Genomic DNA, 57,671 nt, shown 5'->3' on the forward strand with positions numbered 1-57,671 from the left:
GGTGTCCGCTGCCCGCGCACGTCTCGCCGCCCTCGGGCGGTAGTGATACAGAAAGCGACAGTCATGGACAAGGTTGTGCTCGATCCCTTCGCGGCGGTGGCCTCCGCGCCCGGTACGGCCCGGCAGCCGCGTGCCCTGGTGGGCAATACGCCGGTGCTGTGGGTCGGTGCGCCACTCGCGCCCGCCGGGTCGGGGTTCTGGGCGAAGTTGGAGGGTTGTAATCCCGGCGGGATGAAGGATCGTCCCGCGTTGCATATGGTGCGCCGCGCCGAGGAGCGCGGAGATCTCGCACCCGGTGCGCGCATTATCGAATCCACCAGTGGCACTTTGGGTCTGGGGTTGGCGCTGGCGGGAATGGTGTACCGGCATCCGGTGACCGTGGTGACCGATCCGGGGCTGGAGCCGATTGTGGCGAATATGCTCGCCGCCTACGGGGCGAGCGTCGAAACCGTGACGCGACCGCATCCGATCGGCGGCTGGCAGCAGGCGCGCCGCGATCGGGTGGCCGAGCTGCTCGACCTCGAACCCGACGCCTGGTGTCCCGACCAGTACAGCAATCCCGACAATATGGACGGGTATGAGTCGCTGGCGCTCGAACTCATCGACCAACTCGGGCGCGTCGACATTCTGGTGTGCGCGGTCGGCACCGGTGGACATTCCTCCGGGGTGGCGCGAGTGCTGCGCCGCTTCAATCCCGACCTGAGACTCATCGGCGTGGATACCGTGGCGTCCACCATCTTCGGCCAACCGGCCGGTCCTCGGCTCATGCGCGGCCTCGGCTCCAGCATCCACCCGCGCAATGTGGACTACGCCGCCTTCGACGAAATCCACTGGGTAGCACCGGCCGAAGCCGTCTGGGCCTGCCGCACCCTGGCCGCCACCCACCACGCCAGCGGCGGCTGGAGCGTCGGCGCGGTCGCCCTGGTCGCCGGTTGGGCGGCCCGTACCCACCCGTCCCGTGCCCGTATCGCCGCCGTCTTCCCCGACGGCCCACACCGCTACTTCGACACCATCTACAACGACACCTATTGCGAGACACACGGTTTGCTCGACACCCCACCTATCGACCCCGATACGCTCCTGCACCCCACCCAGCGAACGGTGCGCTCCTGGACCCGCTGCACCACCGTCGTCGACCCCCGGGAGCTGATGTCGTGACCGCCCTGACAACCTTCCGCACCTTCGATACCCCCGCCCGGCTGTTGATGATCAACCAATTCGGCATCAACCTGGGCTTCTACATGCTCATGCCGTACCTGGCCGGATACCTCGCGGGTCCGGTCGGGCTGGCGGCCTGGGCGGTCGGCCTGGTCCTGGGTATCCGCAATTTCTCCCAGCAGGGCATGTTCCTGGTCGGCGGCACCCTCGCCGACCGGCTCGGCTACAAGCCACTCATAGTGGCCGGATGTCTGCTGCGCACAGTGGGGTTCGCGCTCCTGGTTTTCGCGACGTCGCTACCGGCCCTGCTGATCGCCTCGGCGGCAACCGGATTCGCCGGTGCGCTGTTCAACCCGGCGGTTCGCGCCTATCTGGCGGCCGATGCCGGTGACCGCCGCGTCGAGGCATTCGCGGTCTTCAACATCTTCTACCAGGCGGGCATTCTGGCCGGACCCCTGGTCGGACTCACCTTGCTGGCGTTCGACTTTCGCCTCGTGGCGGCCGCCTCGGCGATAGTCTTCGCCATCCTGACGGTGGCGCAACTCTTCGCCCTGCCCGCCCGCCGCGCCCCCGTCCCCGCGAAACGAACATCGGTTCTCGAGGATTGGCGGGTCGTCGTCACGAACCGCCGCTTCCTGGCCTTCGCGCTGGCCATGATCGGCTCCTACGTGCTGTCCTTCCAGGTCTATCTGGCCCTGCCGCTGCACGCGGAATTGGTGGCGGGCAACCGAGCCCAGGCCCTGACCTCGGCGATCTTCGTCATTTCCGGCGTAGTCGCCGTGGTGGGGCAACTCCGCATCACAGCGTGGTTCCGCGCCCGCTGGGGTACCGGGCGCAGCCTCGCGATAGGCGTGGCCGTCCTGGCCCTGGCCTTCCTGCCCCTGGCTGTGATTCCGGCCCCCGACCGTTTCGGCCCGGCCGCCGCCGCGACCGCCCTCCTCATTGCCGCCGGTCTGCTCGCCGTGGGCACCGCGGCCGTCTTTCCCTTCGAAATGGATACCGTCGTCTCCCTCTCCGGAGACCGGCTGGTGGCCACCCACTACGGCTTCTACAACACCGTCGTCGGTATCGGCATCCTGCTGGGCAACCTGGCCACCGGCGCGGTAGTGGGCGCAGCCCGCGCCGCCGGGGTGGACTGGGCAGTATGGGTGGGCCTCATGGTCATCGGCGCGGTCTCCGCGTGCGCCCTCTACCGTCTGGACAACGCCGCCTCGGTGGGCCGCCATCGCACACAGGTCCGGCGCACCTCCGAGGCTCCGGCACAAGCCCGGCCGCCCGGCCGGACACGATCACGCACCTGACCGTCCCCGCAACGGGAAATGGCCTGATCACCCACTCCGGTGGCGATTCGGCGGCGGGCGCGAATTGCCGGGGAGTTGGGCGATCAGGCCATAGCGGCCCCGTGTGGGAGGCCGATCAGCGCCGTCAGCGGCGAGGCTTGCTGAGCTGAGCGAGGAACTCCGCGTTGGTGGGGGACTGGCGCAGGCCCTCGAGGAGAAGGTCGATGGGATTACGCTCCACCGCGGCGAGGGTGCGCCGGAGCAGATCGGTGGCGGTGAGCTCCTCGGGGGTGAGCAGGAGTTCATCTTTTCGGGTGCTGGACTGGAGTACGTCGATGGCCGGGAAGACACGACGGTTGGCGGTGGCGCGGTCGAGTTTGAGCTCGGCGTTGCCGGTGCCCTTGTACTCCTCGAAGATCACCGTATCGGCGGTGGAGCCGGTTTCGACGAGGGTGGTAGCGATAATGGTGAGGGAGCCGCCGTTCTCGAAATTGCGTGCGGCACCGAGGAATCGCTTGGGAAGGGTGAGGGATGCGGCGTCGACGCCGCCGGACAGCACCCGGCCCGAGGAGGGTGCGGCCAGATTGTAGGCGCGGGCCAGGCGGGTCAGGGAATCGAGCAGGACCACGACGTCACGGCCGGTTTCGGCGAGGCGCTTGGCACGTTCGATAGCCAGCTCCGCCAGTGCGACGTGTTCACGGGGCGAACGGTCGAAGGTGGCCGCGGCGACATCGGCGGGGACCGACCGGGCGAGGTCGGTGACCTCTTCGGGACGCTCACCGACGAGTACGAGCATGAGTTCGCACTCGGGGTGGTTCTTGGCGATACCGTGGGCCATGGCTTGCAGCACAGAGGTTTTGCCAGCCTTGGGCGGTGCGACGATCAGTGCGCGCTGACCTTTGCCGATCGGCATGATCAGGTCGGTGACCCGGGTGGTCAGCTCGTGCGGTTCGGTCTCGAGCCGCAGCCGCTGATTCGGGTAGATGGGAACCAGGTCCGCGAAGTTCGGGCGGTTACCGATCCGCTTCGGGTCCTGGCCATTGACGGATACGACACGGGTGAGCTGATCGTGTCGAGCGTTGCCGTTGCGCGAATCAGCGGTGCCGGTGACGAAATCGCCACGGCGCAGATGATTTTCGCGCACCTGCCGGGTCGACACATGGATGTCGCCGGGATCGGGTAGATATCCGTCGATGCGCACGAAAGCGTGATTGTCGACGATGTCGAGAATCCCGGATACGGTTCGTTCGGCCACGGGTGGTCTGGGAGAAGTATTGTCGTTCATGGTGTTTCCTTGAAAAGTTATGGGGTGTGGCGAAACGCCACAGGGTGTGCCGGAAATTCGGCGAGGATGCCCGCTGCCGTGAGTGGTGGGGCGTCGAGGGTGGAGAAGAAATCTGACTTCTTATGGGAGAAGAACCTGCAACCATAAGAATGAGACATCTGCGACGATACGCGACGATATCCGATTCGCGCAACCGTGAGTCCGGTCACCCCGCGCGCTCAGCCGGAGATCGGCAGGCAGAGGGCCAGGCCGACTACGGCGAGCGCCAGGGCCGCCACCGAGGTCAGTGCCGCGGTGACGGTCGCCGCCCCGAGGGTGAGGCGAGAGCGGCGTCGGGTACTGGTATTCGTTGGGTCGGCGAGGCGCCTGACCCGGCTGGTCAGTCCGATTCCAGTGGCGCCCAGGGCTTCTGTCGGACCATCGCTGATATCGGAGAGGGTGAGCAGTGCGTGTAGCACGGTTCTGCGGCCGTGTACGCGGGCCGCGGCATCGTCGGCGATCATTTCCAGCAGACGTGCGATCTCGTTCGCACCGGTGGTGAACAGGTTGACGTGGGGTAGGACCGTGGCGAGGCCGCGGCTCAGTGCCAATAACAGATGGTGGCGGCCGCTGAGGTGGGCGCGTTCGTGTGCCAGGACCGCGTCGAGATGGTGGTCATCGAGCGCGGTGAGCACACCTCGGGTGACGACCACCGTATGTTGTTTGCCCGCAACGCAATACGCGGCCGGTTCGTCCACATCCAACACCACCGCGTCGAGTGCGCCGTTGTGCCGCCCGGCGATTCGGGCCATGCGAGCGTGGGTGAAGGTCGTCCGGCGGGCATACCAGAGCGCGCGGCCCAGTCGTGCGATCACGAAAAGGCCTGCGACACCGGATAATCCGGCCAGGATGAGTAGACCGGCCTGCTCCGCCCCGCCATACCGCCCGACCGCCGCATCGTGCAGCTCTGTCATACAGGTATCCATGACCGGCCGCTGCATGGAAACGAGTCGATGATGCGCGATATCGACGATCAGCGCCACCAACGCGGCCAGCCAGGACAGCGCCGTCGACCCGATCGCGCTGAGCCAGGCGGCGAGCGCGAATCGCGGTGCCGCCTCCGATTCGGTGAGTCGGCGCAGCAGGGGCGGAGCCAGTACGGCCATGGCGAAGCCGTATGCCAGCAGGCAGATCGCGGCGCTCATCGTGCGAAGGGTTGCTGGGCCGTCGGTTCGGCGTCGATGCGGGGCCGAGTCGAACCGGTGGATGATCGCCGCACGCCACTCCTTTCGTGGATCGCGGCCGATTGTACGTGCCGATCCTGAGGGGTAGCTGTGGTTGCGCGACGAGGAAATCTCCGCTATTACTATCTACGTACGTACTCAGTACGTGAGAGCTTGCGCCGTCCCCTCAGCGGCGTAAGGGGCGTCGCCGGGAAGCGACGTCGAGTGACCGGTGAGGTAGGTGCCCTCATCAGCTACCCTCGCCGGTCACTCTTCCCCCCGTCACCCGCACGGGCCAGGCGGGCGGTCACCGCTCAGGGCGCGGCGAGTAGTTTGTCGGCGGCCTCTTCGATACGCGCCTCATCGAGCAGCACCAGATTCGCGGCCGGACCCAATGGAATGAAACTGTCCGCGCTGGTGACCCGCGCGAGTGGCCCGTCGAACCCGGCATCCAGCAGCGCGGTGCACACGGCCTCGGAAATGCCTCCGCTGCGGCGGGTTTCGTCCGCGACGAGGACTCGGCCGCTGGCCCGGGCGTGATCGAGGAGATCCTCGACGGGGAGCGGGTTGAGCCAGCGCAGGTCGACCACGCGGGCATGAATACCGCGCTCGGACAGGCGTCGTGCGACGCGCAGGCTCATCGGCACCCCATTGGCGAAGGTGACGATGGTGAGATGCGTCCCGGTGCCGTGCGCCCGGGCGCGGCCGATTTCGGCATGCCGCACCCCCGCGATGGGTGCCAGCCACGCACCGTCACCTGGGCGATAGAGGTCGCGAGTGTGGTACAGCGCAATGGGTTCGAGGAATACGCAGACCCGACCGTCCACCCGGGCGGCCGAGACGCAGGTGCGGAGCATGGCGGCCGCATCGTCGGCGCGGGCCGGGGCGGCGATCACCACACCCGGGATATCCCGAAGCGCCGCAATGGAATTGTCATTGTGGAAGTGACCACCGAAACCCTTCTGATAGGCGAGACCGGCGATCCGAACCACCAGGGGATTGCGGTAGCGGCCCGCCGAGAAGAAGGACAGCGTCGCGGCTTCACCGCGCAGCTGATCGGCGGCATTGTGCACATAGGCGAGATACTGGATCTCCGGAATGGGCACGAAACCCGCCAGCGCCGCGCCCAGCGCGGTGCCGAGCACACTCTGCTCATCGAGGAGGGTATCGAAAACCCTTCGCGCACCGTAGGTATGCTGCAACCCCTTGGTGACGCCGTAGACGCCGCCCTTGCGGCCCACATCCTCGCCGAAGACCAGGACGTCCGGATCACGGGCCAGCAGACTCGCGAGCGTGCGGTTGACGGCCTGCGCCAGCGTCATCGGCTCGGTCGATTCACTCGGATTCGCCGCTGGGCGGGCGGTAGCCGAACCCACGGTCCGCGACGGTGATCCGCCCGAGCCGGAACCACTCGCGTCCGGCGTCGGCGCCGATCCGTCCACCCGGGGCACCGGAACCGAGCCGTGCGTGCCGAACATCGGGGTCGAACCGCCGGGCTGCGGCACCGGAACCGAACCGTGTGTGCTGGAGACCAGGGTCGAGCCGCCCATACCGGGTGCGACCGAGCGCAGCGCATCGGTGCGCACCACGGACGGCCGTGACGGTGCGAGGGGCTCCATGATCTTCGCCGCGGTCGCCAATTTCGGTTCCTGCCGGACTTTTTCGGCCGTCTCCGCGACGCGCGCGCCCATCTCGTCGTACCGCCGCAGCACCTCGTCCGCGGTCGCCACCCCCGAGGTCACCAGGAGCCGTCCGGTCGCCGCCACCGGATCGCGGCGCAACTCGGCCGCCAACTCACCCGACCGCCGGTACGCCGCCTCCACATCCGAACCCGCGTGCCCCAGCAGCCGCACCGTGCGCAGCCGCAGGAACGCGGGCCGCCGGTGCTCGCGCACCCAGTCCGCGGCCGCGGTGGCCGTCGCCAATGCCTGGGTCAGGTCGGCCCCATCGGCATCGAAATACCGCAGCCCGGGCCGAGATCCGTACGCGTGCTCGATCCACTGCCGTGGCGTCGGCACGCTGATTCCGATCCCATTGTCCTCGCAGACGAACAGAATCGGCATGGCTATGCCCTGATGCGCGGTATGGATCGCCGTATTGATGGCACCCGTCGCGGTGGAGTGGTTGGCCGAGGCATCCCCGAAACTGCACAGCACCACCGCATCCGCGGGCCACTCGCACGTCACCCCCACCTGCGCGGCCCGTTCCAGCGCGAAGGCCAGTCCGACGGCGCGCGGCAATTGCGAGGCAATGGTCGAGGTCTGGGGGATCACCCCGGCTGCCTTACTGCCGAAAACCTTGTGCCGCCCACCGGAAATCGGATCCGCCGCGGCCGCCACCACCCCGAGCAGCACATCGCGGACGGGGTCGCAGCCGGCCACCCGCCCGGCCCGGTGCACGAAGAACGCCCCCGACCGATAGTGCAGTAGCGCCGGATCACTGACCCGCGTGGCCGCCGACACCACCACATTGCCCTCGTGTCCGGAGGATCCGATGCTGTAGTAGCCGTTGCCGTCTCGGGACAGTTGCCGCGCCACCAGATCGAGGTGGCGGCTGGCGGCCTGAGCGTCGAAGAGCTCCAGGGCCTGATCTCCGGTGCACGTATCGGTCAGTGGTTCGTCCCGGGCTCGGTCCGGTCCCGGCGTCGCCGCGGCTACCTCCGCGCGAAACCATTGATCCAACTCGACTTCCCGCTCGCCGATGACCCTCCCCACCTCTCCATTCCGGATTGCCGCGTTTGTCCAGTTCCGCGAGGCTTCAGATTAGTGGTGCGGGCGGCGCTGGGAGGCAAATCTCGGTCCGCGTCCGCGAGTCACGCGGACCAGTTGTCCTGTTTCTTCATATCGGCAATGAGGGCGGCGATGTTCCAGGCATCATCGACGCCCCGATGATGGGTGCCCACCAAGGGAATTCCGGTCAGCCGCAACGCCTCGGCCATCCCGTAGCGACGTTGCGTGCCCCGGGCGGCCGAGAAGGCGCGTTTGGCATTGGTGTGCCGAGATCCGAACGGATAGCGGACCGCGGTGGCCGCGCACTGCCGCTCGAACTGTTTACGGTCGTAATCGCCCCAACTGGCCCACGGACGCGCATCGGCGTGGAACCGTTCGCGCAGCAGCGCGCAGGCCTCGGCGAAACCGATACCGCCCGCCACCTGCTCCGGGGTGAGTGTGGTCAATCGCGTGCAGAATTCGCTCACCGTGGAGCGATCCGGGCGCACCAGAATGTTGTGCTTGTCCACCCGCTCCAGACTCCGCAGGTCGAGGACGCACAAGCCTATTTCGATGATCTCGCTGGGTTGGCCGGGCGGATTCGGCCCCTCCCAGCAGGTGGCCTCGACATCGACCACATTGAGGAGGTGTTCGCTCATACCGCCGGAGGCTACCGGCCCGATCCCGGCGGGCGACAACGGTTTTCGCTCGTCGTAACGGCGGGACCCGCTATTCGGCGCGCAGTTTGAGTCCGGTGCCGTTCTCGGTATTGCGCAGTGTGAGCGTATCGGAATCGATTGTGCCCGTGGTCTTGCCGCTCAGGGTGGTCAGCACCTGCTGTTCCACCTCCATGACCTGCGGATCGCACATCATCTTGGTGGTGCCGATCTGGAAGGTGGCATCGGTGCCGATGACCTCGGCGCTGCCCATGATGCGATTGCATCCGGCGGTGCCGGAGACCGCGCCGTCGGAGCCGATGAGCAGGGTCGGCCGCACCTCTTCGAGGGTCTGCGAGCGCACCTCGGCGTCATTGGTGATTACGGCGGTCACGATCCAATTGGTCCCTACCAGGGGCTTATCGGGATGGGCGACCTTGCGATCGAGCAGTGTCACGGTGCTGTCATTACCGCTGAGGGTCAGCGTATCGCCGTCCAGCGTCCAACTCGGTCTCGATCGTAGGAGTCCGTCCTGCCATTCGTCGGCCGCGCCCCGCTCGTCCGGACACCCCATCAGGGTGGCAGCGAGCTGGTCGACGGTCAGGACGTGGCCCTCCAGATTCACCGGGCCGGTGGCGGTATTGCAGCCGGAGTTCGCGGAGACCCGATCCTCGGCGAAGGAGAGATTCATCGGCCCACCACCGGGAATCGGCCGACCCTCGACCTCGGTGGAGACGAAGGCGCGGCCCATCGGCGTGGGCGTCGGGGCGGTGTCGTCGCCGGAGGAGGAACATCCGGCGACGACCGCCGCGGTCAGAGCGAGTACAAACCCGCCCCACACTCGAGTAGCTGGCATGTAACCGATCGTAGTGAGGTCAGACCGGCATGCCCAGTGCCGAGGCAAGCGTTTGTCCAATTGTGTTGGCGAAGGTGTCGAGCGCGCCGGGGTCGAGAATCATGCTGAGCACATCCCGATTGGAGCAACCGGCCGGTGCGGGGACGCCTTTGAGCCGGTCGTCGAGCCACATGACCGCGCTGGCGGTACCCGAGACGGCGGCGATTCCGTGCTCGCTGAGCAGATCGCGGGTATAGAAGACCTGGGCGTTCGGGGCCTGGCAGTAGGTGTCGTAGAGCCGGTTGACCGCATTGATCGGCATCGCCTCGTCGAACGGGGACTCATAGATGAACAGCGGCATCGGGGGTGTGCCGCGATGGCCGAGGGTCAGTTCGTCGAGTAGCGGCTGGAGTTCCGGGGCGAGCATGGGATCACCACCGGGATAGTCGAACAGCCCCTTGATATTCGCGAACGGGAACGCCGCGAATTGCAGTGCCACGCACTGGCCCTCGTGCACCACGCGCACCGCCTTGCCGAGCGGGTTCATATACCGGTCGATGAACTGATTCAGCTCCGGGTACTCACGGGCCACGCCGAACAGGCCGCCGAGGACAGCGCCGGCGAAGCTGGAGGTGCTGTTGTTGTAGTCGATGGCCATGCGGATATCGGCCATGAGACCACCGGCCGCACTGCCCACCATATTCAGCTCGGGGGCGTACTCGGGCTGGAGTTCGGCGGCGTGCGCGGTCGGAATCGCGCCACCGGAGTAGCCCCACAGCCCGACCCGGGTCTCGGTGCCGGGCAGCCCGGCGGGTTCGAAATTCTCGGCGGCGCGAATGCCGTCGAGGGTGATGCGGCCACCCAGTGGACCGACCGCGTAGGCGGCATTCGGGCCCTGGTGATCGGGCACCACCACGGCGTGGCCGAGTTGCAGCATGGCCTGCACCTCGATGAATTCCGCACCGATGACCGGGTTCAGGGGGTTCGGTAGCGACCCCATCTGGAGTGTGTACGAGGGCGCGCAATTGATCGACAGCGAATCCTCGGCCATCTGGAATGACAGCAGTGCACGCTCTTCGGTCGGCGCGGGACGATGCGGCACGATGACGGTGGCCACCGCCGCAATCGCCTCGCCGCGGGTATTGGTACTGCGGTAGGACAGCTGCCATGCCTTCACATTCAGGGGGATCAGCCAGAAATTGGCGAGATTCACCTGCCGGGCCGCCAAGATTTCGCCCGGCCGCGCCGCCGTCACCCGCGCCGGATCCGGGTTGTAGAAGCCGGGATCCAGATACGGCGGTGCGGGCGGGGTGGGGAAGGGTAGCGGCGGTGCGACCGGAACCGGTTCCGCCGCAGCCGTATTCGCCATTGCCGGACAGATGGCCACGGTCAATCCCGCCACCACCGCCAGACAGGTCTGGGCGATTGCCGCCCGGGTCCGCGCTGCCATATCGAATCCTCCACACCCCGCGCCCCAGGACGCGCGCCGCCCACTAAGATAGAGAGCGTTTGTTTTCTATGTCGGGCTGACTGTATGGCTCGGACGCGGACTGTGTCAACGGTCACGTCCGGGTGATCGTTGGTCACACCCGGGCGACCAGGCAGGATGAACCACCGTGACCGAAGCTCCCCGTCCGCGCCGCACTCAGCAGGAACGCCGTGCCGCCACGGTGGCCAAACTGGTCGACGCCACCATTGCCGCCATCGGCGAGGTGGGGTACCAGCGCACCACCGTGCAGGAGATCTGCGGCCGCGCCGAGCTATCGGCCGGGGCCATGTTCCGGCAGTTCGATACCCGCCTCGACCTGGTCGTGCGCACCGCCGAAGAGGCCTTCGCGCAACAGCTGAACGGTTTCCGGGCGGTCATGGAACACCTCGACGCGCAGCAGAACGCACTCGATGTGGCCCTGCGCTTCCTGCGTGAGGCGCAGTCCTCGAACCTCATTCACGCCCTGCGCGAGATCTATCTGGCAGCCCGCTCCGATACCGAACTGCGCGAGCGGATCGCCCCGATCGCCGACACCTACTACCGCGAAATCGTCGCGACGCTGAACGAGACCGGACTGTTGAACGACTTCCCGGCGGAGGTGCGCGAGCCCCTGTTCTTCATGCTGCTGCACATGTTCTCCGGTGAGGCCGTGGTGCGCGGGGTGTATCAGCGCCCCGATCTCGATGTCGCCGTACTCACCCTGGTCGAGGACATGCTGGCCGCCTATGCTGCCCGCGTGGCACCACCGACGCAGAGTTAGCTGGAAATATGCTGCCTCCGGTGAGTGTCGGGCGATCGGACGACCGCGAGTCGCCGTGGGCGCCGCTGGCATCGACGGTGTTCCGGGCGCTGTGGATCGCGCAGCTGGTCTCCAACCTGGGCACCTGGATGCAGACGGTGGGTGCGCAGTGGGTTCTGGTCGATCAGCCCAATGCCGAGACGCTGGTGCCGCTGGTGCAGACCGCCACCACGTTGCCGGTCATGCTGTTGGCGATCCCCTCCGGTGTGCTGGCCGATCTGGTGAACCGGCGGCGACTGCTCATTGCCGCGCAATCGGTCATGGCGGTGCTCGCGGCACTGCTGGCCGTGCTCACCGCCACCGGGCACACCACGCCATCGATACTGCTGACATTGCTGTTCCTGCTCGGCTGCGGGCAGGCGCTGACCGGTCCGGCGTGGCAGGCGATTCAACCGGATCTGGTGCCGCGCAATCAGATTCCGGCGGCGGCCGCGCTGGGCAGTATGGGGATGAATGTCGGGCGTGCGGTGGGTCCGGCCTTGGCGGGTGTGCTGGTGGCGCTGTCCGGGCCGACGCTGGTGTTCGCTTTGAACGCCGTGTCGTTCGCCGGAATTCTGGTCGTGCTCATCCGGTGGCGGCGACCCGACGACGACCGGGATCTGCCGACCGAACGGCCGATCGCCGCGCTCCAGGCCGGACTGCGATTCATTGCCGCCGCACCCGCCGTGCGACGAGTGTTGTTGCGCTGCTTGCTCTTCGTCGCTCCGGGTAGTGCGTTGTGGGCGCTGCTGCCGGTGGTCGCACACGCCCGGCTCGGGCTGTCGTCGTCGGGATACGGTCTGCTGCTCGGGGCGTTGGGGTTGGGCGCGGTGCTCGGGGCTACGCAGTTGGCGCGGTTGCGGCGGCTGCTGTCACCCACTCGGCTGCTGGCCGTCGCCGCAGTGACCTTCGGTGTGGCGACGGCGGGCGCGGCCGTCGTTCCCCACGAAGCCGCTGTGCTGGCGCTGCTGGTGATCGGCGGATTCGGCTGGATTATCGGCATGTCCACCATGAACGCGACCATGCAGCTGCTGCTGCCCGGATGGGTGCGGGCGCGCGGGCTCTCGGTGTACCAGCTGGTGTTCATGGGCGGGCAAGCCATCGGCTCGCTCGTCTGGGGCCTGGTCGCGGGCTGGTTCGGCACCGAAACCGCCCTGATCGCGGCCACCGCACTGCTCGGATTGTGCGCGGTGACCACGCTGTGGTGGCCGGTTCGGGTGTCCTCGGTCGATACGACACCGTCGGCGCACTGGCCCGAACCGGTCCTGGTGTTCGAACCCGCACCCAAGGACGGACCCGTGCTGGTCCTGGAGACCTACCGCGTCCCCGAGGAGATGGCCGCCGATTTCGCCGAAGCCATGGCGCGGGTCGGCCGATCGCGACAGCGCACCGGCGCCATGGAGTGGCGACTGTTCCGCGACGTCGGTGCGGAGGACCAATATGTCGAGGCCTTCGTCGTCCGCTCGTGGGCCGAGCACATGATCCAGCACCAGGTCCGGCTGACCGCCCAGGACCAGGCCGCCGAGGCCCGCGTGGCCCAGTTCACCATCGGTGAGAGCCACACCCTCCACCTCGTCGCGGTGCCGCCGCCGGATATTACGGGCGGATTGATGCGGCCATAATGCCGACGCCTCAGGCCTCGTACTTCGTGATGGGATCTCCGGTACCGGTGGTGATCAACTGCGGCAGGCTCTTCGTGATGTAGAAGGTCCAGCCGCGTGAGCAGGCCTCGAAGCATTCGGATTGCGCGGTCAGCCCTTCATGGGTGAAGTGGAGTGTGGTGCCGTGGTCGGTCGCGCCGATATCGAATACGACGTCGGTGCCGGTCCATTCGTGGCGGTCATCGATGAAGGTCAGGGCGGAATCCACGACGTGCCAGACCATGCGTCGGCCCGGCACGACCTCGGTGATCTGGAATCGGCAGTACCGGATGCCGGTTTTGGCCTCGACCGTCTCCCCGGCGTATTCGGAGTCGTCGGTGAAGACGAATTCGTCGTGCAGGGCGGCGGTATTGCCGATGATGTTCTCGTTCCACCATCCGCGCACGTCGGTGATGGCCGCGAAGACCTCGTCCGGCGCCCGGTCGATGGACATCGTTGCGGTCAGGTACTCGGTGTTCGACATTGTTCTGCCTCTCTCTATCGGGTGGTTGTGCCCCACCGACGAAGGAGGTCTCGCGGAATAGACATCGATCCGCGAGAAAGTTCCAGAATTTTCTACAGACCGCCGCGAGGTGCTCAGAGCCCGCGCAGGCGCGCGGTCAGATAGCGTCGCTCAGCCGCTGTCGGTGCCAGTTTCAGCGCTGCCTCGTATGCCGCGGCCGCCTCGCGCACCTGGCCGTTGCGGCGCAGAAGATCGGCTCGGGTCGCGGGCAGGAGATAGTAGCCGTCCAGACGGCCGGATTCGGCGAGCTCGTCGACAAGAGCGAGACCGGCACCGATGCCGTCGGCCATCGCGATCGCCACGGCACGGTTCAGGTCGACCACCGGCGACGGTGCCAGCCGCGCCAGCTCGCGGTACAGCATCGCGATTTGCGGCCAATCCGTGGCCGCCGCGTCGGCGGCGGTGGCGTGACAGGCGGCAATCGCCGCCTGCACCTGGTACGGCCCGGAACGCCGCATGGCCAGTGCCGTCTCGAGCGTCTCGGTACCCGCCGCGATCAGAGCGCGATCCCAGCGCGATCGGTCCTGATCCTCCAGCGGTACCAGCACGCCGTCGTCGGTGCGGTGCGCACGGCGTGCCTCGAGCAGCAGCATCAGGGCCAGCAGGCCGCGCGCCTCGGGTTCGTCGGGCAGTAGTCGAACCAATACCCGGGCCAGGTAAATCCCCTCCGCTGCCAGCCCTCGGCTTCCGTCCTCGTCGTCGTAGCCCTCGTTGAAGATCAGGTAGAGCACCGCCAGGACGGCGCTGAGCCGATGCGGCAGCATCTCAGCAGGTGGGACCCGATATGGGATACCGGCCTCGACGATTTTGCGTTTGGCGCGTACCAGTCGTTGCGCCATCGTGGATTCGGCGGTCAGGAACGCTTTGGCGATCTCAGCGGTGCTCAGACCCGCCAGCGTGCGCAAGGTCAGGGCGACTCTGGCCGGGAACGGCAGTGCGGGATGGCAGCACGTGAAGATCAGTCGCAGTCGATCGTCGGGAATGGCCTCTGTCGTCGGCTCGAGGGGGTCTCGGGGGAGCAGGGCGAGCTGTCGCAACTTCGCGGTGGCGGCCGTATCCCGACGCAGACGATCGATGGCGCGGTTGCGTGCCGTCGTGGTCAGCCAAGCCCCCGGACGGGCCGGAACACCATCGCGCGGCCAGGTCGTCAGCGCCGCGGCAAAGGCGTCCTGGGCGCAGTCCTCCGCCAGATCCCAATCCCCGGTCATCCCGATCAGGGTCGCGACAACCTGACCCCACTCATCGCGGTACGCCGCGTCCACCGCGGCCCGAACCTCCTGCGGCGCAGTCATTCCCACACGGGTCGGACCTCGACACAACCCCGGTTCGCATAGGGATGCAGCGCCGCGATCGCGATCGCCTCGTCCAGATCCGCACACTCGATGATGTCGATGCCACCGACGAAGTCCTTCGTCTCGGCAAAGGGCCCGTCGGACACCAGCGTCTCGCCGTCCCGAACGCGGACCGTCGTCGCATCCGCCACCGGACGCAGCCGCGCGCCACCCAGACTCGCGCCTCTCCGCTCCACCTCCGCCGAGAACGCGTGATACGCGGGGTCCGCGGCGATCTCTTCCATGGTCGGCGAGCACGTCTCGTCGTCGCAGATCAGCAACACGTACTTCATGCCCCAAATATGCCCGATAGGCCACCGCTGATCCAGCGTGTGGACGTGTGGGATCGCGTTCCGTGCCGGGTAGCCGGCGATGTCGGCGTAACAGTTCACCGTCTCGGTTGTCCATGTCGTCGTCCGGAGAATCGCTCGACGCAAGGCCGAAGAAGAAGGTGGCCCCGATCCCCGTGACGACAGCTACTCGTGTGACTGTCCTTGTGCGCCCAGTAGTTCAGTACCGGAAGCTAGAGAAGGATGAGAATCACCGTCGAGACGGTCATCGGCAGTTGCCTCCGCTGTAGGTGTCGGGCCACCAGGTGCCAGCCGGGGCAGGCGTCATGGGGCACATGATCTGCGATGACTTATTCGCGACAGATATCGGCCGAACGATTCGTGACGGCGGTGACGCCGCTTGCCTCGCCGCTGGTGTTCGGTTCATGGATGCGGGTTGATCCGGCCGGGTGTGCCGAGTGGGCGACGTGGCCGCCATCGGAAACGGACAGGTTGCGCCAACCAGCCTGTTGCCATGGTCAACTGCCGCCATACTTCTTTCGACCGATCCGCAATCAGCCTGAAGGAGCAATTGACATGACCGACAAAGATTCTCCCACCGGGGACGTATCAGCTGACGTCATGCCGAGCGAGCAGCAAGAGACCACTGGTGCCGCGGATGCGACACCTGCGGTGACTCCCCAGGCCCGCGCGGGCGGCTACCAAGTCGGGCTCAGTCTCGAACTGGAGCCGTAGTACCTGCTGTGCCGCTGATCGAGTGAATTGACCAGGCGAGGCTCTGCCTGCAGCCGACAGGCGGCGCCGACGTCGGATCACGCATCCACGAACACGCCTGCTTCTCTGAACTACCTGGCCAGGACCCGATCCTGACAGCAAGTGTCTAACTAGCCGAATACACGATGTCTGGCAGAAGCTGATGGAACGGGTCAGATAGTGAAGAATCCAGCGATGCCGAAACCATGCCCGAACTCGACTTCGCGGTAACGCCGCAGGTCGATGTTGGCCTGGACCCGGATCGAGGCGGCGACGTGTAGCTGTCGGAGGGGATGTCCTCCGCGGCAACGATCCCACCCAGCAGTACGCCGAAACGCCGCTGATTCTGGTCGCGGAAATCCAGCAGCGTATCTGGCTGGACATCACGTTCATTGATAGTAAGACTGCCCTCGATCGTGTTGTAGCCGGAGGGATGTGGTGTGAGGCTGGCGTCAGGCGAGGTCGTCGCGGGGTACATCGTCGACCGACTCTTGGGTGTCGGCGGAATGGGCGCGGTCTATCTGGCTCGCGACCCGAGCACCGATCGGGAAGTCGCGCTGAAGGTGCTCGATGGCGTGTCCGTCGCTGACGCGAAGACGCGGCGAAATTTCGAGCGGGAAGCGGCGTTGGCGACGAGCTTGCGGCACCCGAATATCGTGCCGGTCTATGACCATGCGGTCCCGGGTGACCCGCAGCTTTGGATCGCCATGAAATATATTGCGGGATCGGATATCTCGGCGTTGGTTCGGCGGCAGGGGCCGCTGCGATTGGCACAGGTGGCGCAGCTGATCGGCGATATCGCGGCAGGGCTCGACTACGCGCACGGCGCAGGTGTGCTGCACCGGGACGTCAAGCCCGCGAATATGCTGGTCGAAGTCGGGCCCGACGGCCGCGAACGCGCATTGGTCACCGATTTCGGAATCGCCCGTACCGCCGACCACACAGTGACGTTGTCCGGCATGATGGCGAGCTTCTCCTACACCGCCCCGGAACGTTTCCTGGGCGGGGTCGCAGACCACCGCGCCGACGTCTACTCGCTGGGCTGCTCCCTGTGCGAAATGTTGACCGGCAGAACACCGTTCATTCACTCCGACCAAGCTGCGATCATCGGTGCGCATCTCACCGCCACACCGCCACGGGTCACAGACATGAGCCCCGATCTTCCCTGCGCGGTCGACGAGATCCTCGCTCGTGCCTTGGCGAAGAATCCCGATGACCGCTTTGCCAGCTGCGGGGAGCTGGCGGCGAAGGTATCGGCCGCGGCGCGAGCACAATTCGACCGCACCATGCCCGCTCCGCGGCTCGTTCGGTCGCGTGCGATCAGCCGCAGGCGGTTGTTGATCGGCGCGAGTGCGCTCGTGCCGCTCGCCGCTGCCGGTGTGGCGGTTCCTGTCCTGCGTCGAGAAGAACCGTCGACTCCAACGGCGGCGAAGCCGGGCTGGCCGGTCACCTTGCGTGCCACTCTTACCAGCCAGAACAACACGTACCAGTGTTTCTTCAATCGAGAGGGCACGCTGATCGCGGGGGACGATCGGATCTGGGACGTCGTCACGACCAGCGTCGTACACCGGTACCAGCACTCGGTGCTGGCGATTCGGCCCGACGGCGCTGTGCTCGCATTGCGGCAATCGGGCGCACCCCTGGCCCGGGTCGGTGATGGCCTACCGATCGGCCAGTCGCTGACCGGCGCCGATGATTTCGTCGCTGTCGCGGCGTTCAGTCCAGACGGCGCTCTGCTTGCCACCGCTACGTCAGCCGTTGCCACGGCCAACATCGTGCGCTTGTGGGATGCCAGTACGGGATATCCGGTGGGGCAGTTGACAGGACACACCAGCCAGGTGGGGGCAATAGCGTTCAGCCCGGACAACACCCTGCTCGCCACGGCAGGCGCGGACCAAACAGTTCGCCTCTGGGACACGGCGACTCGGCAACCGCTCGGGCAACCGCTCGCACACTCTGTGGACCCGGCCACCGTCGCATTCAGCCCCGATGGCACGACGCTTGTTTCGGGCGGCGGGCGGCTCCAATTCTGGCGGATACAGGGACAATCTCCCAACATCACCGTTACGCGGACCACCGGCTATGCGGACAGTAGTGAGGGCTCGTACAAGGCTGTAGCCTTCAGCCCCGATGGCGCGGTACTCGCGGCCGCCGGTACCACGATCCGCCTGTGGGACACCCGAATCGGGCAGCCGATGGGGCTGCCCATCTACGGCTACAGCGCAAACGCGGTTGCGCTCAACTCCACTGGTGTGCTGGCAATCGGCGGGAGCACCGTTACCCTCTGGGACTTGAGGCGCTCCGGGTAATGGCAGCCGGACCAGCTTTCTCGCGGCCGATCGCAACCAGCTATCTGCGCCTCCCCGGACGGCGAAACCCTTTCCGCCCCTGCGCGATGTCGAAGAGCGAAGGTTCGCTGGTGCTGGCCGGTTGCGAAGTAACCACGACCGCGTGAACCCAAGCGATCTCGGGCCGTTGGAGTGCGCGCAAATGCCGATGAGGTAGCGACCGCGCCTTGCGGCCATCCGATCGCTCGCTGTGCCGACAGCGAACCACGACGTGGACCGGCTAATTCACGTCGCCGGGCTGGAACTGCTCGACGTCGCCCCACTCCCACGCGATACTGCCGCCGTCGGCAGCGTCCTTGATCAGCGCCCACACGATTTGGATGTCGCGGCCGGGTGGCAGGTCGATCGCGATGTGGCGATCCCCGCTCCACTCTGATTTCAGGTGGCTCTGCGTTACGGCGTCGTCGATGGCACCGTGCAGCCGTGTGGCCTCGCCATCCGACAGCGCTGGCAGCAGGAGGATGCGAAAGACGCGATGCTCAGACTTCTCGAGCAGTTCGGTCACCTGCTGACCGGCCGGATCCAACCTCACTCGATCACTGAGCGCGAGGCCGTAGACGCGGAAGGGAATGCATGAAACTTTGAAGGTGTCCTCACCCTGTGGCTCGAGCCAGAGCTGTTCGAGAGTGTCGGGAAAGCCGTACGGTTCGAGGTTGGCCATGGCTATGTAATTGGAACTACCCCGGTCAACAGGTGATTCATGAGCGATGTAGTGCGGTCCGGGCATTCGGGAGACTCTCGATCGGGTGGGACTTCATCGTGTTCGGGCACCTCGAGGACAGTGGTGCACCACGCACGATAATGCCGCAAAGTGCGCAGTTCGAAACGGCCACAATCGATGTCAAGCTGGTGCGGATCCTTCGTTCCGAGTGCGTTCGGCAACCAGGTCGGTCTGTTCCTGATGGACGCGCAGAGCCGTTTCGAGAAAGTCGAGAATGAGGCGCAGTTGGTCGCTGTCGTAGCGCCCGAGCGCGGCCGCCCCGGCCCGGCCCACGGGTTCGAAAATGAGTTCCGCCATCCTCCGTGTGTCTGCGGTCGGCTCGATCAGCACCCGCCGCCGATTACCCGGATCCTGTGCGCGCGAGACATATCCGGCTCGTTCGAGCCGGTCGATGACCGTGGTGGTGGCGGCGGGGCTGAGCCGTAACGCGGAACTCAGCTCACCTGCCGAGAGGGGCCCGCGCCCCAACACGATGTCCAGGCACCGCATATCGGTGCGATTGAGTCGCAGCCGCGCGGCTACCGCCTCGTCGAAGCTGTCGAAGCTGCGCTGCAACAGCCGCAACTGCTGCCCGATCTCGCTGATGATTTCATCATCTTTCGACATTCGAAACTTCCTGTTATCGTTTATTTCGACGATCGAAACGATAGCACCGAGAGGCTCGCTCCATGAACCAGACCCGACACTCCACCGACGACATCGCCATCGACGAGGTATTCCAGCAGCTCCAGCGGACCTGGACCGCCAATGACGCACAAGCCTTCGGCGCGCTCTTCACCGAGGACTCCGACTACGTCTCCTACGACGGCACCCGCGCCATCGGACGCGGACAGCATCAGCACAACCACGACCAACTGTTCCGTGGCGTCCTGGCCGGATCGGCTCTGACCGGCGAACTGGAATCCATCCGCTACCTCACCCCGGATGTGGCCATCCTGTACGGCACCGCCTCGGTACTGATGCCCTGGCGCTCACGCCTGCCGAAGCGGCGGCTCTCCCGGCAAACCGTCGTGCTGTTACGAACCGAAAACGGCTGGAAAATCACGGCAATTCACAACGCCCGGGTCCGCCCGGTCACCGTGCCGGAACCGAATTCGTTCCCGGCCAGGATGTCTCAACTCATGGCACGTATCGCCCACACACTCGGACTGGGCCGTCGAACCGCATGAAACGGTGGCCAGCTGCGTAACCGCAAGTGGCGTACTCGTTCGTCCCCAGGACACTGGGATCGGCGCGTCGACCAACTCGGGGCAGTCCCTCTTGACCTAAGGGGTGTCAGAGTAGTGCGTTCGACATCAAGCGCCCGGCCTGGTTCGTATGGTTGGGAGCCGATCGCAGTCGGTACCGTGACCGGACCTGTCAGTTGGTGTGGTTGGGGGTCACGATCGCGCGGATGAGTTGGGTGAAGCGTGGTGTGAGTTGCACGAGTTCGGTCGGTTCGTGGTCGGCGAGGTACTCGATGATCAACTCGATCGCTGCGGCGGTCATCGCGTGGCACACATCCGTGGGTAGCGGGGGCAGTCCGGGCTCGAATCGGGCTCGCAGGTCCTGCATGGTGGGAGTGACCGCGGCGACGAACTCGGTGATCGCTTCGTTGCGGCGGGCGCGCACGCGCGAGCTCACGCCGACGGCTTCGAGGAAGAACATCTTCGTCGCGGCCGGGGCGAAGCCGAGCAGGAGCAGGAACCGTTCGACCAGTTCCGAGACAGCCTCGGGGCTGGACACCGGGGTCCAGGCGCCGGTTGTTTCACCGGTACCCGACCCGACGACGAGCATCTCCACCACGCGGTAGCTGTCGATGAAGGCGTCTTCTTTATCGTCGTAGAGCTCATAGAACGTCTTACGCGAGACCCCGGCACGTTTGGTGATGTCGCTGACCGCGGTCGCGGCGTAGCCGTTGTCGGCGAACAATTCCATTGCCGCAGCCACGATTCGCGCAGCCTGGGAGGCTCGCACGTCCTCACGCGACAGGTCGTGCCGGTGCCGGGGAAGGGGCGGTGGAGCCAATCCTGTCAGCAGCCCGAGTACTTCTTGCCCGAAGGTGAGGTCTGGGGGCGCGGTCCGGCTCATGACTACGACGATAGCGTCTTGATCATACAGAAACTGCCTGTACTCTCATCATAGAGAATCAGTTAGTTTCTCTATGCGTTGCTGTGTGTCGAATGAGAGGACAGTCCTGTGGCCATCGAACACAAGCAGGTAGCGACCGATCCGGATACCGATCGGCTCGATGCCCCTCCCGGTCTTCCGGCCTGGCCGGGAATGGGTGCGGCCTACGGCGCGGGGTATCTCCTCGGAGGAGAACGCCTGGCGCGCAGGCTCATCGAGCACTACGGACCGCTCATGCAGCTGCCGATGTTGGGGCTGGGCACGCTGGCGGTGGTCTCGGATCCCGATCTGGTCAAGCAGGTCTTCACCGCGAAACCCGATGTGCTGCTCGGCGGGGAGGGCGTCGGTCCGGCGGCAGCGATCTACGGCCACGACTCGATGTTCGTACAGGAAGAACCCGAGCACCTACGTCGCCGCAAACTGCTGACTCCACCACTGCACGGGCAAGCACTGGACAGCTACAACCCGATCATCGAGGAAGAGGCCCGCCGGGCGTTGGCTCGATTCCCGGTCGGCCGCCCGTTCCAGATGCTGCACGCCGCCCGCGATTTCACCCTCGACATCATCGTGCGGATCATCTTCGGCGTCACCGATCGCGCCGAGATCACCCGGCTCGGGCAGCCGTTCGCGGAATTGCTCGACCTGGCGCTGACCGAGCAGACCGTCCTGCGCTACGTCCTGCGCGGCACCGGGACACTGCGGTGGTGGCCGCAGCTGGCCCGAATCAACCGCGCCGTCGCCGCGGTAGTCGAACCCACGATCTCCCAGCGCCGACAGGACCCGGAACTGGCTGCGCGCCAAGATGTTCTGTCACTGCTGATGTGTGCACGCACCGAAACCGGCGAAGGGCTGACCGACGCGGAAATACTCGCCGATCTGATCACACTGATGCTGGCCGGACACGAAACCACCGCCACCACCCTGGCATGGATGTTCGACGCGCTGCTGCATCGCCCCGGATCCCTTGCTCGCGTGCGCGCCGAAGCCGACACCGGCGCAAACGAATACACGATCGCGGTGATCAACGAGACGATGCGACTGCGGCCACCGGTACCGTTCACCTCCCGTGTCACCACCGGTCCCTACCAACTCGGCGAGCATCTCCTCGCGCCCGGCACCCGGATCGTGCTCTACATCGACGCGGTCAACAAGAACCCCCGAATCTACGAACAGCCGGACCAGTTCCGGCCCGAAAGATTCCTGGGAACGCGGCCCTCGACCTACGGCTGGATCCCGTTCGGCGGTGGCATCAAACGCTGCTTGGGCGCCAGCTTCTCCCAGCGAGAGCTCATCATCGCCACACACACTCTCCTGCGAGCAGGCGAATTCACCCCCGCACAGCGCCACGAAGAACAACCCGTTCGCCGCTCGGTTGTCGTCGTTCCCCGTGGCGGAGTGAAGGTTCGCTACCGCCCGCTGTAACCGGCTGGTTGGAGACTGGTGTCAGGATCGGATCTGGCTGCTACTTCGTTGTCACGGGATGGAAGCGCACGTCCACCTCGGCGACGGGATGCGAGCCCTGGGCGTGCCGGAGCCGGATCGGCCGCCCGCCAGGGCTGTCGAACAGCCGGATGCCGTCGCCGAGCAGGATCGGCGCGATGTGCAGGTCGATCTCGTCGATCAGACCGCGTTCGAGGAGCTGGCGGCCGATCGACGGCGAGAGGACTTCGAGGTTCTTGCCGTCGGCAGCCTCGAGACCGATCCGTACTGCCTCGGCGACGTCGCAGTTCAGGAACGTGACGCCCTCGGCTGGCGCGGCGTCCTCGGGGTGGTGGGTGAGGATGAAGATCGGCCCCTCCCAGTCCCAGCCGTCCCGGCCGCCGAGGACTGCGCCTGTGGTCGCGATGTACTCCTGCTCCACGCCGTCGCGTCCGGTGAACCCGGTCATCCAGTCCATGGCGTGGCCCGGTCCCGCCACGAACCCGTCCAACGACATCGTGAAGTGGAACAGGACCTTTCCCTCGGCCCGCTGCGGTTCGATCTCGGTCATCGGAAGCCTTTCCGCTCGTCACGCCTGGCGCAAAAGCGCCCGCTGCACTGTTAGACGAGACGGCCGCCGGGAATTCATCGCCAGTCCAGGACCATTGCTCGACGAGGTTCCAAGGCAACTTCTCGCGGGTGCGGTGGTACGCCGAGATCGGGCCGATGACCCTCGCCCGCTCATCGGTGCGTGCCCAGGCGTAGAGCCATCCGGGGACGCGTCCGGAGATGTCGAGATCTCATGTGAAGGGCGAGTGAACTCGCCTGGCGTGTGGGTAGGTGCGGGACAGCCAGGGATGTCGAGTGCCAATCTCCTCCCACCTTTTTTCCAGGATCACGCGAGATGTGGCGGGATGGGCGAAGGTGATTGCGGACGGCGCGGAAGGGGGTCGCTATGAGCAGGGCGGATGCGAACCCTCCGCCGACGTGCGCATAGGATGTCCCCTATGCGGATGTTCCTCGATATCCTCCTGATCATCACCAGCCTGCTGCTGGTGCTGCTGGTGCTGCTGCACCGCGCCAAGGGCGGAGGTCTGTCCAGCCTTTTCGGTGGCGGCGTGCAATCAAGCCTGTCCGGTTCCACCGTTGTCGAGAAGAACCTCGACCGCATCACCATCTTCACGGGAATCATCTGGTTGATCGCCATCCTCGGCATCGGCCTCGAGATCAAGTTCGCCTGATCCGAAACCCAGATCACCCGGGCATCGCCGAGCGCGGTGCCCGGGTGATCTGTGCTGGGCGGACTTCACCCCATCGCGCGGGCGCTGATGGCGGCGCCGATCTCGTCCTCGACCGGAACCGATCGGATAAGGTTCTGTGCGACCGGGTAAGGGTGTGGTCGGCCGTCGGCGGAGTGGGAAAGCACGGGTAGGACCTTGATTCGTCGATACATCCGCCGCAGTGCCGAGCGAGTCGCGGCGGTTGCGGTGGCGACCGGAGTTCTTGCCGGCATGGTGGTGGGGATCGGGGTGACGACCGCGGCGGCGAGCGATCCGATTATGGATTCGCGGGAACTGCTGGCCGATCCGGTCGCATCGAATGGTTCGCGAATCATGAAGGCGACCTTCACCGGCGACCGCACTATTCGGTTGTTCGTGTACTCGGCAGCGATGGAGCAGCACTTTCCGGTGGATGTGCAGCGCCCAGCCGACGCTTCCGTACCGCGACCGACGCTGTATCTGCTCAATGGCGCGGATGGCGGGGAAGGATCCGCGAACTGGAAGACCAGGACCGATATCGTCTCCGGGTTCCTCGCCGATAAGAACGTGAACGTGGTGCAGCCGATCGGTGGCGCGTTCACCTACTACACCGACTGGATCAATGAGGATCCGACGCGCGGAAAGATCAAGTGGCGCACCTTCTTCACCGAGGAGCTGCCGCCCTTGATCGATGCCGCGCTGGGCACCAACGGAATCAATGCCGTCGCCGGTCTATCGACCTCGGGCACCACGGTTCTCAACCTGCCGATTCACAAACCCGGCCTGTACTCGGCGGTCGCCGCCTACTCCGGCTGCGCCCAGACCGCCGACCCGATCGGCCGGGAATTCGTGAAACTCGGTGTGGATGTGTGGGGCGGCGGTGACACCGAGAATATGTACGGCCCCGCCGGTGCCCCGGCCTGGTCGGAAAACGATCCGGTGCTCAATGCGCACGGACTGCGAGGTCTGGATCTGTACCTGTCCACCGGAAACGGTCTACCGGGTGTGCACGACACGCTCGACAACAGGTACTCCGGCGGAACCGGGACCAATACCCTCGCCAACCAACTTATTGTCGGCGGACTGATCGAGGCCGCGACGAATTTCTGCACCCGCAATCTCAAAGCCGAGCTGGATTCCCTGGGTATCCCGGCAACATATAATTTCCGTCCCTCCGGCACTCATTCCTGGGGCTACTGGAACGACGACTTCATCGATTCATGGCCGGTTCTCGCTCGGGGTCTGGGCTTGTAGCGCGCGCGATCAGCTCGATGCCCGTCAGACTTCGCTGTCGCTGATGTGCGGCTCCGGTGCGGGTGTTGTGTGGAAAGTGTGGAGTCTCTGAAAGAAAGCGCGGATGGCGCGCAGCCGTGGGCATGATGGGCACATGAACGTTATGGAGGCGGTCGGGCCCAGCCTGGCGGGGGTACTGCACCGGAATGTGTTCTGGATGGTGTGGAATACGATATTGGCGTGGATACCAGTGGGTTTGGCGCTGGTGGTATTTCGAATGGGGCGGCCGGGGGAGCGGCGCCTACCGGTATCGCCGGTGTGGTGGGGCGGGCTGATATTGCTGGTGCTGTTCCTGCCGAACGCGCCGTATGTGGTGACCGATCTCGTGCATTTGCGCGATGACATTCGGTGGGCGGGGGACGGTCCGGTGGTGACGACCGTACTGCCGGTGTACGCCGCGTTCATCGCCTCCGGATTCCTGGCCTACTACCTGGTATTGCGCGAGATAACCCGGTTCCTGGACCGTTCGGGACTCCGGTCGTGGCGGACGCCGGTAACCCTCGGCGTGCACCTGCTGTGTGCGGTGGGCGTTTTCCTCGGGCGCTGGGTGCGGCTCAATTCGTGGGAGCCGGTGGTGGAACCGCGCGGCACCTTCGAGCGAATGATGCTGGCACTGACCTGGGAGTGGGCCCCGATTCTCATTGCGGCCGTTTTCGTGGCAACGGCATTGGGGCACTTCATGACTCGCGCGGTGGTCGAGGCGGCCGCGGACAGTGCGCGCAGCGGAGCCGAACTCGTGCGCGCACTGCGGGCCGGGCGTCCGGCCACCGACCGGGCGTGATCAGGCGATACCCAGGCGCTCCTGGGCGATGAGCCGGACGGCCTTCTTATCGGGCTTGCCGAGTCCGGTGAGCGGCAATTTCTCGATGACCACGAAATGCTTGGGGACCTGTACCGATCCCTTGCGCTGTTTGACGGTCTGCTGGATCTCGGCGGTCACGGTTTCGATGGCCGCCGGGTCACCGGCCGTCGCCGCGTCGAAGACGACCACGGCGGTGACGGCCTCGCCCCACTGCGGGTCCGGCACCCCGACCACCGCCACGTCGAGGACGCTGGAGTGTTCTGCCACCACATCTTCCACCTCACGCGGGAAGACATTGAATCCGCCGGTGACGACCATGTCCTTGCTGCGGCCGACGATATGGAGGAACCCGTCCTCGTCCTCGCGGGCGAGGTCGCCGGTGCGCAGCCACCCGCCGGAGAAGGTTTCCGCGGTCACCTCCGGCAGATTCAGGTAGCCCGCCGCGAGCAGCGGTCCCGAGACACAGATTTCGCCGACCTCACCGGGTGCGACGATCTGGTTGTCGGCATCGATCAGGGCGACGCGCAGCGAGGTGGAGGGCCGTCCACACGAGCTGAGTCGCGCCTGGTCGTGCTCATCCTTGGCGAGGTAGCTGATCGCCATCGGCGCCTCGGACTGCCCGAAGTACTGCGCGAAAATGGGCCCGAACTTCTCGATGGCCTGCGTCAAACGCGTCGGGTCGATGGCGGACGCACCGTAGTACACCGTCTCGAGGGACGACAGATCGCGGGTCGCGGCGTCGGGGTGGTCGAGTAGCGCGTAGATCATGGACGGCACCAGCATGGTGGCGCTGATCTTGTGCTCCTCGATGGCGCGCAGCACCTCCCCGGCATCGAAGCGCGGCAGCACAATGCATTCGCCGCCCAGCAGCACCACGGGCACGAAGAATGCCGCGCCCGCATGGGAAAGCGGTGTGCAGATCAGGAATTTCGGCCGCTTCGGCCATTCCCATTCCGCCAGCTGAATCTGGGTCATGGTGGCCATGGCGAGCGCGGTACCGATGACGCCCTTGGGCTTTCCGGTGGTGCCACCGGTGTAGCTGATCGAGATGACATCGTCGGGGCGCAGTTCGACCGCTTCGATCGGACCGGCCTCGAACTTCTCGACCTCGGCCAGGAAATCGACGCCCACATCGGACAATTCTTCCGGCACCGGACCCAGCACGAGCACCTTGTTGAGCCCCGGCACCCGGTCCACCAGGTCTCGGGCGCGCTGCACGAACGCCGGTACCGGATCGAGGACCAACGTCGTAATGCCCGCGTCCGCAAGCACATACGCGTGATCATCGAGTCCGCCGATCGGATGCAGCGCGGTGCGGCGATGCCCGCGAACCTGTCCGGCGGCAATGGTGAACAGCACCTCGGGCCGATTCAGCGCGAGCACACCGACCGGGCTGCCGGTCTGTAGACCGTTGGCCTCGAACGCGGCCACGTACCGGCTGATGGCGTCGAGGACATCCGCGCCGGTGAGCACGGTATCGCCCAGTGTCACTACGGGATGTTTCCGGTGGCGTCGCAGTCCGGCCAGGAGGCTGTGCCCGTTGTGCACGGGCATCCGCAGGCGGGTATCGGGATCGATTGTGGTCATTGTTCTGTGAACTCCCGTTTCGGTCAGCGTGCGTTCGGTGCCGCGTAGAGGGTGACGGCGGTCGCGCCGCCGAGGCCGAGATTGTGCGCCAGTGCGATCTTCGCGTCCGGCACCTGCCGCTCACCGGCGAGTCCGCGCAGCTGCCAGGACAATTCGGTGGCCTGCGCCAGACCGGTCGCGCCGAGCGGGTGACCCTTGGAGATGAGCCCGCCCGACGGGTTCACCACCCAGGTGCCGCCGTAGGTGGTCGCACCGGACTCCACCAGTGCACCCGATTCACCCTCGCCACACAGGCCCAGTGCCTCGTAGGTGATCAGCTCGTTGATGGAGAAGCAGTCGTGCAGTTCGATCACATCGACATCGGCGGCGGTCATACCGGCGGTGTCGAACACCTTCGCCGCCGCCCGCCGGGTCATCCCCGCGCCGACCACATCGATCATGGAGCCGGTCGAGAATGCCGACGCGTCGTCGGTGGCCAGTTCCTGCGCGAGGATCTCCACGGCCTGATCCTGCAGCCCGTGCGCCCGCACGAACTCCTCACTCACCACGACCGCCGCGGCCGCGCCGTCGGACATGGGTGAGCACTGCGAGCGGGTCAGCGGCCCGTGTACCGGCTTATCGGTCAACACCTGGTCCAGGGTGTACGCATCCTGGAACTGCGCCAAGGGGTTTCGGGTGGAGTGTTCGTGATTCTTGACCGCCACCCGGGCCAGCTGCTCGGGTGTGGTGCCGTAGAGCTTCATATGCTCGATGGCGGCATTGCCGAAGAACTGCGTGGTTATCGGCGCATTGCCGAAGTCGTACTGTCCGCGCATGACGCCGAGCGGCTTGTCGACGGTGGTGACCTTGGGCTTGGTGGCCGGTCCGGCCATGGCCTCCTTGGTCATCTGCTCGAAGCCGACCGCCAGGGCCGCCTCCGCGATACCGCTGCCGACCCATTCGCGCGCCAGCATGAGCGCCGTGGAGCCGGTCGCGCAATTGTTGTTGACGTTGACCATCGGGATACCGGTCAGGCCCACGTCGTAGAGGGCGCGCTGCCCGGCCGCGGAGGGCTGGAAGACGTAGCCGACGGCGGCGCGCTGGACCTGGTCATAGGTGACGCCCGCATCGCCGAGCGCACCGCGCACGGCCTCGCCGACCATTTCGGGATAGGTCCATTCGCGGGAGCCGATCTTGACGAACGGCGTCATGGCGACACCCACGATGAAAACGCGACGCATGTTGTGCACTCCTTCTGTTGATTTCTCCACCGGTTCGCTCGGGTCGAGCTAGTCGGCGCGCGGAATACGGCCGTCGAGATCGGTGAACCCGTACGCTTCGGCCAGATCGGCTACCCGCCAAGCCTTTCCGGTGCGATTGCGGCGCTTGGCATCGGCCGCGAGTGCCACCACCGCGCGCCCCGGGAAACGCGGCGTTTCCGCGGCGGCCAGATCGAAGGTGCCCTCCCCGGGCAGCGTGACCAGGCGGCGACCCTGGTCGTCGGCCGGTACCATTTGCAGCAGTTCGGTATCCACGATTCCCGGCCAGATCGACACCGCCGTCACCTCGGTCTCGGTGAGGTCGTGGGCCAGATCGGCGGTGAGCCGGTCGAGGGCGGTCTTGCCGACACCGTAGACGGCATTGTGCATATACCGCTGCGAACCCGGCGAGGAGACGTTCACGATCAAACCGCCCGCCTCGATGAGGAGCGGTGCGGCGAAAACGGCTGCCACGTAATGGGATCGGACGCCGATATCGAATGTCTCATCCCAGGCCTTGGGCGGCACCTCCCAGAACTTGCGGCCCAGCCAGCGCGCCGCCGAGGGTGAGTTGTAGACATTGTTCACCAGCACATCGAGTCGCCTGTGTTCGTCGCGCACCTGCGCGAACAACCGCTCCACCGCCGCGTCGTCGTGGTGATCGCAGACCACCGCCACCCCGACCCCACCCAGTTCGGTGATTTCGTCGGCGGTGGCATGCACGGTCCCGGGGAGATGTCCGGGCGTGGTGCTGCGCCCCGTGACATACACGGTCGCGCCCGCCGCGCCCAGCTCCAGGGCGATGCCCTTGCCGATACCGCGACTCGCGCCGGTGACCACCGCGACCCGGCCGTCGAGAATCTTGGGTATTTCGCTCACAACCGGTGGACACTACCTTGAAACAGGAACGTGTTCTAGAACTTGGAGGCGGTAGTGGAGTCGACGCGGCGAATGCTGGAGACCAGCGGAATCCGAATGCATGTCACCGAGCGGGGGCAGGGGTATCCGGTCATCTTCTGCCACGGGTTCCCGCACACCGGCTTCATCTGGCATCACCAGGTCGAGGCGCTCGCCGGGGCCGGATTCCGGGCCATTGCCCCCGACCTGCGCGGATATGGCCGCACCGAGGCGCCCGCCGATCCGGAGGCGTACACGAACGAGGCCGTCATCGGCGATCTGCTCGCGCTGCTCGATGACATCGGAGCCGAGCAGGCCGTCTTCGTCGGCCTCGATTTCGGGGCGCAACTGGTATGGGAGCTGTCGCTGCGCGCCCCCGAACGGGTCGCCGCGGTCATGGTGCTGAACAACCCGTTCGCCCCCCGCCCGCCGCGACCGCCCTCGGACTTCTGGACCAAGGCCGCGCAACGCCACTTCCTGCACCTGTCCTACTTCCAGGAGCCGGGCGTCGCCGATGTCGAACTCGCCGCGCGCACAAGGGAATTCCTGGGGCGCGTGTACTACTCGCTCAGCGGCGCGTACCACTACCTCGACACCTGGAAGAACCCCCCGGGCCTCGGTTACCTGGACGTCCTCCCCGAGGCCCCGGAAATGCCGTGGACCTGGCTCACTCAGGCCGAATTCGACACCCTCGTAGAGGATTTCGAACGCACCGGCTTCACCGGCGGGTTGAACTGGTACCGCAATCTGGACCGCAACTGGGAACTCACCGCCGCCTACGCCGGTGCCAAGGTGGAAGTCCCCGCCTTCTTCCTCTACGGCGAACACGATCCCGATATGGAGGGCTTCAGCGGCCGCGACCCCCTCGCCACCATGCGCGCCCACGTTCCCGACCTGCGCACGGTCATCGAAGTGCCCGGCGCGGGCCACCTAGTCCAGTTGGAGAATCCGCAGGCGGTCAACGACTTCCTGCTCACCTGCCTCGCCGGTCTCGGCCTGGGCACCGCCACGGTGTCCAACCGGGGTTGAGTCGCAGCGGCGCAGTGGGGCGAAGTCTGTGTCGCCCACCGTCGCCCTCGTCATTGCGGCGTGCACTCGGCGGGGATCCCACACCGCCGCAGTGGTGAGTCCAGCCACCAGCATGCCGGGGTGGCGGGGGCTGCCCCGCGCGTACGCCCTCGGCCGTAACTCATTGCGCTGACTGCCGTTCAGTGCATGGGGAGCGAGGTCCAGAAGGCGCGTAACTCGTCGAGAGTGTGGTTGCCGTACATGGTCGAGGTGTACATGAGGTACCTGTCGCGCTCGGCGTTACCGGTGAAGTCGGTAATGAGGCCTTCCGCGTGCGGTGGCGGGTCGTAGAGGAATTCGTAGTTGGTGTACGTGTGGCCGCCGTTGACCGCGGGGGCGCTCGTCTGGTTCGACAGTGCCTCGATGACCGCCCGCGCCTCATCGGCCGTCTGGTATCCGAAGATCTGATAGCTCGGACGGCCGGATCCGTAGCAGGTCCACCGGGTGCGCCACTGACCCATCTGCGGTTTGAATTCCTCTGTCTGCCATTGGGCTTCGCTGGGTATGTCGGTGTAGCACTCGGTCCCGTCGAAACCGGTGGCGATCCAGTTAGTCGACGGGACCTTCTCGATATTCCTGATCAGATTCGGGAATTCGTCGACGACCGCCTTGGACGCCTCATCGAAGGTGGGTTCGGCATTGCGGTTGCTCACGGTGAGAGCGATGCCCGCGGCGACGGCGAGTACGACGACCAGGCCGAGGCAGAGGCCGAGGATGACCCCGGCGCGGGAGCGGCGGGGTGGACGGCCGTAGGGCGGGACGGGAGGGTGCGGATAGGTCGGAGGGGGCGCGTAGTTCGCAGCGTGCGCGTACGCGGGCTGTGGCGCGTACGCGGGCTGTGGCGCGGGTGCGTACGTGGGCTGTGGCGCGGGTGCGTAGGCGGGTGGCGGTGCGGGTGCGTACGTGGGCTGTGGTGCGGGGGAGTGCGGCGATTGTGATGCGGGTTGCCGTCGCACCGGAACCGGTTGCGGCGCAACGGGTGCGGCATACGAGGGCGCTACCGTTGTCGGCGCACTGTCCGACCCGGTGAGCGCCCGCACGGCCGCATCGGTGAATTCCACGCATGACCCGAACCGATCCTCGGGTCGCTTCGCCAAGGCTCGACCCAGGACGGCGTCGAGGGCTCGCGGCAGCCCCGCCCGCAACCTGCTCGGTTCCGGCGGCGACTCCCGCAGGTGCCCCTCGATCACCCCCGCCGGATCCCGCGAGGAGAACGGCGGTGACCCCGTCAAGAGCCAGAACAGTGTGCACGCCAACGAGTACTGATCCGTGCGCCCGTCCATCGGCATCCCCGTGAGCTGTTCGGGTGAAGCGAATTCGATGGTCGCCGTGAAGGTTCCGGTGCGTGTGAGATGGGTGCTGTCATCGTGTAGTCGCGCGATTCCGAAATCGGTGAGAAAGACGCGCTCATGACCTCCCGGGGAGGTGCCGATCAGCACATTCGCCGGTTTCACATCCCGGTGCAGCACCCCCATGCCGTTGGCATAGTCGAGAGCAGCGGCGGTCTCGCCCGCGATCCGCACCGCCCGTTGCGGCGGTAAGGTTTCCGGATTCAGCGAGGAGGCATCGACCCCGTCGACATACTGCATGGAAATCCACAGCTGATCGTCCTCGAGCCCCCGGTCGTACACCGTGACGATATTCGTGTGGTCGAGGCGCGCGACCAGATCCGCCTCCCGCTCGAACCGCGCCCGCACCTCCGCATCGGAGAACATCTCGCGATTCAACAGCTTGAGCGCCGTCAATCGAGGCAGCCGCGGATGGTGAGCCAGATACACCGAACCCATCCCGCCCAGCCCCAGCACACGCTCGATGGTGTACCCGGCGAACACATCACCCGTGTGAAGCACCCCGCGACCTCTCGTTCATCCCACCCCGAACCCCGGCGAACCGGGTGCGACCGATGGTATCCGGCCCAGCTTCGCGGGTTATGCCCCCTGTGCCGATCCGGTGGCCCCGGAAAGCTCACCGTGCTGTCGGGGCGATGGTGGCCCAGGGCCTGATTCAACTGAGCCGCTCGGGAATTCCCGTCGACGGTTACACGGAATCGCCGACATCTCGAACGAGGCCCTCCCCGTGGCCCGGGCCGACGCGTAATCCCGCAAACGGCACCGGGTTTCGGTAGTGCGAGGGGTCTCGGCCGCTATCGACCGTAGGCCGCCAGGAATGTCGTGACCGCCGCGTCTGCAATGGTTCTCAGTTCGCGGTCGGGCAGCGGGCCGGTTCCCAGTCGTGAACGGGCATCGGCGGGTCCGGTGAGGAGCGCGGCGAATTGTGCGGCGGCCATATCCGGATCGTCGATGTCGAGCGTGCCGGACAGGGTCAGGCGTGCGAGTCGGTCGGCCAATGCTCGGGTGACCCGCTTCGAGACCGCGTCGACGATATCCAGGAGGTCCGGAAACTGGAGGGCCTCCGCGCAGACCAGTCTGCGCAGAGTTTGAGAATCATCGGCGCAATAGCATGCGGCCAGCTGTGATCCGACCGCCCGCAGTGTCGCCGCGAGGTCGTCGCCGACATTCTCGAGCTGTTCGACGGCGGCGAGATTGGCAGCGAGGGCGTTATCGGAGAGCGCTCGTACGGATTCCCTGAGCAGGGTCTCCTTATCACCGAAGTGGTTGTAGACGGTCGCCTTGGCGACCCTGGCTTCGGCCGCTATGTCGTCGACCCGCGCCTGGGCGTAGCCGGTGCGTGCGAACACAGTGAACGCGGCGGCCAGCACCGCCTGCTGTTTGTCGATACGCCCACGTGAGGTTGTTGGGCGCGCGCGGGACAGGTCGGGGGCCGTATTCACCGGGCCAGTATAGCGAGAAATGGACTCGTGAGTCTGACCGGGTGGACTCGCTTGTCTATTTAGACTTGTCAGTCTAGTCTTCCGTATCGGAAAGTATGAAAACTGTTCGGACGAGGAGAATCTTGTGCAGACCGTGGTCATTACCGGCGGAACCGACGGCATGGGGAAAGCGCTCGCGCTGACCTATCTGCGGCGGGGCGATCAGGTCGTCGTTGTCGGCACCAATGCGCACAAGGGGCAAGCGGTCCTCGACGCCGCCGACACCCTGGGTGCCGCCCACTGCATCGAGTTCATCCAGGCGGATCTGAGCCTGATCGCCGAGAACCGGCGGGTGGTAGGCCGGATCACGGCGACGTACCCGGTCGTGGATGTGCTGGTGCTGGGTGCGCGCTACTACCGGGCGACTCGATTCGTCACCTCCGAAGGCTTCGAAGCCAATTTCGCGCTGTTCTATCTGAGCCGATATCTGCTCGGACATGGTCTCGTCGCCCACTTGGACCGCGCCGACGCACCGGTCATCCTCGACCTGTCCGGCCCCGGCGGTGACCTGGCCCGAATTCGATGGGACGATCTGCAGTTCGCGCACGGCTACCACCCCGACGAGGTGATGGGGCAGTGCGGGAAACTCAGTGACCTGCTCGGTGTCTCGTTCACCCGCCGCTATCCGCACAGCCGGGTTCGCTACGTGCTGCTGCACCCCGGCCTGACCGCTACCGGGTTCACCGGCGAATATGACACTGCCAGTGCCGAAGTCGTCGCCCGCATGCGCGAACAGGGCCAACCCGTCGAAGTGGCACTCACCCGTATCCTGCGCCACCTCGACAACCCGCCGGCCACTCCGCTGTCCGCGTTCATGCAGGACGATGCGGTCGACACCGACGGTGAACCGTTCGATCGCGCATCGGCCGAACGGCTTTCGGTGATCACCGCGAATCTGCTGCACTGACAGCTGGGGAGGCGGGGTCTCAGAGTGGGCCGGGTGTGACCGATGGTGTCCGGCCCGGCTTCTCGGGGCGGGCGGCGTCGCGCCGATACGGTGAGTTCCATGCCGATCGAACATGCGTCTACGGTGCGGTTTCCGGGTGGGCCGACTCCGCTGATTCTGCTCGCCGCAGCGGCGGGGGCGATGGATGCGCTGGTGTTCACCGAGTTCGGGAAGGTGTTCGCGAGCGTGCTCACGGGCAATTTTGTGCTGTTGGGGGTGGCGGTCGCCGGCGCGGGTATCGATGTGTCTGCGCCGATCATCGTGCTTGTGGGATACCTCGTCGGTGTCGTCGCGGCCGGGCGGTGGTGTCGCGGTGAGCAGATGCGGCACGTACATCAGTGCTTGGCGGTGGAGGCGCTGATGGTGGCCGCGCTCGCGGTGCTGATCGGTGCCGCGCGCGAAACCATCGGAGCGGTACTGCCCCTGGTGCTCGCGTCACTGGCCATGGGCATTCAGTCGGCGACCGTGCTGGCGGCCGATTCATCCTCGCCGACAACCTATTTGACGAGCACCTTCACCCGCTTCTTCAGTGACCTGGCTGCCGCGGGCACGGTGGATCCCTGGGCGCTGGCGCGCATCGCCGCCCTGGCCGTCGGCGCGGGTTCGGCGGTAGCCCTGAGCAATTCGGCCGCCGATTGGGGGTTCGCACTTCCTGCGATACTCATCGTGTTGGCGGCATGCCTCGTGTTCCGGGGCTCGCGCGCACCCCGGGAGCGATAGCCTGCCTCGGTCGAAATCGGCTTGCTCCACGCCGATCCGCCCACCACTGTGTTCGCGTGCAGACCTACGAGATCCGGGCCGACTACAACCGCGACACCATCGCGGTCTATCAGGCATACAGCCCGACGATCGGCACGGCCGCCGTCGAGCACGGCCGCTTCGTGGAACCGTTCTCGCGCCACCGCATGACCTGGATCAAGCCGTCCTTCCTCTGGATGATGGCGCGCAGCAACTGGGCGCAGAAGCCGGGGCAGGAAATGGTGCTGGCCGTCCGCATTACGCGGACCGGCTGGGAGGAGGCGCTCGCGCTCGCCGAACACACCAGCGCGAATCGCAAGGTGTACGCGGATCCCGACGAATGGCGGCAGCGGCTCGAGCACACGCCCGTCCACGTCCAGTGGGACCCGGAACGCACTCTGCGCGGTGCGCCCCTCGATGCCCGCAGCATCCAGATCGGCCTCAGCCGCCACATCATCGACCGCTATGTCGATGAATGGACAGTATCGATCGAGGACCTCACCCCGTTGGTCCGCGAGATCCACACACACCTGCGCGACGGGCGGGCCGACCGCGCCAAGCAGCTCCTACCCGCGGATCGGGTGTATCCGCTGATTCCCGAGTTGGCGCACCGGCTAGGAATCGACCGCTGAACCGCTCTCGCCCGGGTGGGGGCACGTCACCGGTTGGCCGGCGCGGTACGGCGGCGTGCGGGTCGATTCGTTGGAACACGAGCCCGATAATGAATCCGGCAGCCTCCTCCAGTTGCCGGGAGCGGGCGAGTGGGTCGAGGACGGCTGCGGTCGACCCTCGACGGCGGCGACCTGACCCACGGCGACGGCCTCGAACTGGCCGGTTCCACGCTGTGGGCCGTGCAGAACGCCACCGACACCATCACCCGCTGGGCCCTGTCCGACGACTACACCACCGCCACCCGGACCCGGCACGTCACCGACGAATCCCTGGGCCTGCCAACCACTCTGGTCCGTCGGGACAACTGCACCCTGGTCGTCTCCTCGCAATTCGACAAGGGCGGACCGATGGGCCCCGGCACCCCCACCACACCGTTCAAGGTCGTCGCAGTCGACGGCATCTGACCCGGGACCCGCACCGCCGCAGCGCTATTCGGCGAGCGCAGCCAGTCGGTCGATCGAAGCCCGCAGGCTATCGCTCGTCGTAGCCCGAGCCCGCGCGAACCGGTTCTCATCGGTCAACTTCGTCCAGTCGTAGGTATGGGTCACCCGAGTCCGACCCTCGTCGATCGGTTCGAGCTCCCAGCGCCACAAATGCCCCGGCGGCTCCATACCCGGCTCGGAGGGCAGCCACGCGATACGCCGTCCCTCCGCGAACTCGACAATGTGGTTCTCCCGAATCTGGTGTCCCTGGGCGAGCGCCATAACGAATACGTCCCCCACGCCCCGCACTCGTTGCCCCGCAGGCGCTTCCGCCAAGTTCTCGTTACCGTCCCAGCGTGGCTGCTGCGCGGGATCGGCGACCCCCCACCCACCTGGCACCCCGCTTTCGTACTCAGCACCCCGTACGCGGGGTGCTCAGTCACAACGCGGGGTGCCAAGAACCTTTGGGGTTGTGGTGGGAGAGGGTGGCGGCGGTGTGGATGCGGGCTCGGAGGTGGGTGGGGGAGGTTAGGTGTTGCCAGGTCCAGCGGGTTACTGACCAGCCTTGGGCTCGGAGGGTGTCTTCGCGGGTTTTTTCGGCGAGGATTTGCGCTTCGAGGGGGCGGTTGCCTCGGATGGATTTGTGGTACTTGATTCTTCCGTCGAATTCTCCCACTACGCCCAAGGTTGGCCAGAGGAAGTCGACTCGGGCTATGAAGGTGCCGTCTGGGGTCAGGATGCGGGGTTGGAGTTCTGGTGGGGGGAGGGTGGGGTCGTTCAGGGCTACTCGGCTGCGGGACTCGCCGACGCTTTCGGAGCGGCCATCCAGGAAGGCGAGGACGCGGCGGGCGGCTTGGCAGCCGGGGCGGTGTGCTGCGCGGATCAGTTGGTCGGTGAGTTCGGCGTGGGTGGTTTTGCGCAGGTGGAGGGCGGCGTCGCCGATTACCACGGATTGCTCGAACGGTGCGGTTCGGGCAATGTCGATGATAGTTCGGGCTGTCGAGGTGAGTCGCAAGCCATCGATTTCGACCGCGTCGTCGGGCTCGATGGCACCGTGGTGCACCACGATTCGCTTCCTGATACGGCCACCGGATCTGCGGTCGCGGGTGACGTGGACACGCGCCAGTGGCATCGACCAGACCGGCAGTCCGTGTGCGATCGCGGCGGAAACGTGGGATATGTAGGCGTCGCCGCTGATTCGTTGAGTTGCCGCGCGCACGGCGACCAGATGCCGCTGCTCCAACGACAGGTCGACAATGCTGTCGGCTGGCAGGTAATGCCCACGCCGAACTCGGCACCAGTCCTTACCCGCGAGTTCCTGGTCGCTGTATCCCAAGCGCAGGGCATCGCGGCGCGAAATCGGTGGGGGCAGTGTCATGCCTCGATCGTTCGGGACCGCACCGACAATCAGACTTCTCGAGCGCCCTCGCTGTGGACAAATCTCCGCCTTGTGGAGATCAGGCATTTCGGCTGTACGTCTACGCTGACAGGTGTGGGGCCGGATGGAGCCCGGCCCCACACCTACCGCGCTACGCCGGTGTGAGGCTCACACGCTTGCGGTCGTCGTCGACGGCCAGAATCCGTACCGGCACAGTCGATCCGACCTCGGGCAGGGCGCTGGTCTCCGATATGTGCAGCAGCCCTTCGATTCCGGGCGCCAGCGCGAGGAAGGCTCCGAACGGCACGATCGAGACGACCGAGCCTTCGAGGGTGCTTCCGGGCGCGTTGGCGGCGCGGAACGACTGCCACTGCGGCAGTGAAACTTGCTCTTGGGACATGAATTTCACCTCCTTCCGCGGTCCCTGAAACATCTGGGAAGCGTGGGGAGGGCGGGCCTCTGGCCCGAGCCGCTATCAACTAGCGGCCGGGGAACCCGTCTGTGTGCGGCATATAGCCGACCCGGCAGTCACAGGACCAAGGTAGCCAGCAGCTCGGGAGCGCGCAAGACCCCGGCGGTACGCGACGTGCCGACGGGGCGTTCGGTTCAGTTCGTCAGGTCGGCCGCGGCTGTGTCGTCGAGCAGCCAGGTGGTGGATTCGGACCCGAGGGCACCGGCGGCGGGGATATCCAGTGGGGATGCGCCGTTGAGGGCGGCGGCTACGGCTGCGGCCTTGGCTTCGCCGGCGACGATGAGGACCACATGGCGGGCGCGACGGATGGCCGGGAGGGTCAGTGTCACGCGCACGGCGGGCGGTTTCGGGGAATCGGTGACCGCGACAACGAGTTCGTGGGCCTCGCGGGTGGCGTCGGAGTGCGGGAACAGGGAGTTGATGTGGCCTTCGCCGCCCATACCGAGCAGGTGCAGGTCGAAGGCTCCGTGCTGGGCGAGATGGGCGTGGACGGCGGCGGAGTACATACCCGCCGCTTCCACGGGGTCGACGTATTCGCCATCGGACGCCTCGACCGGGTGGACTCGGGAGGGGTCCACCGGGACGTGATCGAGGAGGGCCCGGCGCGCCTGGAGTTCATTGCGTTCCGGGTCGCCATGGGGGAGGAAACGTTCGTCACCCCAGAAGATGTCGAGCTGGGACCAGTCGATATCGCCGGGAGCGCGGCGGACCCACTCCAGCAGGCCGATACCGGTCCCGCCGCCGGTGAGCACCACCGACGCCGAGCCGCGCAGGCGCTGCGCCTCCACCACCTCGGCGACGAAGCGGACTGCCGCGGCCTGGACCAAATCCTCTGTGGTGGAGAAGGTTTCGACGGCGGACTTACTCATAGCTGACCCTTTCGATTCCGGTGAGTGCCTCGGCGTAGATATCGTCGGCGTCGAGGTGCCGCAGCTCCTCGGCGAGGCAGTCGCGCGTTTCCCGGCGGGCCAGGGCCAAGCGCTGCTCGGGTTCGCCGGTGCGCGTCAGGGTCGCGGTGCGACCCTCCTGGGGGCGGGAGATGGCGATCGATACCGACGGCCGGTGAATTTCGACCTTCAGGTCACCGGTCTGCCGCACCACGGGGCAGGACAGCCGGGCGGCCAGCCAGCCGGCGAGCATATCGAGGGCCGGTTCGCCGCGCAGCCCCGAAACCGTCACGGACTCAACGGCTTCGAAGGGCTGCTCATCCAGCGCCGCCGCCAGTAGCGCCCGCCAGTAGGTAATGCGGCTCCACGCCAGATCGGTATCGCCGGGCGCGTAGGAGTTGCGGCGCGCCTTGATGGTCGACTGCGGATCCGGCGCGAATGTGGCGTCGGTGATCCGGCGGGTCGCCAAGCGCCCCACCGCATCCTTGGACGGAAAGTCCGGTGCGCCCCGCGGCCACCACGCCACCACGGGCGTATCGGGCAGCAGGAACGGAATCACCACGCTGTTCTCGTGACTGACGAGATCACCCTGCAGCCGAAGCACTATTACTTCGGCCGCGCCCGCATCCCCACCGACCCGGATCTGGGCGTCCAATCGAGTCTCGGAGGTGCGATCGCCCCGCGCCAGCACGATTACCCGGCAGGGATGTTCGCGACTCGCGTCATTGGCGGCGTCGATGGCGTCCTCGGCCTCGGAGCTGTCGAGGGTGCACACCACGAGCGTGAGCACCCGCCCTACGGTCACCACGCCATTGGCCTCGCGCAGCTGCACGAGCCGCTTGGATACCTCCCGGGTATCGGTATCCGGCATATCGATGATCACGGCCGCCGCCATTCCCGCCCGCTGCGCGCGAGCATCTCCTCGGCCGATTTCGGACCCCAGCCGCCCGCTTCGTACGGCTCGGGTCGGCCATTGGCGGCCCAGTGGTCGAGTACGGGATCGAGGATGCGCCAGGACAATTCGACCTCCTCATTGACCGGGAACAGGGAGGGCACCCCGAGCAGCACATCGAGAATGAGCCGCTCGTACGCCTCGGGGGAGTCCTCGGTGAAGGCCTCGCCGTAGCTGAAGTCCATATTCACGTCGCGGACCTCCATGCTGGAGCCGGGCACCTTGGACCCGAATCGCATGGTGATGCCCTCATCCGGCTGTACCCGGATCACCAGGGCGTTCTGACCGAGTTCCTCGGTCATGGTCTGGTCGAACGGCAGATGCGGTGCGCGCTTGAACACCACGGCGATCTCGGTGACCCGGCGACCCAGCCGCTTTCCGGTGCGCAGATAGAACGGCACCCCGGCCCACCGACGTGTTTCCACGGCGAGGGTGATGGCGGCATAGGTCTCGGTCGTGGAGTTCGGGTCGAAACCCTCCTCCTCCATCAAACCCACCACCGATTCGCTGCCCTGCCACCCGGCCGTGTACTGCCCGCGTGCGGTCGTCTCATCGAGTGGCTCGGCGAGTTTCGTCGCCGACAGCACCTTGACCTTCTCGATCTGCAATTGCTTGGGCTGGAAGCTGACCGGCTCCTCCATCGCCGTCAGCGCCAGCAGCTGGAGCAGATGGTTCTGGATCACATCCCGTGCCGCGCCGATACCGTCGTAATACCCTGCGCGCCCGCCCAATCCGATGTCCTCGGCCATGGTGATCTGCACATGGTCGACGTAATTGGCGTTCCAGATCGGGTCGAACAGCTGATTGGCGAAGCGCAGCGCCAGAATGTTCTGCACCGTCTCCTTGCCGAGATAGTGGTCGATGCGGAAGACCGTGTGCTCCGGGAACACCCGGTTCACCAGATCATTGAGTTCCTGCGCGCTGTGCAGGTCGTGTCCGAACGGTTTCTCGATGACCACCCGCCGCCACGGCGCGGGCCCCTTGCCGGTCTCCGGTTGTGCCAGACCGTTTTTGGATAGCTGGTCCAGCACCACCGGGAATTCGGTCGGCGGAATCGCTAGGTAGAAGGCGTGATTGCCGCCGGTCCCGCGATCCCGGTCGAGACCTTTGAGGGTGTTCGCCAGCCGGTGGAAGGCGGTGTCGTCCTCGAAAGTGCCCTGGACGAACCGCAATCCGTCCTCGAGCTGCTGCCACACCTCCTCCCGGAAGGGAGTGCGCGCGGAACTTCGCACCGATTCGTGTACGAGTTCGGCGAATTCCGCATCGCTCATATCGCGTCGGGCGAACCCGACCAGGGCGAAACCGGGCGGCAGCAGCCCCCGGTTCGCCAGGTCGTAGATGGCCGGCAGCAACTTGCGCCGCGACAGGTCACCGGTTACCCCGAAGATCACCATGCTGCACGGTCCAGCGATCCGGGGAACCCGGCTGTCCCGCCCATCCCGCAGCGGGTTTCCCGTCGTGGCCGTTGTCGCTGCGCGAGTCGACACCGTCAGTTGCCTCCGGCCGCCACGAGCTGTTCTGTTGTCGCTGTGAGCAATTCGCCCCACGACGCGGTGAATTTGTCCACGCCCTCGGTCTCGAGGACCTTGAAGACGTCGTCGAGGTCGATACCGACGGTCGTGAGCGCGTCGAACACCCGCTGCGACTCCTCGGCGGTCCCGGACAGCGTGTCGCCCTTGATCTCCGCGTGATCGGCGACGGCCGCGAGGGTCTTCTCCGGCAGCGTATTCACCGTATTGCGTCCCACCAGTTCGGTGACGTACATGGTGTCGGAGTACTCCGGGTTCTTCACACCGGTCGACGCCCACAGCGGGCGCTGCTTGGTCGCACCCGCCGACGCGGCCAGGTGGGCGTAGGTGGAGGTGTGCTTGCCGCCGTCGAAGATATCCTGGTAGGCGGCATAGGCCAAGCGCGCGTTGGCGATTCCGGCCTTACCGCGCAGCTCCAGGGCCTCCGGGGTGCCGATGGCCTCGAGACGCTTGTCGATCTCGGAATCCACCCGGGAGACGAAGAACGAAGCGACGGACTGGATCTTGGCCGGATCGTGGCCGTTGATCTGGGCGTTGGCCACGCCCTCCAGGTACGCGCCCATGACGGACTTGTACCGGGCGACCGAGAAGATCAGGGTCACATTCACACTGATGCCCTCGGCGATCACCCGCGAAATCGCGGGCAGACCGGCCTCGGTGGCGGGAATCTTGATGAACAGGTTGGGCCGGTCCACGATCTTCCACAGCTCGATGGCCTGGGCGACGGTGCCGTCGGTGTCGAACGCCAGGCGCGGGTCGACCTCGATGGAGACGCGGCCGTCCACACCCTGGGACTGCTCGAAGACGGGGGCGAACACATCGCACGCCGCGCGCACATCGTCGGTGGTGATGGTGCGCACGGCCTGGTCGGCGTCGGCGCCCTGGGCGGCGAGATCGCGCACCTGGCCGTCGTACGAATGACCCTTGCTGAGCGCGCCCTGGAAGATTGTCGGGTTGGTGGTGACACCGACGACATTCCACGTGGCAATCAGTTCGGCGAGATTGCCGGACTGAATGCGGTCACGGGAAAGATCGTCGAGCCATACCGAAACCCCGGCGGCGGACAGTGCCGCGGTGTTCGGGTTCTGGGTCATGGTCCTTATCCCTTCACCTTGTCGAGCGAGCGAATGGCGGCCGCGACGGTGGCATCGGCGGTGATGCCGAACTCGCGGAACAGCGTCTTGTAGTCGGCCGAGGCACCGAAGTGCTCGATCGACACGGCCTCACCGGCATCGCCGATGAAACGGTGCCACGGCATCGCGATCCCGGCTTCCACGGTGACCCGCGCCTTCACGGCGGGCGGGAGCACCGAATCGCGGTAGGCCTGATCCTGCGCGTCGAACCACTCCACACACGGAATGGACACCACGCGGGTACCGATGCCCTGTGTCTCCAGCGTAGTGCGAGCCTCCACCGCGAGGTGGAGCTCGGAACCGGTGGCGATCAGGATCACCTGCGGTGTGCCGGTGGATGATTCGGCCAGCACGTAGCCGCCCTTGGCCACACCCTCGTAGGAGGTGCCCTCGAGGATCGGCAGATCCTGGCGGGTCAGCGCCAGCGCCGACGGGCCGTCCTGGTGCGGTGGCTCGGAGACCGAGAAGTGCGAGTGCCGCTCGGAGGAGTCGCGCTCCAGAATGGTGCGCCACGCGTAGGTGGTCTCGTTGGCGTCACCCGGACGCACCACATTCAAGCCCGGAATGGCGCGCAGCGCGGCCAGGTGCTCGATCGGCTGGTGGGTCGGGCCGTCCTCGCCGAGACCGATGGAGTCGTGGGTCCACACGTAGGTGACCGGGGTGCGCATGAGCGCGGCCAGCCGCACCGCGGGCCGCATGTAGTCGGAGAACACCAGGAAGGTGCCGCCGTACGGGCGGGTCGGGCCGTGCAGCGCGATGCCATTGAGGATCGAGCCCATAGCGTGCTCACGCACACCGAAGTGCAGGGTGCGGCCGTACGGATTGGCCTTCCACATACCGGTGGAGATTTCCTCCGGACCGAAGGACGGCGCACCCGGCATGGTGGTGTTGTTGGATTCGGCGAGGTCGGCCGAACCGCCCCACAGCTCCGGCAGCACCGGCGCGAGCGCGGCGAGGACCTTGCCGGACGCCTTGCGGGTGGCCATACCCTTCGGATCCGGCGCGTGCACCGGAAGTTCCGCGGCCCAGCCCTCGGGCAGGCGACGTTCCTTCAGACGATCGAAGAGCGCCTTGTTTTCCGGGTTGGCGGTCGCCCACGCGTCGAACTGTTCCTGCCAGGCGGCCTTGGCGGCCTTGGCGCGATCGGCCACATTGCCGCGGGTGTGCGCGATGATCGCGGGGTCGACGTCGAAGTTCTTCTCCGGGTCGAAGCCCAGGATCTTCTTGGTCGCGGCGACTTCGTCGGCACCCAGTGCGGAGCCGTGCGAGGCACCGGTATTCATCTTGTTCGGTGCCGGGTAGCCGATGATGGTGCGCAGGATGATGATCGACGGCTTATCGGTCACCGCCTGGGCCTCGGCGACGGCGGCCTCGATACCGGTCACGTTCTCGCCGCCGTCGACGGTGACGACGTGCCAGCCGTAGGCGCGGTAGCGCGCGGCGGTGTCCTCGGTGAGGGCGATCCGGGTGTCGTCCTCGATGGAGATGCGGTTGTCGTCATAGAACAGGATCAGGTTGCCCAGCTGCTGGGTGCCCGCCAGCGAGCAGGCCTCGGAGGTGACGCCCTCTTCGATATCGCCGTCGGAGGCGATGACGTAGACGAAGTGGTCGAAGGCACTGCGGCCCTGCGCCGCTTCGGGATCGAAGAGTCCACGCTCACGACGCGCCGCCATCGCCATACCGACCGCCGACGCCAGACCCTGGCCGAGCGGACCGGTGGTGATCTCGACGCCATCGGTGTGCCGGTACTCCGGGTGGCCCGGGGTGAGCGAACCCCACTTGCGCAGGTTCACCAGATCGTCGAGCTCCAGGCCGAAGCCCGCCAGGTACAGCTGGACGTACTGGGTGAGGCTGGAATGCCCGCAGGAGAGGACGAACCGGTCACGACCCACCCAGTGGGTATCGCTCGGGTCGAACCGCATCACTCGCTGAAAGAGCGTGTACGCCAGGGGCGCAAGGCTCATCGCGGTGCCGGGATGGCCATTGCCCGCGTTCTGCACCGCGTCGGCGGCGAGCAGCCGGGCGGTGTCGACGGCCCTGGTGTCGACGTCGGTCCAGTCGGCGGGGTGGTGGGACTGAGTGAGGGCGCGGATGTCGTCTGTGACTGACACGACCGAGGTTCTCCTGACCTTCTCGTCAACGATGGATATCGGCGGCTGGTTCGCTGCGGGTGATGCCGGTGCGACGGGACCGCACCGATATACCCACCACCCTAAGGGTGAGCGTTTCGCGGCCACGCGGGAACCCGCTTTCACCGGCCGTCGTGTCGTATGTTCGCGTCCGCGCGCGGACCTGTTCGTGACCTCTCGCGGATACCGGCGCGGAGCGGTCTCGGGCGACCCGTGGCCAGACCTGGGCGAGAGCACGGTCCGGCACGGTCTACCATGCTCTGTAGTAGTGGCCGCGCCGCACTGATCTGTCGTCTTCGGAACGTGAGAGCGCGCTGCTGGTTCCACGACCGGATCAACATGCACTTTGTGCGAGGAGAAACAGTGCGGATTGGGCAACAACCCGGTGGGGGGCACGGTTCCTCCGGAACGGTGCTGGCCGACCGCGTGACGGGTACCGGGCCGCTGTCGGCGGGCGTGCGGCGCGTACTCGCCTACATCGCGCTCACCAAACCTCGCGTAATCGAGTTGCTGCTCGTAGCGACCATCCCCACCATGCTGCTGGCCGACCGCGGCCACGCCGACCTCGGCCTGATTCTGGCCACCCTGTTCGGTGGCTGGATGGGTGCGGCGAGCGCGAACACACTCAATTGCGTCGCCGACGCCGATATCGACAAGGTGATGAAGCGGACATCCAAGCGTCCGCTCGCGCGGGAGGCCGTGCCGACCCGCAATGCCGCCATCTTCGGTATCGCCCTGGGGCTGGGATCGTTCGCATGGCTGTGGTGGCAGGCGAATCTGCTCAGCGGTGCGCTGGTGGTGGCGACGATCCTGTTCTACGTCTTCGTCTATACCCTCGGCCTCAAGCGCCGTACCTCGCAGAATGTGGTGTGGGGCGGCGCGGCCGGTTGTATGCCCGTCCTGGTCGGTTGGTCCGCGGTGACCGGTTCGATCGCTTGGCCCGCCGTCGCGCTGTTCGCGGTGATCTTCTTCTGGACGCCGCCGCACACCTGGGCGCTGGCCATGCGCTACAAGGAGGACTACCGCGCCGCCGGTGTCCCCATGCTGCCGGTGGTCGCCACCGAGCAGGAAGTCACCAAGCAGATCGTCATCTACACCTGGCTCACCGTGCTGGCCACCCTCGCGCTGGTCCCCGCCGCCGGTGTGATCTACGCGGCAACGGCTCTGGTCGCGGGCGCCTGGTTCCTGCTCATGGCGCATCAGCTGTATTCGGGTGTGCGCCGGGGCGAATCGGTGAAGCCGCTGCGGCTGTTCCTGCAGTCCAACAACTATCTGGCCGTCGTATTCTGCGGCCTGGCCGTGGACGCGGTCCTGGGCTGGACCACCATCGGCGACTTCCTGTCCTGACGCTCAGAGCAGCGAGAAGAGCAGGACGAGACCGAGGGCGATCGACAGCCACCACACCGTGGTGCCGGTCGACCACAGTTCGGCGAACCGGCCGTCGGGGCGCAGTGGGCGCGCCGCCTTGGCGCGCAGGACCGCCACGCGCTCACGAGGTAGGGCCGCGCGGATACCGGCCACACCCGCTAGTGCGGTACGCCACAGGTACGGCGCACTCTTGCGGTACAGCACGTCGGCGTCGAGGTTCACCGACCGCAGCTCCGGCGGGTACCGGCCGGTCCGAATCAATACCGTGAACGCCAGTGCCGCGAATATCAACAGCTGCAACTGATTCACCACGTGCGCGGTCGTATACGGCGAGTAGTCCACCGCGAACGGCAAGATGTTGTACAGCAGCCCGGGGACAATGCCGATCACCAGGCACGCCGCGGCCGACAGACCCATCGCCACCCGCATATTGATCGGCGCCTCGGCCACCCGGTGCCCGCGGTCGCGTCCGAAGAACGCGATGTACGGGATCTTGATCCCCGTATGCAGCAGTACACCCACCGAGGAGAGCAGCAGTACCAGCCAGAGCACCAACCGATGCTCCTGTCCGGCGGCATCCATGATCATCGACTTGGTGGCGAATCCGGAGAACAACGGAACCGCCGCCGTCGACGCGGCCCCGATCATGCAGAACACCGCGGTCTGCGGCATCGACCGGTACAGCCCACCCAATTCCGAACCCTTGATGGTGCCCACGCGGAACAGCACCGCCCCCATCGCCATGAACAGCAGGCTCTTGTACAGGATGTGCGCGAAGGCGTGCGCCACCGCGCCATTGACGCCGAGTTCGCCACCGATGCCGATGCCCACGACGATGAAACCCAGCTGATTGATCAGGCTGTAGACCAGCACCCTGCGCAGATCGTTCTCGATAAGGGCGTAGAAGATCGGGAATACCGCCATGACCGCGCCGACCCAGACAAGCAGCTCGGTGTCGGCGAATCCCCGGGCGAGGACATAGATCGCGAACTTGGTCGTGAAGGTCGACAGGATAACGGTCCCCACGACACCGGCTTCGGGATAGATATCGGGCAGCCAGGCGTGTACCACCGGGAACGCGGCCTTGATGCCGACCGCGAAGAGAATCAAGCCGCCCGAGAAGCCATCCAACCCAATGTATTCGAATGCCAGGCCATGCCCGTCCCGCACCCACAGCGCGATACCCGCCAGCAGCAGGATGCCCGACAGCACCTGCACCACCAGGTACCGCTGCCCGGCGCGGAAGCTGCGGTCGGTACCACGCGCGAAAACCAGTACCACCGAGGCGATACCCACCAGCTCCCAGCAGATGAACAGCGTCAACAGGTCCCCCGCCAGCACCCCGCCAACGGCCGCGCCCGCGTACGCCAGGGTCGCGATCTGTTGCATCGGCCGATGCTCATGCAGCGAGTAGACGAGGCCCAGGCAGGCGGCGATCAGGAAGACGGTGGCGAATACCCGCCCGAGGGCGTCGACGCGCATTGGTTCGAGGGTGAGCCCGAATACCTCGAAGGTCCCGGCGCTGCCCTCGGGCAGTGTCCACAGCAATACCAGCGCCACCACCGGAAGCGCGAGCATCCACACCGTCCGCCACCGGCCCCGTAACAGCGGCACCGGCAGCGCGCCCAGCAGCAGTATCCACGCGGGGTCAGCGAGCATCGTCGTCCCCGGGTTCGTAGTAGTCCTCGTCGCGGCGCAGCACCCGCCGCAATTGCTTGGCCACGAGCACCAGCGCGAAGCTGACACCGAAACCGAACAGGCCGTAGAAGCCGAACACCCGCTCCACCCCGAAGTGCGGATGTTTGACGTACACGAGATCGGCGAGGAACAGCACTACGCCGATCCCGGCCAGCGCGTACACCAGCCGCGTGACATTGCCCGGAATATCGAGCCAGCGTGGGTCTTTCACGTCAGCATCCCCAGTCGATCGACGAGCAGGGGAGCGGTGAAGAACAGGGCGACGCAACCGGCCGCGGTCAGCACGGGCGGGGCCACCACGGTCCACGGGGCCGCCCCGTGGGCCACCGGCTGCGCGGGTGTCCGGAAGAATCCCCGCACCACGATCGGCATGAGATACCCCAGTGCCAGCAGGGTCCCGACCGCGAGCACTCCGATCATGACGCGCTGTTGGGCGTCCGCGGCACCCAGCAGCAGGAGCCATTTACTCCACATACCGCCCGTCGGGGGGAGCCCGACAATCGATAGCGCGGCCACCGTGAACGCACCGAAGGTCCAGGGCATCATCCGGCCGAGCCCATCCAGGTCGCTGACCGAATTGCGGCCGGTAGCCACGAAAATCGCACCGGCGCAGAAGAACAGCGTGATCTTGCCGAACGCATGGGTGACCAGGTGCAGGGAGCCTCCGGCCAGCGCGAGGTCGGTGGCCAGGGTCGCGGCCAGCACGATATAGGCCAGCTGACTCACCGTCGAATACGCCAGCCGACGTTTCAGGTTGTCCGATCGGAGCGCGATCACACCGGCCGTTATCAGGGTGAACGCCGCCACCCACATCATCGGTTTCGCGATACCGCCGGCGGTGAGAGTATCGAGCCCGAATACGTAGATCGCGACCTTCAGTACCGCGAAACCGCCTGCCTTGACCACCGCGACGGCGTGCAGGAGCGCCGAGACCGGTGTCGGCGCGACCATCGCCGCGGGCAGCCAGCGATGGAACGGCATCAGCGCCGCCTTGCCGATTCCGAACAGGTACAGCGCGAACAGCACCGTCAGTGTGACCGGCCCCGCCTGTCCGGCCAGCAGACCGCCCGCGCGAAAGTCGGTGGTGCCCGCCAACTGCCAGGTCCAGATGATGGCGGGCAGGAGAAGGCCGATCGATGTCGTCAACAGCAGCGCCAGGTATACGCGCACGCCACGGCGGCTGACCAGCCCGCCCTGATGGGCGACCAGCGGCCACGTCGCCAGCGTGAGCGCCTCGTACCCGATGAACAGCGTAATCAGGTTGTCCGACAGGGCGATCCACATGGTGGCGCCGATCGCGATCGCGAAGAAGGCATAGAACCGCGTCTGGTGCGGCTGGTTCGTACTTCGCATGTATCCGATCGAGAAGACCGTCGTCAGCGGCCACAGCACCGCGGCGACGGACGCGAACAGCAGACCCAGCGGCTCTACCTCGAATCCCAATGTCAGGCCCGGCAGCCAGTCCCACAGCCGGAACTCCATATGGTCGTCGACCCGTGGCCACAAGCTGAGCGTCAGGACCGCCAGTGCGACACCGGTGACCAGGGACGCTGCCTCTCGCGGATTGGGGCGTCCGCGCAGCGCGGCCACGGCCGCCGCGCCGATCAACGGCAACAACACCAGGACGGGTAGGGCGAATGCCTGACCGGGGCCGGTCCAGCTCATGTCACTCACCTCCCGTCAGGAGGAAGTCCGCGGCGCGCTCGGCCAGCCCGGCGGAGATCGTCGCGTCCACTCCGAGATACACCGATAGCGCGACCAGCATCCACATGGCGATGGCCATGGTCCGGGGTACCGGTCGCCTCGTGGGGGTCTCGAGCGGTGCGTGAAACCAGGCGGCCTCGACAATGCGCCCCACATAGACCATCGCCAGCAGCGAACTCACCAGCACGGCGACCAGCACCAGCACCTGGCCCTGCTCGATCAGCGCGGTGGCGAGCGCCCACTTGGCGACGAATCCGGCCGTGAACGGGAGTCCCACCAGCCCCGCCCCGGTGATGACGATCGCGCCGAAGGTCCACGGCATGGTGCGCGCCAACCCGGAGAGGTTCTCCAACCGCACCGCACCCAGCCGCAGCACCAAGATTCCGGCGGCCGCGAACAGCGCGCCCTTGGTCACCGAGTGCCCGATCATCTGGAGGTACGACGCGGTGAGCCCGGCTGTCGTCGCAAGACTGAATCCCGCGACGATATAACCGATTTGGGCGACACTGGACCATGCGAGCAGGTACTTGAGATCGGTCTGAAAACACGCAATGGCGGATCCGACCACCATGCCCAGGCATGCCAGCACCAATCCGATGACGCCGATCGGCATTATTCCGAACACCAGCGCCGTCCCGAAAGTGGTGAACGCCAGTCGGATAAAGAGATAGATCGCCACCTTCGTGCCGGTGGCGGACAGGAACACCGACACCGCCGACGGCGCCTCCGCGTACGCACCCGGCAACCAGCTGTGCAGCGGGAACACCGCCATCTTCACCGCCAGACCGACGAAGACGAACGCCACCGCGGCGGTCAGCGCGCGGTTTCCGTAGATCTCGGGCAGCCGAGTGGCGAGGTCGGCCATATTGAGCGACCCCGTCACCGAATAGGCCAGGCCGATGCCGATCAGAATGAATACCGCGCCGATGGAGCCCACGATCAGATACTGAAACGCGGCCAGCAGCGCTCGCCGCCTCCTGCCCATCGCGATCAGCGCGTACGACGACAGGGACGCGATCTCGATGAATACGAACGCGTTGAACGCGTCACCGGTGGCGGTGATACCCAACAGTCCGGTCAGGACGAGACACAGGCAGGCGTAGACGAGCGGAATACGCGAGCTCTCGATCTCCGTGACCAGATTGCGTTTGCTGTAGATCGCGACGATTACCGCGATACCCGAAACGAGCAGCAGCAGTGGCGTATTGAACGGCGCGATCACGTACTCGATACCGACCGGTGCGTCCCAGCCGCCCATCGCGTAGCGCACCACCTCGCCGTCGGCGACCCGCACCGCCAATACGGTCGCGCAGGCCAGCGCACCGCAGGCCACCAGGAGAAACGACAGCCACGCCGCCCGCGCCGACCTGGTCAACGCGCACAGGGGTGCGCCCAGCAGGGGGATGATCACCTGTAGGGCAGGCACCTGATCGGTCATGGGGCCCCACTGTCGGCGCCGGTCGCGTCGCGTTCGAGAATCTCGCTCTCCTCGATCGATCCGTACGCCTCGAAAATGCGCACGGCCAGCGCGAGGCCCAAGGCCGTGGTGGCCACCCCGACCACGATCGCGGTGAGGATCAGTACGTGCGGCAACGGATTCGAGTACACGGTCACCGCATCGTCGCGCACGATCGGTGCTCGGCCGTTGTCGACCTTGCCGACACTGATGTAGAGCATGAACACCGACACCTGGAAAAGGCTCAGCCCGATCAACTTCTTCAAGAGATTGCCGTGGCTGATCACCGTGTACAGCCCGATCATCATGAGCGCGAAGATGAACAGGTACACATAGTTCGGCGCCGTCATCGCTTCACCCCACGACCGGAGAAGGCGAAGAAGACCGCCACCATGACCGCGGCGACCGTGACGCCGACACCGACTTCGACGAGCAGAATCCCAAGGTGCTGACCGGCTTTCGGATTATCTGGCGAGAACCGGTCGTAGTCCAGGAAACCTCCGCCCGCGATCATGCACGCCACCCCCACGCCGCTGTAGATGAGCACCCCGAGGGGAATCAAGCGCAGCAGCACCGTCGGCGGCACCACCCGCCGAGCGCCGCCGAGACCGAAGACCAACCCGTACAACACGATTCCGGCCGCGAAGATCACACCCGCCTGGAAGCCGCCGCCCGGCCCGTAATCACCGTGGAACAGCACATAGAACGCGAACAGCAGGATGAACGGCATGAGCATCTTGCTGATCACGCGCAGCATTCGATAGTCGGCCAGCGCCGGTTCCCGCCGTCGCCCGTTGCCGACCTGCGGCGGCCGGGTCAGCAGAAGCAGCACCGCCACGCCCGCGGCGAAGATGACGATCAGTTCGCCGAGGGTGTCATAGCCGCGGTAGCTCGCCAATACCGAGGTCACGGTATTCGGGATGCCGATATCGTCCTGGGATCGATGCAGGTACACCTGCGTCACCGGATGCTCCTGCACCGGGGTCCCGGCCCCGCCGAACTGTGGCAGATCCTGACTCGCGTACACCAGCAGACCGCCGACGAACAGCACCGCCAGCCGACCGGGCCAGCGCCGACTGCGATCGGTCACGGTCTCCTGCGACCGGGTGATCGCCAGGACCACCAGGAACAGCACGGTACTTATCCCGACGCCGACAGCCGCCTCGGTGAAGGCCACGTCGACGGCGTCGAGCAGCACGAAAAGGCTCGCGGAGACCAGGCTGAACAGCGCCATCAGCATGGTCGCCTCATACAGGGCACGCATGCGGGCGATCGTGATCGCCGTAGCCGTCAGAATGACGAACAGCGCGATGTTGAGCACCACGAACCAGGTCATCGGTCCCGCTTCTGTCCGGCCCGCCACATGACCACACCGTCGCGGCGGGCGGCCTCCGCCAGCACATGGGTGGCGGTGGGTCCGGTCATCACCATGAACAGCAGGATCAGCACCAGGCGCACGGCGGTATCCCAGTCGGGGGCCTGCACCAGCAGACCGAGGATTATCAGCCCGGCACCCGCCGAATCGGTGACGCCCACGGCGTGACTACGGGTGAAGAAGTCGGGAAAACGCAGCAGCCCCAGGCCACCTGAGATTACGAAAAGACTGCCGGTGAACAGTAATACGGCACTGATGATATCGAGCAGCAGGCTCACAGGCTTCCCCCCTCACCCTCCTGGGCCGGGGCTACCAGATCCTTGTAGTGGGTCAGCCGCAGTACCGCGATGAGCGCCACGAAATTGACCAGTGCGTACAGCAGTGAGATATCGAGATAGTCGGGCCGGCCGGTCAGATAGCCGACCAGTGCGATGAACAGCACCGTCTTGGTGCCGAACATATTGATCGCCAGGGTCCGGTTGTACAGCCCGGGACCGTAGAAGGCCCTGATCAGGGTCAAGACCATGGTGACGACAATGGCGGCGGTGGCGGCGAGCAGCATCAGGGCGCCTCCAGCCGACGCACCTCGGCCAGCATGCGACCGGCCCGCAGCGCCTCGAGATCGGAACGCTGCCAACTGTGCACCCGGACTCCGTCCCCCACGATGTGCAGTGACAGCGTGCCCGGCGTCAGCGTGATCGAATGTCCGTAGATCACCTCACCGAGCGGCGACAGGCCGTCGGTGGGCGCGATGCCGACGGTCGGCTGCAGGTCGGGCCGGGGTAGCCAGGCTTGCCACGCCACCGAGATCGACGATTGGATCACCTGTCCACCGAGCCATAGGCAGAAGCTCGGAATGCGGGGCCACCGTTCGATTTTCGGTGTCGTCCGATCCTCGATTCCGGCGCGCCAGGCGATCAGCACCACCAGGAGCACCGACGCCGTGCCCAGTGTGAGGAGCAGCGGTGTGTAATGCCCGGACAGGATCAGCCAGAACGCCGCCAAGGTCGGGACGAGGGGAATTACTCGACGCATCGAATCACTCTCCCGGTCGGATCGGCGATATCAGCGATTGGCGGGGATGTCTCCGAGCACACGCCCCGCGGTGACTTCGCCGAGGACGTGGTTTCGATCGACGACGGCGACGATGGGGGAGTATGTCCGCATTGTTTTCGAGGCTACAGCCAAGATCACGTCGTACGGCCCGAAGATTGCCGGTTTCGCCGGGATTCTGGGCAGCCGATCGCGCACGGTGCGGCCGGGCGGGCGTGCATCGCGGCCCCGCGCCACGATGTCGGGAAGTCGCTGGACGGTGACCAGTCGGACGGTCTTCGGAGCGGCGGTGCGGGGGGTGGTCGAGGGCGGTAATCCTCGGCAAGATCGCGGGCGTGCATCGTATCCAGCCTCATTAGTGCCAGCGAAGGCTGAGTGGTGGGCGGGAAGTGTCGCAATCATAACGAATTGATGCCCGGATTGTCTGGACTTCCTTGGCATTCAGCTAAAGCCAGGCATCCGCTCGCTCGGCCGGAATCCGCCGCCCAGCACCGGCCCGGTCGATCATGCCGACCGGGGCGTATTGCCCCGATCGCACCGCGCGCCGGGTCAGCAGCCGGGCTGGAACGGGAAGCAGGCGGGGGCGATCGTGGTCGACGGCATGGTCGGATCGGTGCTGGTGGGCGTGGTCGTTGAACGACTGGTGGTGGGCTGGCCAGGCGGCCGCTGCTCGCTGGTGCTGTCGCCGCCGCTCGTGCACGTCGCAGCTACCGCGAGGAAGAGGAACACCACGAGCAGGGCCGCCACTACGGGTAGATCGCGACGACGGCGGCGGCCGGTGGTGGTCTGCTGTGTGGTGTTGTTGTTCCAGAGGGGGAATCCGGGGTCTCCCGCTGCGGGAGAGGAGGATTCGCCGCGTCGGCCGGGATCCGACGGCGCGCTGCCGGGACGCGCTGCCTGGGCCCCCGGTCCCGGCCCGCCGGACTGGGATCCGTGGGACTGCGGTGGGGAACCGGGACGAGACGCGGGGCCGCCCGGAACGTAGGGTGCCGCACCGGATCCGGGTCGCTGCCCTGCGGTCCCGGGGGTTCCCGGGCCGGATGCCGCACCCCCGGAGCCTGTCGCGGCACCCTGTGACGCGAATCCGGCGGCCGAGCCCTGAGGTCCACGACCGGGACCGGAGGCAGGGCCCTGTCCGCCACCGGTGCCCGGTATGCCACGTTGCTCGCCACCGGGACCGGAAGCGCCGCCGTGCCCGGATTCGGACCCTGGTCCGCCCCGCTCCGGCCCGCCGCCCGCTCCGGACGAGATGCCCTGTCCACCACCGGAACCCTGCCCGGCACCCGAACTCTGCCCCTCGGTGCCGGCCGGTGGCCGATCCGCCGAGCTTCGGAAAATAGCTCCAGCCGCCGCGGCCGCCGCTGCTCCCGCTGCCGCGGCACCGGCCACCTTCGCCGTCCGGCCTGCCGATCCGGGCGCACTCGACGGTGGAAGCTGTTGCGCTCCAGCCGCATTCTGCGCGTCGGCACCGGGTACCGGGTTCACCACCGGTACTGCCGCCGGACCCGGCACAATTGCGCCAGGTCCGCCGGACCGCGGTGATTCGCCCTCCGGTTCGGGACCGCCGGGCGGCGCCACGGGCACGGACGGCACCGAACGGGCCGGAGCCGGGGCCGGGGGTGGCGGGGTGCGATCGGCCGAGGGCGGATCGAACCCTTCGCTGACGAGATCGGAATAGGTTGCGGCGGCGGCGAATCCGAGCGCACCCAGTGCCTGTCCCACCTGCGCGGCACCCCAGGCCGGGGCCGCGCCCTCGGCGAGCCTGGTGAAATACGCGCGCAGCGATGACGGCCCATCGCCGAGCAGCACATCGATTCCGGGTGGCATGGCCCCCTTGGACAATTTCAGCCGACTGCCCAGTTGTGGCACCACCAGCACCAGCCCGCTGACCGGCACATGCTCCCGGCCGGGCGCGGCCCGCAATTGGCGCGCCAGTTCCGTGGTCTGCCGTCGTACCCGTTCGAGGGGATTCGCGTCACCGTCGATGGGCGCGGGCGCGTCATCGACCTGCCACGGCTCGTCTTCGGCGCAGTGCAGCGTCCCGTTGATCCGTTCGGTGAATCCGTGCACCGCGATCACCACGCAGGTCTGTGGCGTCCACACCACCACATCGGCGTCTTGGCACTGCACGATCGCGATCCCGGGTACCGCGTGCGGCCCGCTCCACGATTTGAGCCAGTTCACGACGGTCCGCTCGGTACTCGACAACCGCGACGGGTCGTCGTTCCGAACCTTCACCAACATGCAGACTCACCTCTGACCGATTGCCTCAATCCTGTCGGCCGCCCGAACGGTCGCCGCGACCCACCATACGGGTATCCATGGCGGGTCGCGGCGAATCGTCTTGTGCGGCAGGCAGATCATCCAGCATGCCGGGGAGGTTGTCGCGCCCGGGCGGCTCATCCCGGCCGAACCGGCTCCGCGAGAGGCGATTCGATGCCGACCAGTCGGAACCGCAAACTTTCCGTTCGCCCCGATTATCCGGGTCGATCAACCGACGTGTTCGCCGACATAGCCGTCGGGTCGAACGAGTACGCGGGTGCCCTCGATCGCATCGTAGGCGCGGAACGCGGCACCCGTGGGATCGATGAGAGCGCCGTTGCCGGAGGCCGAACTGCGGACGATCGAGGCACTACGGACGATCGAGACGATTCGGGTGCCGTGCTCCGGCGTTCCGATGTCGTCGGAGCCGAAGACCAGCAGCGTCGAGTGCGGTCCACGAAAGAGGTCGAACAGTCGGACCGGTTGCGCGGAGGAGTCCAGCAGCGGCGCGTCGGGTGCGCGGTCACCGGCGAACAGCGTGTTCTCGGCTGTGCCGCGCGGCAGCGGGTTTCGGTAGCTGATATCGAGCTGATGGGTGTTCTCGCCACGCTCCATGGCATCTTCGGCACCCTCGAGGGTCTTTTCGAGGATCTCGGTGGTCAGCCCCAGCACGCGGGCGGCGACCGCGCGGCGCTCGGTCTCGTAGGTATCGAGCAGTGCCTCGGTATCGGGGCCCGGATCACGCAGGGCCGCTTCGAGTTTCCAGCCGAGGTTGTATGCGTCCTGGATACCGGTATTCATGCCCTGACCACCGGTTGGCGGGTGGACGTGGGCGGCATCGCCGGCGAGGAATACGCGGGCGTCACGGAAGCGCTGGGCCAGGCGGATATTGGGCCGCCACACCGTCGACCATGTCAGGTCGGTGAGAACGAGTTCGGGGCGGCCGGCCAGGCGATCGACATAGCCCTGCAGTACATCGAGGGTGGGTTCGGTATCGCGGGTCAGGGGAGCGGCGAATTGGAAGGCACGGCCACCGGGCAGGGGTGATAGGGCGATCCCGTCCATCGGCGCATCGGCGTCGGCGAACCAGTAGCCGAATTCGTGATCGAGGGCATCGGCGCGCACATCGCCGAGGAGCATGCGCACCGATTCGTCGGTACTGCCCGCGAATGGGACACCCAGTAGTTTGCGCACCGTACTGCGACCGCCGTCCGTACCGACGAGAAAATCCGTGCGGACCGTCTCGACACCGACCGCTCCGGACAGCGTCACGGTCACGCCGTCACCGTCCTGAGCGAAATCCACCAGCGTGGTGGACAGTTCGACCGCGACCCCGAAATCCGCCAGCCGCTCCCGCAGCAGCCGTTCGGTCTCCGACTGTCCCAGCATCCACGGATTGGGATAGGGCACAGCGGGTGTCGGCTCCCGCAATTGGCTCATTCGCCGTTCGGCGACGAGTTGCCCGCCGAAATAGGCGCGCATGAGCGGCTGCGGGGTTCCCGCCGCCAGTACGGCATCGAGCACGCCGAGATCGTCGAACACCTCGAGCGTGCGGGGCTGTATGCCGTCCCCCCGAGAACCGGCGAAGAATCGCCCGGCCCGATCGACCACCCGCACCGCCACTCCGCGTCGTGCCAGATCGATCGCGAGGGTGAGGCCGGTGGGACCGGCTCCTGCGACGAGTACCTGCGATGACATAAGCTCTCCATTGGGTGAAACAAGATTCAGTGAATTCAGATTCAGTATTCGAGCTGGTACCTTCCGCTGTCAAGGAGGTGTGGTGAATGAGTGGTAAGCGCCAGGAGCAGGCGGCCGAGACCGAGCAGGCGCTCGAGGCCGCCGCGCGGCAGCTGTTCGCCGAGCGCGGCTATCTGAATACCAAGATCACCGACATCACCGCGGCGGCCGGGCGCGCGGCGGGCTCCTTCTACAACCACTTCGCCAGCAAGGAGGAGCTCCTCCAATCGTTGCTGAAAGACCTTGCCGACGCAGGTGATT

Annotated in this window: 55 protein-coding genes (1 of these 55 running past the window's edge); 18 read left to right on the top strand and 37 right to left on the bottom strand. The window is 66.3% G+C overall.

Going from position 1 to position 57,671, the window contains the following annotated elements; all coding sequences use genetic code 11:
- Positions 1-63 precede the first annotated feature (63 nt).
- Positions 64-1,158, top strand: a complete 1,095-nt coding sequence (locus NU1_RS31375; protein ID WP_084521981.1) for a PLP-dependent cysteine synthase family protein — start codon at positions 64-66, stop codon at positions 1,156-1,158.
- 47 nt (positions 1,159-1,205) lie between these two features.
- Complete coding sequence (locus tag NU1_RS31380) at positions 1,206-2,459, top strand: MFS transporter (RefSeq protein WP_084521992.1); 1,254 nt, start codon at positions 1,206-1,208, stop codon at positions 2,457-2,459.
- A gap of 124 nt (positions 2,460-2,583) precedes the next feature.
- On the opposite strand, the gene NU1_RS31385 is transcribed toward NU1_RS31380, so the two are convergent.
- The 6 genes from NU1_RS31385 to NU1_RS31415 all read right to left on the bottom strand — a co-directional run bounded on the left by NU1_RS31385 (position 2,584) and on the right by NU1_RS31415 (position 10,574).
- Complete coding sequence (locus NU1_RS31385; protein WP_067527097.1) at positions 2,584-3,723, bottom strand: transcription termination factor Rho, short form; 1,140 nt, start codon at positions 3,721-3,723, stop codon at positions 2,584-2,586.
- Between the two features lie 218 nt (positions 3,724-3,941).
- On the bottom strand, positions 3,942-4,907 hold the full coding sequence (locus NU1_RS31390) for a M56 family metallopeptidase (RefSeq protein WP_067527098.1): 966 nt from the start codon (positions 4,905-4,907) through the stop codon (positions 3,942-3,944).
- Positions 4,908-5,239: 332 nt separating this feature from the next.
- Positions 5,240-7,639, bottom strand: coding sequence for a thiamine pyrophosphate-dependent enzyme (locus NU1_RS43545; RefSeq protein ID WP_371859859.1), 2,400 nt, complete (start codon positions 7,637-7,639; stop codon positions 5,240-5,242).
- Between the two features lie 98 nt (positions 7,640-7,737).
- Positions 7,738-8,292: a 3'-5' exonuclease gene (locus tag NU1_RS31405; protein ID WP_067527099.1), complete on the bottom strand. Its 555-nt coding sequence runs from the start codon at positions 8,290-8,292 to the stop codon at positions 7,738-7,740.
- Between the two features lie 70 nt (positions 8,293-8,362).
- A complete protein-coding gene (locus tag NU1_RS31410; protein WP_084521982.1) occupies positions 8,363-9,145 on the bottom strand; it encodes an META domain-containing protein in 783 nt (260 codons plus the stop codon).
- Positions 9,146-9,164: 19 nt separating this feature from the next.
- Complete coding sequence (locus NU1_RS31415; protein ID WP_067527100.1) at positions 9,165-10,574, bottom strand: lipase family protein; 1,410 nt, start codon at positions 10,572-10,574, stop codon at positions 9,165-9,167.
- A gap of 166 nt (positions 10,575-10,740) precedes the next feature.
- On the opposite strand from NU1_RS31415, the gene NU1_RS31420 reads away from it, so the two are divergent.
- The gene (locus NU1_RS31420; RefSeq protein WP_067527101.1) at positions 10,741-11,373 is read left to right on the top strand and encodes a TetR/AcrR family transcriptional regulator; all 633 of its coding nucleotides are present in this window, start codon (positions 10,741-10,743) and stop codon (positions 11,371-11,373) included.
- A gap of 8 nt (positions 11,374-11,381) precedes the next feature.
- On the top strand, positions 11,382-13,013 hold the full coding sequence (locus tag NU1_RS31425) for an MFS transporter (protein ID WP_067527102.1): 1,632 nt from the start codon (positions 11,382-11,384) through the stop codon (positions 13,011-13,013).
- A 10-nt stretch (positions 13,014-13,023) separates the two neighbouring features.
- On the opposite strand, the gene NU1_RS31430 is transcribed toward NU1_RS31425, so the two are convergent.
- The 3 genes from NU1_RS31430 to NU1_RS31440 form a co-directional block, all read right to left on the bottom strand.
- Entirely contained in the window at positions 13,024-13,515 is a 492-nt protein-coding gene (locus NU1_RS31430) for an SRPBCC family protein (RefSeq protein ID WP_067527103.1), read from the bottom strand.
- A gap of 113 nt (positions 13,516-13,628) precedes the next feature.
- A complete protein-coding gene (locus tag NU1_RS31435) occupies positions 13,629-14,846 on the bottom strand; it encodes an RNA polymerase sigma factor (RefSeq protein ID WP_067527104.1) in 1,218 nt (405 codons plus the stop codon).
- On the bottom strand, positions 14,843-15,178 hold the full coding sequence (locus NU1_RS31440) for a YciI family protein (RefSeq protein WP_067527193.1): 336 nt from the start codon (positions 15,176-15,178) through the stop codon (positions 14,843-14,845). The genes NU1_RS31435 and NU1_RS31440 overlap by 4 nt, the downstream gene beginning before the upstream one ends.
- A 573-nt stretch (positions 15,179-15,751) precedes the next feature.
- Here NU1_RS31440 and NU1_RS41945 point away from each other — a divergent pair.
- Positions 15,752-15,910: a hypothetical protein gene (locus NU1_RS41945; protein ID WP_157553304.1), complete on the top strand. Its 159-nt coding sequence runs from the start codon at positions 15,752-15,754 to the stop codon at positions 15,908-15,910.
- Positions 15,911-16,368: 458 nt separating this feature from the next.
- Positions 16,369-18,237, top strand: coding sequence for a WD40 repeat domain-containing serine/threonine protein kinase (locus NU1_RS31445; RefSeq protein WP_067527105.1), 1,869 nt, complete (start codon positions 16,369-16,371; stop codon positions 18,235-18,237).
- A 259-nt stretch (positions 18,238-18,496) separates the two neighbouring features.
- Here the strand turns inward: NU1_RS31445 and NU1_RS31450 are convergent, their stop codons facing one another.
- Positions 18,497-18,937: a DUF4265 domain-containing protein gene (locus NU1_RS31450; RefSeq protein ID WP_067527106.1), complete on the bottom strand. Its 441-nt coding sequence runs from the start codon at positions 18,935-18,937 to the stop codon at positions 18,497-18,499.
- A gap of 180 nt (positions 18,938-19,117) precedes the next feature.
- Entirely contained in the window at positions 19,118-19,603 is a 486-nt protein-coding gene (locus NU1_RS31455; RefSeq protein ID WP_067527107.1) for a MarR family winged helix-turn-helix transcriptional regulator, read from the bottom strand.
- A gap of 62 nt (positions 19,604-19,665) precedes the next feature.
- On the opposite strand from NU1_RS31455, the gene NU1_RS31460 reads away from it, so the two are divergent.
- A complete protein-coding gene (locus NU1_RS31460; RefSeq protein WP_067527108.1) occupies positions 19,666-20,166 on the top strand; it encodes an SgcJ/EcaC family oxidoreductase in 501 nt (166 codons plus the stop codon).
- A gap of 190 nt (positions 20,167-20,356) precedes the next feature.
- Here NU1_RS31460 and NU1_RS40820 read toward each other — a convergent pair whose 3' ends face one another.
- Entirely contained in the window at positions 20,357-21,067 is a 711-nt protein-coding gene (locus NU1_RS40820) for a TetR/AcrR family transcriptional regulator (protein WP_084521984.1), read from the bottom strand.
- 192 nt (positions 21,068-21,259) lie between these two features.
- Here NU1_RS40820 and NU1_RS31470 point away from each other — a divergent pair, with 192 nt between their 5' ends.
- Complete coding sequence (locus tag NU1_RS31470; protein WP_067527195.1) at positions 21,260-22,528, top strand: cytochrome P450; 1,269 nt, start codon at positions 21,260-21,262, stop codon at positions 22,526-22,528.
- A 40-nt stretch (positions 22,529-22,568) separates the two neighbouring features.
- Here the strand turns inward: NU1_RS31470 and NU1_RS31475 are convergent, their stop codons facing one another.
- Positions 22,569-23,096 (bottom strand): dihydrofolate reductase family protein, encoded by a 528-nt coding sequence (locus NU1_RS31475; RefSeq protein WP_067527109.1) that lies wholly within the window; start codon positions 23,094-23,096, stop codon positions 22,569-22,571.
- Positions 23,097-23,532: 436 nt separating this feature from the next.
- On the opposite strand from NU1_RS31475, the gene secG reads away from it, so the two are divergent.
- The 3 genes from secG (at position 23,533) to NU1_RS31495 (ending at position 25,858) form a co-directional block, all read left to right on the top strand.
- Entirely contained in the window at positions 23,533-23,766 is a 234-nt protein-coding gene (gene secG, locus NU1_RS31480; protein ID WP_067527110.1) for a preprotein translocase subunit SecG, read from the top strand.
- Between the two features lie 270 nt (positions 23,767-24,036).
- Positions 24,037-25,038 (top strand): alpha/beta hydrolase, encoded by a 1,002-nt coding sequence (locus NU1_RS31490; RefSeq protein ID WP_067527112.1) that lies wholly within the window; start codon positions 24,037-24,039, stop codon positions 25,036-25,038.
- Between the two features lie 133 nt (positions 25,039-25,171).
- Positions 25,172-25,858, top strand: coding sequence for a DUF1361 domain-containing protein (locus NU1_RS31495; RefSeq protein WP_067527113.1), 687 nt, complete (start codon positions 25,172-25,174; stop codon positions 25,856-25,858).
- Here the strand turns inward: NU1_RS31495 and fadD8 are convergent, their stop codons facing one another.
- The 3 genes from fadD8 to NU1_RS31510 are packed head-to-tail and all read right to left on the bottom strand — an operon-like array spanning position 25,859 to position 29,583.
- The gene (gene fadD8 / locus NU1_RS31500) at positions 25,859-27,466 is read right to left on the bottom strand and encodes a fatty-acid--CoA ligase FadD8 (RefSeq protein WP_067527114.1); all 1,608 of its coding nucleotides are present in this window, start codon (positions 27,464-27,466) and stop codon (positions 25,859-25,861) included.
- Between the two features lie 23 nt (positions 27,467-27,489).
- Complete coding sequence (locus NU1_RS31505) at positions 27,490-28,686, bottom strand: thiolase C-terminal domain-containing protein (RefSeq protein ID WP_067527115.1); 1,197 nt, start codon at positions 28,684-28,686, stop codon at positions 27,490-27,492.
- Between the two features lie 48 nt (positions 28,687-28,734).
- A complete protein-coding gene (locus NU1_RS31510) occupies positions 28,735-29,583 on the bottom strand; it encodes an SDR family NAD(P)-dependent oxidoreductase (protein ID WP_067527116.1) in 849 nt (282 codons plus the stop codon).
- 72 nt (positions 29,584-29,655) lie between these two features.
- Between NU1_RS31510 and NU1_RS31515 the strand changes: the two genes are divergently transcribed.
- Entirely contained in the window at positions 29,656-30,630 is a 975-nt protein-coding gene (locus tag NU1_RS31515) for an alpha/beta fold hydrolase (RefSeq protein WP_067527117.1), read from the top strand.
- A gap of 179 nt (positions 30,631-30,809) precedes the next feature.
- Here the strand turns inward: NU1_RS31515 and NU1_RS31520 are convergent, their stop codons facing one another.
- Together NU1_RS31520 and NU1_RS31525 are read right to left on the bottom strand one after the other, a co-directional pair.
- On the bottom strand, positions 30,810-32,519 hold the full coding sequence (locus NU1_RS31520) for a serine/threonine-protein kinase (protein WP_067527118.1): 1,710 nt from the start codon (positions 32,517-32,519) through the stop codon (positions 30,810-30,812).
- A 293-nt stretch (positions 32,520-32,812) separates the two neighbouring features.
- Positions 32,813-33,460 carry a TetR/AcrR family transcriptional regulator gene (locus tag NU1_RS31525; protein ID WP_067527119.1) on the bottom strand — a complete coding sequence of 216 codons (648 nt, stop codon included), beginning with the start codon at positions 33,458-33,460 and terminating at the stop codon, positions 32,813-32,815.
- Between the two features lie 124 nt (positions 33,461-33,584).
- Here NU1_RS31525 and NU1_RS31530 point away from each other — a divergent pair, with 124 nt between their 5' ends.
- From NU1_RS31530 to NU1_RS31545, 4 genes are all read left to right on the top strand, one after another.
- The gene (locus NU1_RS31530; RefSeq protein ID WP_067527120.1) at positions 33,585-34,406 is read left to right on the top strand and encodes an SDR family NAD(P)-dependent oxidoreductase; all 822 of its coding nucleotides are present in this window, start codon (positions 33,585-33,587) and stop codon (positions 34,404-34,406) included.
- Between the two features lie 99 nt (positions 34,407-34,505).
- Positions 34,506-35,165, top strand: a complete 660-nt coding sequence (locus NU1_RS31535) for a DUF1275 family protein (RefSeq protein ID WP_169815174.1) — start codon at positions 34,506-34,508, stop codon at positions 35,163-35,165.
- A gap of 56 nt (positions 35,166-35,221) precedes the next feature.
- Entirely contained in the window at positions 35,222-35,815 is a 594-nt protein-coding gene (locus tag NU1_RS31540; RefSeq protein ID WP_067527122.1) for a DUF4291 domain-containing protein, read from the top strand.
- A 129-nt stretch (positions 35,816-35,944) separates the two neighbouring features.
- On the top strand, positions 35,945-36,259 hold the full coding sequence (locus NU1_RS31545) for a hypothetical protein (RefSeq protein WP_067527123.1): 315 nt from the start codon (positions 35,945-35,947) through the stop codon (positions 36,257-36,259).
- A 24-nt stretch (positions 36,260-36,283) separates the two neighbouring features.
- Here the strand turns inward: NU1_RS31545 and NU1_RS31550 are convergent, their stop codons facing one another.
- The 8 genes from NU1_RS31550 to tkt form a co-directional block, all read right to left on the bottom strand.
- Positions 36,284-36,676: an SRPBCC family protein gene (locus tag NU1_RS31550; RefSeq protein ID WP_067527124.1), complete on the bottom strand. Its 393-nt coding sequence runs from the start codon at positions 36,674-36,676 to the stop codon at positions 36,284-36,286.
- 40 nt (positions 36,677-36,716) lie between these two features.
- Positions 36,717-37,655, bottom strand: coding sequence for a hypothetical protein (locus tag NU1_RS31555; protein WP_067527125.1), 939 nt, complete (start codon positions 37,653-37,655; stop codon positions 36,717-36,719).
- 151 nt (positions 37,656-37,806) lie between these two features.
- Positions 37,807-38,055, bottom strand: coding sequence for a S1 RNA-binding domain-containing protein (locus NU1_RS31560; RefSeq protein ID WP_067527196.1), 249 nt, complete (start codon positions 38,053-38,055; stop codon positions 37,807-37,809).
- 206 nt (positions 38,056-38,261) lie between these two features.
- Positions 38,262-38,996 (bottom strand): 6-phosphogluconolactonase, encoded by a 735-nt coding sequence (pgl, locus tag NU1_RS31565; protein WP_067527126.1) that lies wholly within the window; start codon positions 38,994-38,996, stop codon positions 38,262-38,264.
- Positions 38,989-39,897, bottom strand: coding sequence for a glucose-6-phosphate dehydrogenase assembly protein OpcA (gene opcA / locus NU1_RS31570; protein WP_311924426.1), 909 nt, complete (start codon positions 39,895-39,897; stop codon positions 38,989-38,991). Before opcA ends, pgl begins: the two co-directional genes overlap by 8 nt.
- On the bottom strand, positions 39,894-41,453 hold the full coding sequence (zwf, locus tag NU1_RS31575; RefSeq protein WP_067527128.1) for a glucose-6-phosphate dehydrogenase: 1,560 nt from the start codon (positions 41,451-41,453) through the stop codon (positions 39,894-39,896). Before zwf ends, opcA begins: the two co-directional genes overlap by 4 nt.
- A gap of 2 nt (positions 41,454-41,455) precedes the next feature.
- Entirely contained in the window at positions 41,456-42,589 is a 1,134-nt protein-coding gene (gene tal, locus NU1_RS31580) for a transaldolase (RefSeq protein WP_067527129.1), read from the bottom strand.
- Between the two features lie 5 nt (positions 42,590-42,594).
- On the bottom strand, positions 42,595-44,739 hold the full coding sequence (gene tkt, locus NU1_RS31585; RefSeq protein ID WP_067527130.1) for a transketolase: 2,145 nt from the start codon (positions 44,737-44,739) through the stop codon (positions 42,595-42,597).
- A 357-nt stretch (positions 44,740-45,096) separates the two neighbouring features.
- On the opposite strand from tkt, the gene NU1_RS31590 reads away from it, so the two are divergent.
- Positions 45,097-46,104: a heme o synthase gene (locus tag NU1_RS31590; RefSeq protein ID WP_084521996.1), complete on the top strand. Its 1,008-nt coding sequence runs from the start codon at positions 45,097-45,099 to the stop codon at positions 46,102-46,104.
- A 3-nt stretch (positions 46,105-46,107) separates the two neighbouring features.
- Here NU1_RS31590 and NU1_RS31595 read toward each other — a convergent pair whose 3' ends face one another.
- From NU1_RS31595 to NU1_RS31655, 11 genes are all read right to left on the bottom strand, one after another.
- Entirely contained in the window at positions 46,108-47,784 is a 1,677-nt protein-coding gene (locus NU1_RS31595; RefSeq protein WP_067527132.1) for a Na(+)/H(+) antiporter subunit D, read from the bottom strand.
- The gene (locus NU1_RS31600; RefSeq protein WP_067527133.1) at positions 47,774-48,034 is read right to left on the bottom strand and encodes a hypothetical protein; all 261 of its coding nucleotides are present in this window, start codon (positions 48,032-48,034) and stop codon (positions 47,774-47,776) included. Before NU1_RS31600 ends, NU1_RS31595 begins: the two co-directional genes overlap by 11 nt.
- Complete coding sequence (locus tag NU1_RS31605) at positions 48,031-49,488, bottom strand: proton-conducting transporter transmembrane domain-containing protein (protein ID WP_067527134.1); 1,458 nt, start codon at positions 49,486-49,488, stop codon at positions 48,031-48,033. The genes NU1_RS31600 and NU1_RS31605 overlap by 4 nt, the downstream gene beginning before the upstream one ends.
- Position 49,489: 1 nt before the next feature.
- Positions 49,490-50,965, bottom strand: coding sequence for a monovalent cation/H+ antiporter subunit D family protein (locus NU1_RS31610; RefSeq protein ID WP_067527135.1), 1,476 nt, complete (start codon positions 50,963-50,965; stop codon positions 49,490-49,492).
- Positions 50,962-51,333 carry a cation:proton antiporter subunit C gene (locus NU1_RS31615; protein ID WP_067527136.1) on the bottom strand — a complete coding sequence of 124 codons (372 nt, stop codon included), beginning with the start codon at positions 51,331-51,333 and terminating at the stop codon, positions 50,962-50,964. Before NU1_RS31615 ends, NU1_RS31610 begins: the two co-directional genes overlap by 4 nt.
- Positions 51,330-52,319, bottom strand: a complete 990-nt coding sequence (locus NU1_RS31620) for a DUF4040 domain-containing protein (RefSeq protein ID WP_067527137.1) — start codon at positions 52,317-52,319, stop codon at positions 51,330-51,332. Before NU1_RS31620 ends, NU1_RS31615 begins: the two co-directional genes overlap by 4 nt.
- Positions 52,316-52,636 (bottom strand): monovalent cation/H(+) antiporter subunit G, encoded by a 321-nt coding sequence (gene mnhG / locus NU1_RS31625; protein ID WP_067527138.1) that lies wholly within the window; start codon positions 52,634-52,636, stop codon positions 52,316-52,318. Before mnhG ends, NU1_RS31620 begins: the two co-directional genes overlap by 4 nt.
- Positions 52,633-52,920, bottom strand: a complete 288-nt coding sequence (locus NU1_RS31630) for an MrpF/PhaF family protein (protein WP_067527139.1) — start codon at positions 52,918-52,920, stop codon at positions 52,633-52,635. Before NU1_RS31630 ends, mnhG begins: the two co-directional genes overlap by 4 nt.
- Positions 52,920-53,393 carry a Na+/H+ antiporter subunit E gene (locus NU1_RS31635; protein ID WP_084521988.1) on the bottom strand — a complete coding sequence of 158 codons (474 nt, stop codon included), beginning with the start codon at positions 53,391-53,393 and terminating at the stop codon, positions 52,920-52,922. Before NU1_RS31635 ends, NU1_RS31630 begins: the two co-directional genes overlap by 1 nt.
- A gap of 567 nt (positions 53,394-53,960) precedes the next feature.
- Positions 53,961-55,655 (bottom strand): nuclease-related domain-containing protein, encoded by a 1,695-nt coding sequence (locus tag NU1_RS31645; RefSeq protein WP_067527142.1) that lies wholly within the window; start codon positions 55,653-55,655, stop codon positions 53,961-53,963.
- A gap of 246 nt (positions 55,656-55,901) precedes the next feature.
- Positions 55,902-57,371, bottom strand: a complete 1,470-nt coding sequence (locus tag NU1_RS31655) for an FAD-dependent monooxygenase (RefSeq protein WP_067527144.1) — start codon at positions 57,369-57,371, stop codon at positions 55,902-55,904.
- An 86-nt stretch (positions 57,372-57,457) separates the two neighbouring features.
- Here NU1_RS31655 and NU1_RS31660 point away from each other — a divergent pair, with 86 nt between their 5' ends.
- Positions 57,458-57,671, top strand: partial view of a TetR/AcrR family transcriptional regulator gene (locus NU1_RS31660; protein WP_067527145.1) — the beginning only. 389 nt of this gene lie beyond the right edge of the window; the window shows 214 of its 603 coding nt (coding positions 1-214); it begins with the start codon at positions 57,458-57,460; its stop codon lies off the right edge, out of view.

Origin of the sequence: Nocardia uniformis NBRC 13702 (genome assembly GCF_001613345.1) — a bacterium.
GTDB lineage: Bacteria > Actinomycetota > Actinomycetes > Mycobacteriales > Mycobacteriaceae > Nocardia > Nocardia uniformis.

Coding starts and splice junctions, on each gene's coding strand:
- NU1_RS31630 (WP_067527139.1), bottom strand. CDS start 52,920: ATGCTGCTCGCCGCCACCGCCGCCATTGTCGTCACCATGGTCTTGACC.
- NU1_RS31470 (WP_067527195.1), top strand. CDS start 21,260: ATGGGTGCGGCCTACGGCGCGGGGTATCTCCTCGGAGGAGAACGCCTG.
- NU1_RS31475 (WP_067527109.1), bottom strand. CDS start 23,096: ATGACCGAGATCGAACCGCAGCGGGCCGAGGGAAAGGTCCTGTTCCAC.
- NU1_RS31410 (WP_084521982.1), bottom strand. CDS start 9,145: ATGCCAGCTACTCGAGTGTGGGGCGGGTTTGTACTCGCTCTGACCGCG.
- NU1_RS31430 (WP_067527103.1), bottom strand. CDS start 13,515: ATGTCGAACACCGAGTACCTGACCGCAACGATGTCCATCGACCGGGCG.
- NU1_RS31605 (WP_067527134.1), bottom strand. CDS start 49,488: ATGAGCTGGACCGGCCCCGGTCAGGCATTCGCCCTACCCGTCCTGGTG.
- NU1_RS31505 (WP_067527115.1), bottom strand. CDS start 28,686: ATGCGTCGCGTTTTCATCGTGGGTGTCGCCATGACGCCGTTCGTCAAG.
- NU1_RS31610 (WP_067527135.1), bottom strand. CDS start 50,965: ATGACCGATCAGGTGCCTGCCCTACAGGTGATCATCCCCCTGCTGGGC.
- NU1_RS31490 (WP_067527112.1), top strand. CDS start 24,037: ATGGTGGTGGGGATCGGGGTGACGACCGCGGCGGCGAGCGATCCGATT.
- NU1_RS31635 (WP_084521988.1), bottom strand. CDS start 53,393: ATGCGTCGAGTAATTCCCCTCGTCCCGACCTTGGCGGCGTTCTGGCTG.
- NU1_RS31390 (WP_067527098.1), bottom strand. CDS start 4,907: ATGAGCGCCGCGATCTGCCTGCTGGCATACGGCTTCGCCATGGCCGTA.
- NU1_RS31495 (WP_067527113.1), top strand. CDS start 25,172: ATGAACGTTATGGAGGCGGTCGGGCCCAGCCTGGCGGGGGTACTGCAC.
- NU1_RS31455 (WP_067527107.1), bottom strand. CDS start 19,603: ATGTCGAAAGATGATGAAATCATCAGCGAGATCGGGCAGCAGTTGCGG.
- NU1_RS31560 (WP_067527196.1), bottom strand. CDS start 38,055: ATGTCCCAAGAGCAAGTTTCACTGCCGCAGTGGCAGTCGTTCCGCGCC.
- pgl (WP_067527126.1), bottom strand. CDS start 38,996: ATGAGTAAGTCCGCCGTCGAAACCTTCTCCACCACAGAGGATTTGGTC.
- NU1_RS31555 (WP_067527125.1), bottom strand. CDS start 37,655: ATGACACTGCCCCCACCGATTTCGCGCCGCGATGCCCTGCGCTTGGGA.
- fadD8 (WP_067527114.1), bottom strand. CDS start 27,466: ATGACCACAATCGATCCCGATACCCGCCTGCGGATGCCCGTGCACAAC.
- NU1_RS31645 (WP_067527142.1), bottom strand. CDS start 55,655: ATGTTGGTGAAGGTTCGGAACGACGACCCGTCGCGGTTGTCGAGTACC.
- NU1_RS31425 (WP_067527102.1), top strand. CDS start 11,382: ATGCTGCCTCCGGTGAGTGTCGGGCGATCGGACGACCGCGAGTCGCCG.
- tal (WP_067527129.1), bottom strand. CDS start 42,589: ATGACCCAGAACCCGAACACCGCGGCACTGTCCGCCGCCGGGGTTTCG.
- NU1_RS31405 (WP_067527099.1), bottom strand. CDS start 8,292: ATGAGCGAACACCTCCTCAATGTGGTCGATGTCGAGGCCACCTGCTGG.
- NU1_RS31515 (WP_067527117.1), top strand. CDS start 29,656: ATGCTGGAGACCAGCGGAATCCGAATGCATGTCACCGAGCGGGGGCAG.
- NU1_RS31620 (WP_067527137.1), bottom strand. CDS start 52,319: ATGACCTGGTTCGTGGTGCTCAACATCGCGCTGTTCGTCATTCTGACG.
- NU1_RS31375 (WP_084521981.1), top strand. CDS start 64: ATGGACAAGGTTGTGCTCGATCCCTTCGCGGCGGTGGCCTCCGCGCCC.
- NU1_RS31440 (WP_067527193.1), bottom strand. CDS start 15,178: ATGAAGTACGTGTTGCTGATCTGCGACGACGAGACGTGCTCGCCGACC.
- NU1_RS31385 (WP_067527097.1), bottom strand. CDS start 3,723: ATGAACGACAATACTTCTCCCAGACCACCCGTGGCCGAACGAACCGTA.
- NU1_RS31380 (WP_084521992.1), top strand. CDS start 1,206: ATGATCAACCAATTCGGCATCAACCTGGGCTTCTACATGCTCATGCCG.
- secG (WP_067527110.1), top strand. CDS start 23,533: ATGCGGATGTTCCTCGATATCCTCCTGATCATCACCAGCCTGCTGCTG.
- NU1_RS31450 (WP_067527106.1), bottom strand. CDS start 18,937: ATGGCCAACCTCGAACCGTACGGCTTTCCCGACACTCTCGAACAGCTC.
- NU1_RS40820 (WP_084521984.1), bottom strand. CDS start 21,067: ATGAGCCGGACCGCGCCCCCAGACCTCACCTTCGGGCAAGAAGTACTC.
- NU1_RS31415 (WP_067527100.1), bottom strand. CDS start 10,574: ATGGCAGCGCGGACCCGGGCGGCAATCGCCCAGACCTGTCTGGCGGTG.
- NU1_RS31590 (WP_084521996.1), top strand. CDS start 45,097: ATGCACTTTGTGCGAGGAGAAACAGTGCGGATTGGGCAACAACCCGGT.
- NU1_RS31615 (WP_067527136.1), bottom strand. CDS start 51,333: ATGACGGCGCCGAACTATGTGTACCTGTTCATCTTCGCGCTCATGATG.
- NU1_RS31460 (WP_067527108.1), top strand. CDS start 19,666: ATGAACCAGACCCGACACTCCACCGACGACATCGCCATCGACGAGGTA.
- NU1_RS31435 (WP_067527104.1), bottom strand. CDS start 14,846: ATGACTGCGCCGCAGGAGGTTCGGGCCGCGGTGGACGCGGCGTACCGC.
- NU1_RS31535 (WP_169815174.1), top strand. CDS start 34,506: ATGCCGATCGAACATGCGTCTACGGTGCGGTTTCCGGGTGGGCCGACT.
- NU1_RS31655 (WP_067527144.1), bottom strand. CDS start 57,371: ATGTCATCGCAGGTACTCGTCGCAGGAGCCGGTCCCACCGGCCTCACC.
- NU1_RS31595 (WP_067527132.1), bottom strand. CDS start 47,784: ATGCTCGCTGACCCCGCGTGGATACTGCTGCTGGGCGCGCTGCCGGTG.
- NU1_RS41945 (WP_157553304.1), top strand. CDS start 15,752: ATGACCGACAAAGATTCTCCCACCGGGGACGTATCAGCTGACGTCATG.